Here is a 57671-nt window from a genome sequence, read left to right on the forward strand (position 1 = left end):
AACAGCAAGTAAAATTGGATAAGCCTTCTTATTCATTAACTATATTAAATTGTTATTCTAATTAATGCCAACGTTAAAGTGTTTATGAAGTTGTGGCAATTGAAAAACGTCAGTTTCAATCAACCACAAAAGCAAAATAGCTATTTAAAGACGAATGCTTGACTTCCAGCCACAATTTCATAAACACACTGTTGGCTGCAGGGCTTTTAGCGGCATACGTTTATTTTAATTTTTCAAACATCATCTTCACTTTTTGCTCTTTATCTAAAGGGATAATAGTAAAAACATAGCTGTCTGAATTTATATCAAGAAGTTCTATTGAAAAACCCTGAGGCTTTAGTTCTTGCTTATCAATTAAGTTTATTATTTCACCCGTGTCATGCGCTCGATAGAAGTCGTCCTCTGAAAGTGTAAAGTCATACCTTTTTGCAATTCTTATTTCGTTCAAATAAATACGAATTTCGCTTTCTGGTTCTTTCCAATCTACTTCGGCCATTTGTCCATTTTCAAGCAAGGTGTCTACCAAAACAAATTTCGGTGTTAGTAAAGCATCTTGCGGATATTTCAACCCGCGTTCGGATAAAATGAAATTTTTATTATCATCATAAAAAGCTTTTGGGTCTTGAAACGCTTGCTTAAGGTTAGCTTTCAAGTCACTCTTTAAAGTATCGGAAATTACAATATAGTCAACAATTTCTTCGTAAAATGCTAAGTCAGGATTAGACTTGCGACTTTGTTTCTCGCCAAAGATTTTTGATAAAAATCCCATAATTATGATAATGCCATTTAGTTAGGTGCTCGTGTCGCCTTGCAGCCAACTCCCAGATATACGGAACTGTTCCGGTTATTGGCATTCTATTTTACTTAGTTACTCCGTATATCCACCCAAAAACAACCGACAACCGGAATGCATTATTAATAATAAGTTCAGCTAAAGGATAGCCTTAGTTCTACGAACTAAAAATTTTTTGCAGACATATCTCGTATTTGCCTTATTCAATAGAAACAAGAAAGTTTCTTTAATAAAGCAAATCTATTTTCCCGTTCAGCTAATCTAAATTCAAATACTAATCCGCGAAATCCGAATAATCCGTGAAAATCTGCGATCCAGAATTACTCCGCCCCAATACCTAAATAAGTCCGCAGTTTTTCAGATTCAAACTTTTCGGCGGCGGCTGTTTCCGGATTAGCTAAAGACACCACAATACCAACGAAAAAAGCAGCGGACATAGATACCAAGGCCGGGTTTTTAAGCGGGAAAATAGCCTCAGGGTGGTGCAATATATCTACCCATACGGTGGGGCTAAGCACAATGAGCACCAGCGATAAAAAGGCACCCGTAGCAATGCTCCAAACAGCTCCTTGGGTGGTAAATTTCTTCCAGATGATCGACATGAGCAAAGCCGGGAAATTAGCGCTGGCCGCAATGGAAAAAGCTAAACCCACCATAAAGGCTACGTTTTGACCTTTAAATACCAAACCTAACACAATCGATAAAACACCTAAAGCAACCGTAGCCCGTTTGGCTACTTTCATTTCGCCTTTCTCGTTGGATACACCTTTTTGGAAAACGTGCACGTACAAATCGTGCGAAATACTGGAAGCGCCGGAAAGCGTTAAACCCGCCACTACCGCCAGAATAGTAGCAAAAGCCACTGCCGCAATAAAGCCCAGAAAAGCCGTGCCGCCGGCTTGTTCGGCCAGCAACAAAGCCGCCATATTACCCCCTTTATCAATACCTTCAATAACGGGTTTGCCTACTAAAACCATGGCCGAAAAACCAATAAAAAAAGTAAGAATATAAAAATAACCGATAAAACCGGTAGCCACAAAAACCGATTTACGCGCGGCTTTAGCATCCGGTACGGTGTAAAAACGCATGAGAATATGCGGCAATCCGGCTGTTCCCAGCATTAAAGCCAAACCCAGGGATAAGGCATCGAAAGGATTAGTAATAAAACCGCCGGGAGCCAGCATGGCCTCCCCGTATTTTTCGGCGACCGCTTGAAACAAATTAGCCGGACTAAAATTAAAAGTTGCCAGCGACAATAGTACCAGCACCGTTGCGCCACTCAAAAGTAAAACCGCTTTAATAATTTGGACCCAGGTAGTTGCCAGCATGCCTCCAAATAACACGTAAGCCGTCATCACGCAACCGACCACCACTACGGCCAACTCGTACTGCAACCCGAATAAAGTTTTGATTAGACCACCGGCGCCTACCATTTGCGCAATCAGGTAAAAAGCAATGGTTAGTAAAGAACCTACCGACGACACAATCCGGATGGGGCGCTGTTGCAGGCGGTAGGCTACCACATCGGCGAAGGTATACTTGCCTAAATTGCGGAGCGGTTCGGCAATTAAAAACATAATTAAAGGCCAGCCTACCAGAAAGCCAATCGAATAAATTAGACCGTCGTACCCTTTGGTGGCTACCATGCCGGCAATGCCCAGGAAAGAAGCCGCACTCATGTAATCGCCGGCCAGAGCCAAGCCGTTCTGGAACCCCGAAATATTACGGCCCGCCGCGTAAAACTCAGAACCGGTTTTGGTTTTCTTGGCCGCCCAGTAAGTAATGTATAGGGTAATTGCCACAAACAAAAAGAACATAACAATAGAAACGGGATTGGCCGTGCCTAAAGTAGAGGCAGCCGGCAGTGCAGAAACCTGCAGCAAAAGAGAAGAAGTAAGCATAAGGGAATTTAGTTGGCGTTCATTTTATTTTTAATTTCCTGTACTTCGGTGTCGTAGGTATTATTGGCCCAATACACGTAAATACCCGTTAACAACCAGGCCGATACGATTATACCAAAGCCAATGGGCAAAGCCCAGGGTAAATAACTGCCTATTTTTACCGCCAGTAATTCTTTATCGAAAGCAACCACTAATAAAAAGCCAATGTAAATGACCAGAATACTAATAGTAAGCAGTAAAGAAACCGACCAGCGTTTGCTCACCAATCGTTTAAATTCCGGACTTTCAATAACGGCGCGCGCTGTTTTGTGAGGTGGATGCATATGTAAGGAGAGTTTAAAAAGTAAATATTGCTGTTAGTTCCCGAGTTATTTTAACTAGTTCAGTAATTCATGGGCATTAAGCTTAATTTCTTGCTCCAAAAGTTACCGAAACGTATCTGGCGTTGTATCCATTACTCCAATAGAATTTTGCATATAATCAAAAGTTTGGTTCCGGCTAAAGCATGTAGCAACCAGAGCTTACAATGGCGATAAGCATCTTTCACAAATGACTTTCTTTTAGGATCGTTTCTGTAAAAAAACAGATTAAAGCTACTAATTTCGTCTTTGCCCATTACGCTGGCTAAATATGATAAAATCCCCGCAGAAAATCACGGTATAAGCTTACCTTTTCTCCGAGCTTTTTGCCGCTTGACTTGCCTTCGCTAAAAAGTAAAATTGAGATTTAAGAATTAGAAAGGTGTTACAAATGATAAAATGAATTTGGAACAGTCCGGATGCGTTTACGATTGCATCCAGACTATTCCAAAACGAAATAGTAGGCTAGAAAATATTTGAGTAAGTTTACCGAATGGGTGGGTATTTGCGAATGAATTTACGAAGATAAATAATTAAAATAGGCAGGATAAGAAGCAAGGGCCAAAGGTGCAATAAACCAATGAACAAGGCTATCATAATATCCCAACCACCTTGCAAGGCATTGCGCACCCGAACGGCAAAACTGGTATCGGGTAAAGAAGTAGTTGCCAGTTTTTGGTAGAAAGTCAAGTTAATGGTATTATAACTGGTTTGCCGGTTCAGGTAGGTAAGACGAGCTTCGGTACTTTCAATTTCTTCCTGGAGTTGCCGTAATTGTTCTTCTACGGTAATAATATCTTTTACCGTTTTGGCTTGTTTTAGCAAATCCAAATACCGCGCTTCAACCGCTTTTTTGGTTTTCAATCGGGCGGCAATATCAATGTATTCGGTAGTTACATCTTCGGCGGTAATATTCTTGGAATCGAGGTAAATACTTTGCCCGGAAATGCTGTTCAGCAAAGACTCAAATTTTTCCGGCAATACTTTTATTACCAAGCTGTTTTCTAAAGTACCGTCGGTCCGGGATTCATTAGCCGATAGCAGTTGGGCATCGTGTTGGGTTATTTGTTGGTTAATAGCCAGAGTACTTTTCTTAAAATCTGCCACCTGAAAGCGCAAATTGGCCGTTCGGATTATTTTTTGATCTACTGCGGATCTTTTAGATGAGGAGATAGCCTGTTCTTCGGCTTTAAATGGTCTGGAGGAGACTTCTTGATTTTCTATCATAGCCTCTGTTGCTACTACAGCATCTGTTTTAGCTTCAGAGTCACTTACTGGTGGCTCTCTAAGTTCTGAAGTGGATACTTTTTTTTCGTTCCTATGGCAGCTCAAATGCAGAATAATTAAAGAAAAAATTAAAATACGGCGGAAGCATAAGCGCATTTTCATGGTTAAATAGTGTTTAGTTGGTGATAGATAAATTTCACGGCTCTTCCTTCAATAATTATTTCCCTTCATCTGAAAGAAGCAGCCTTTGGATTTAAGTAATACTTTCCGGTTAAAGAATTTCTCCGGGCCAACCATAAGTAGAAGAAAGTGTAGTTTAGGCTTGTTCTTACATTAAAGATGCAGCATTAAGGCTTTCTGCATAAGCAGTAATTAAATTTTATATTAGATAAAAATTAGGAAGAATTTTTTAACCGATTCTACTACCACTAAGTGGCAAATCCAGTAGCTAAGTAAAATGACACCAGTTTGGCTAGAGAGGGCCTTTAAGGATTCGGTGCCGAGGAACGAGGCATTTCGACGCAGGAGAAAAGAAGACTTACCAGCCCGAACTAGCCAAACGAGGCCCGCCGGCCACGAGGCAAACTTGAAATTAGAAGTTGCATCAGCGCCAATGTCTGGAGACTTGAAAAGGCGCCAAAGCCAAACTGCAGTAATTGAAATTTTAAGAATTCGAATAAAACAAGCATAAAAAAGGCGGAACCTTGCTGATTCCGCCTTTACATGAATAATTAAATTAAAAAAATTAATTATCGTTCCGCCATAGCTACCCCATTCTTGTATTCAGTAGTTCTGATAATCTTACCGCTTTCGTCAAATTGCTTCCAGGTGCCTATTTGCTTATTGTACCGGTAAGTACCCGTAATTTCCAGGTTGCCCGACTCAAAATATTGCTTATAAGGCCCGTTCTTTAAGCCGCTTTTGTATTCGGTTTCGGCTTGTACTTTACCGCTGGCAAAATACGCCGTTACTTTGCCCAGAATTTTACCGTTTTCGTAAGTAGCTTTTTCTTTTACCTGGCCATTTTCGTGGTAAGAGATTCGTTCGCCGGTTAATCTGCCTTCCTGGTAGGTTTCTTTCCGCTTAAGTTGTTTACCGTCGTAGTACACTTTCCAGTCGCCGGTTTTTACGTTGTTTTTGTACAATTGCTCTTCCTGCACATTCCCCGATTCATAGTAACTCGTAATTTTCCGGTCTTGTTCCTCATTGGCGTACCGAATTTCTTGCTTCTGCTTACCGCTGGGATAAAAATACTGCGCCGTGCCCGTCATCTTCCCGTTATCAAAAGTTACCTGGCTCATTTTCTGACCGTTTTCGTAATAAGTCCGGGCAGGACCATCGGCTTGGCTGGTGGTATTTTTAAATTTGGTGAGTACCCGTTCGGTGTTTATTTTCCCATCCGGAGTGACTACTTTGGGTTTAACCAGGGTGCTGGTTTTATAGGTTGTTTCCGATTTTAATTTCCCGGAACGGTAATATGACCGGACAATGCCGCTGCGCTTACCGTTTTCGTTATTTGCTTCCAATTCTAACTGACCATTATCGTAGTAGGTTTTGTAAGACCCATCGAGAACACCGTTTTTATAAGTTGCTTCGGTGTGTACTTTGCCGTTGGGGTGATAAGTTATGGCTGGCCCGCTTTGCTCACTCTTTACGTAGGTAATAACCGATTGTAAACCCCCTGCCGGGTAATATTCCTTTACTTCTCCTTCCGGAAAGCCGTTTACAAAAGTGGCTTCGGTTTTAGGATTACCATTTTCGTAAAAAGATTTAATGGGGCCGGTTTGTTTATCGTCGGTATAACCGGCTTGCTGCAAGGGCTTGCCATTCGGGTAAAAAGACTCGAATAAACCTTGCCGTAGGCCATTTTGGTAGGCTACTCTTACCCGTTTCGCGCCGTCTTCGTAAAATTCCTGGTAAATGCTGTCTTGTTTGCCGTTCGTAAAATGGGTAATGGCTTCGAGTCTGCCACTCCGGTAAAATCGTTTGTACGTACCTTCCGGCACGGTATCGGGGGGAACGATGTAATAAATTTGCTTAACCGCCGTCCGCTGCAAGTCGTGGTAACTCACCATTTTTTTCCGGGTATTCTGGGCCGAAGTTGTAAAGCCAATTAGATTCAATAAGAAGAAAGTTAGAATAAATCGCCAGGAATAAATCATGAAGAAAGCCTAAAATAGAATAAAATAGCCTTATCGAGTAACGTAAGGCTGTTGCTAAATAATATACTTCTCCGCCCGAAAGGGCACCTCCCCTAAGAACAGGGAAGGAGAGGCCGTTAAAGCTGCGTAATTAATTTTATAACATCTTTTTCTCGTTATTAATTTATTTTTGGATGATTTTGTCAGAAAGAATTTCCAGTGATTATTTTAAAAAGGGGTTTCTTTCAAAAATAAAGTAAACAGACTAGAGTGACTATAAGTAAAAGTAGGGATATTAAATGCGATAAACAGCCTTTCTTCCGCTGTTCTTAGGTAGGGCCGTTAAGTTCAATTAAAAATTAAGATGGCGCGAGGCCCTCGCCTCGTGGCTACCATTTGGTAGGCCTCTGGCCAGGCGAACCGAATAACCAGTTTTAGCGCATTGGTTTACTTATTTTCACCGGCCAAAGGCCGGACGATAATTCTCACGAGCGTAGACGCTCGCGATATATTTAGAACTTAACGGCCCTACCTGTTCTTAGGGCTACGAATAGAAAACTTAAGCGGGATAATTTTTTCTGTCTGCTGCCAGTTTGTAACTGGCGGAACGGAAATTCACCTTGCCTGCTCACCCTCTCTCAGGGTGGATTAGAGCGTTTTAACTGTCCCGCCAGTTGCAAACTGGCAACTATCAGTAGTTCCAAGTTAAAAACTCGAAACAGGGAAGATCTTTAAGCTTTTTTGTTTTTGGTTCCTAATTCTAGCTTCTTAGGAGAAGTGCCCTTTCGAGCGGAGGGGTTACATTTTTTCGAGGACAATGGCGGATGCTCCACCACCCCCGTTACAAATACCCGTTACCCCAATTTTCCCGTTTTTCTTATCGAGTACGTTTAGTAAAGTAGTTACAATGCGGGCTCCGGAGGCGCCCAGCGGATGGCCTAAGCTAACGGCTCCCCCGAAAATGTTTACATTACTGTTTTTTAAATTTAATTTCTGGTTATTGGCAATAGACACTACGGCAAAGGCTTCGTTAATTTCGTAAAAATCCACTTCTTCGGGCGTAATGCCCGCAACTTTTAACGCTTTCGGAATGGCTAGGGCGGGCGACGTAGTAAACCATTTTGGCTCTTGTTCGGCATCGGCGAAACCTAATATTCTAGCGATAGGTTTAACCCCCAGTTCTTCGGCTTTTTCTTTGCTCATCAGCACCACCGCGGCCGCGCCATCGTTTAAAGTAGAGGCATTAGCCGCGGTAATGGTTCCTTCTTTATCAAAAACCGGTTTTAGGCTGGTAATTTTATCGAAGTTCACTTTGGTGTATTCCTCGTCTGTGTTTACGATAATCGGATCTTTGCCGCGCTGCGGTATTTCCACGGGTATAATTTCATCTTTTAACTGACCCGCTTCCGCCGCCGCCGCTGAACGGCGGTACGATTCAATGGCAAATTCGTCTTGCATCTGGCGGGTAATTCCCATTTCGCGGGCGGTGTGTTCGGCGGCGTTGCCCATGTGAAAATCGTTGTATACATCCCACAATCCATCTTTTAACAAACCATCCGTCATTTGGCCGTGGCCTAATTTCGTACCAAAGCGTACTTTATCCAGGTAATAGGGCACGTTGCTCATGCTTTCCATGCCGCCGGCTACAATCACGTCTTTGTGCCCCAGCATAATAGCCTGTGCGGCAAACATGATGGCCTTAGAACCGGAAGCACATACTTTGTTAACGGTAGTACATTCTACTTCGTAACCCAAACCAGCGTAAAGAGCTGCCTGGCGGGCCGGAGCCTGACCTAAGTTAGCCGACAGCACATTCCCCATAATTACTTCCTGCACTTCTTTATTAACTACACCAGCTTTCTCCAGGGCACCTTTTATGGCAGCAGCACCTAGTTGGGTAGCGGTTAAGGCCGCTAAACTTCCTCCAAAAGAGCCAATAGGAGTCCGGACGGCAGAGATAATATATACTTCTTTTACCTGCATAATTGTAAGCACACTATTTTTTATAAGAAATCAGACACAAGTATCAAGATATTAGCCAAAGTAAATTTTATTTTAAATCATTATTTAGTTAGGAGCTGATTTTAGAAATGGAAGTCCTATTACTTAGGTTAGGTTAATTTTGGCTCACTACTTAGTTAAATTGAAACAAGAAAGAGCACCTTAAGTTTAAAGGATCCTGCGGGTCGGTATTAATCTTTTAACTTTTACCAATCAGGTTTACCCGAATTACTTTTCCGGGTATTCTTCCGCGGTATTTGCTGTAAATATTGTACCTCGGCTTCGCGCATGGCGTTCAGCAGCATTTTCGCTTTTTCTGGTGTCAGGTTCGCTTCCTTTAATCGTTCGTACGTGGTTTGGCTGTTCTGATCGCCTTCGTTGCTTGCTTCGCGGCTCCCTTTTCCAGAGATGCCTGCCTTATCCGAGGCAGAGCCAGCTTCGTTGTTTAAGCCCCGGGTGGTACCGGGTAGCAGGCCGCTTTTTTCTTCCCGCTGCTTGTTAGAGGAGGCATTGGGTACAGGAGCGTTGGATTCTGTTTCTTCGCTTCCCGGAATGTTGTCGTCGGTATTGGATGACGGCGGATTCTGAGCATCCTTAGTAGTCGGATCTGGCATTTCCTGCTGCGTAGAGCCTGCGTTATCCTCTTTTTTACCCGATTGAGTAGTTTCTTTTTTTTGCTCGGCTCTATCGCGTTTGGCTTGATCTGGCTGCGGCGGTGGTAGCTGGGCGTCATTTTCTTCGGGGTTCGCCGCTAAATATTTTTTTAACCATTCGTAATTAAAGCGAGCCTCTTCGTTTAAAGGGTTTAAGATTAATGCTTGCTTAAAATAATTTAACGCCTTAGTCTTGTCTTTTGAAACGATTATGACGCCTAACTGTAAATTTACCAAAGAGGCTATCCGGGTGGGCGTTTTAGTTAATAAAGGTTGATAGTATTTTACCGCCTGGCCCATTTTCTTTTGCTGATAATAAGCGTGCGCCAAGTTCAGCCGTACAGCCCGGTCGCGCACTTGGAGCGAATCGCTTAAGTATTTATAAAAGTAAATGGCCGTAGAAAAATCCTGACGGGAATACGCTTCCTGAGCTTCGGTTACATACGCATTAATGCGCGATATTTTTATCAGCTTTTGGCTGAAAAAAGCCATTAATACAGCTAAAAGAGCCATTAAAATTTTCATAGCCGGATAACGTTAAAGATAATTAATATATCGAGCATAATAAAGATAAAGGCTATAAACAGCGGGTAATAATATTTATTTGCTTTAACGTCTACGGTGCGGGTTTCTTGCCTTTCGCCTTCAATCGCGTTGATGGCGCTAATTAGTCGGGGAATTTCGGAAGAACGGGCGCCAATTTCAAAATACTGGCCGTTGGTATTACCGGCTATTTCCGCGAGTCGTTCGGCGTTTAACTTACTCATTACCCGTTTTCCTTTATGGTCGGTAACAAATCCTTTAGCTAAAGGAATAAGAGCGCCATTTTCAGAACCAATACCTAAGCTAATTACCCGAATATTCTCGCGGTTCAATTCCCGGTAAATGGGGCTGAGAGTAGGACTAAAATCTTCCCCATCGCTGATTAGTAAAATTATTTCGGCTCGTTTTTCTGGGATATGAGGTTGGTTATTGGCTTTAAATTTAGTTAAAGCAAGTTGCAAAGCCGGTTCATAATTAGCGCCAGCGCGGGGCAGCAAGTTGGTATGCAAAGATTCCGCAAATAATAATAGGGCACTTTGGTCGTAGGTTAAGGGGCACTGCACGTATGCTTCCGACGAAAAAACAATCAGCCCAATGCGGTCGGAGTTAAATTTTTGAATTAGCTGGCGGAGTTCGTATTTAACTTTTTCTAAGCGGGAGGGAGGCACGTCCCGGGCGTTCATCGAAGCCGATACATCCACCAAAATAAAAATATCTTTTCCAATGGTTTTAATTTGTTTTTTCATCGCGCCGAACGAAGGCCCCAGAATGGCAATAATAATCAAAAGAAAGTAGAAGGTCCGGAAACCAAACTTTATCCAAACTACATCTGGTTTTTGTTTGAAATGCCGGGCCAAGCGGTGAATTCTAAAAATATACCCCAAATACAAAATCAGGAACAAAATGCCCGTTAAAATTTCGATGGAGGTAAAGGACTGATCCCAATTCATATTTTCATTCGGGTAGGAGGTGCGGCCAAATAGCTATTTAACTCCTCCAAAATAAATTTACGTTATACAAAATGGCTTACGTTATATAGGTTGGCAACTAAATATAAAATCTTTCATTATATCTATCATTTACCTGACTGATAAAAGTTTAATACTGGTAAACGGCGCATTTTTGTTGTTCGATAAAGTAAATACTTGCTTTATTCTGATTATAACGAGGTTCTTGATTGTGTATTATTTTCCTGCAACTTCTAAGATTTCTTTATTTTTAAAAAGGTAAAGCTACAAAATCTTGAGAGTAATAAACGCAGGAGGCCGTATTAGGACTTTGGTAACGACCGGGAAAAGGTATAAATACATAGTGCAGTTTTACTCGCAATCCCCTATTTTGTAAAATTCCTGTAATCAATCCAGGGAAAATAAAACTTATATTCTAAACATCTATTTAGGTGGTATAATCGACAATTTTACCGCTACTAAAATGTAAGTCGGTAATTGGGAAATAGCAAAAGGGAAATTATTGCTTTGATAGAAAGAAGATTAAAAATAAAATGTAATTATTTTTTAGTTGAGGGCGGGGGAGTTTTGTAATTGTCAGAATAATTCTGGTATATTTGCAATCTCTTTAAACGAAAGAGCCGGAGTGATGGGTGAGTGGCTGAAACCAGCAGTTTGCTAAACTGCCGTACCTCTAAAGGGTACCGGGGGTTCGAATCCCCCTTACTCCGCAAATTTTTTTTGAGATAAAGTTTTTAATTCAAAAAAATAACTTAAGTTTGCACCGCGTTTCTGGAAAACCACTTTAATTAAGTACTTTTCGGATAAACGGTAAACAGTTCGGGGTGTAGCGTAGCCCGGTATCGCGCCACATTTGGGATGTGGAGGTCGTAGGTTCGAATCCTGCCACCCCGACGTAAAAGCCACTAATCTAAAGTTAGTGGCTTTTTTATTTTAAGCCCCCTCTGCTCCAAAAGGCGTCTATCTACCGGAAAGCTATCCCGCTTATATTAATTTCAGCTTTTTATTTTATGTGTTGAATTTTACTAGACGAAAAGTAATTTTCCCGCTTAATTTCTTAAATTTCTCTTACTAAAAAAGTGTTTGTTAAGGGTATCTTTTTACCTATTCTACCTTCTTATTTTTTCTCCATGAACCGATTGATGCAAATAAAATTAAATTTTTCTATGCGCTGGATGATAGTGCTTGCCTGGCTAATAAGTCAGCAGGTTAGTAATTTGGCGTTAGCAGGTCCGGCGCCATCGACTAATCCCTTACAAGTTTCTTTTAACCAACCAATTAACTTTAAAGTTGTTACGGCTGCCCACATAAAAGAAGCAACCGACCAGGCCATTGTGAACACGAAAACGGCTTTAGAAGCAATTTACGCGATTAAAAAAGGGAAACACACTTTCCAAAATACGCTATTGGCTTACGATAACTTATCGGACCAGTTAGGTTCGGTGGCCATGGGCATTAATATACTCGCCAATGCCAGTTCCGATTCAGCGGTCCGCAACCAAGCCTTAAGAAGTTTAGAAGTCTTGGACAAATATGATAACCAACTGAGCCTCGACGAAAAGCTGTACTTGGCGGTCAAAGATTTTTCTACATCCAAAAAAGGCAAAAAGTTACAAGGTGCTCACCGGCTTTACCTGAAAGATTTAATAGAAAATTACGAGCGGGATGGCTTTGCGCTTACTCCGGAAAAACGTCAGGAACTGCAGAAAATTAACGATAAAATATCGGAGCTTAGCTTAACTTTTAGTAAAAATATTGCCGCCTACCAGGATTACTTATGGCTCCCGGAAGCTGAATTAAAAGGTTTGCCGGAAGATTTCGTGAAAAGTTTGAAAAAAGAAAAAGACTTGTACCGGATTGGCCTGGATGGACCTTCTTACACAACTTTCATGAAATACGCTATTTCGGAACCAGTGCGTAAGCAATTGTATATGAAATACAACAACCGCGCCGCCGATAAAAATGTAGCGGTGCTGCAACAATTATTAGTGGAACGCCAGAAAAAAGCCCATTTGTTAGGTTTCCCGACTTATGCGGCCTACCAAACTGCCAGCCGCATGGCCAAAAATCCGGCGGCCGTTTGGGAGTTGGAAACCAATCTCGCCGGAAAAGTAAAGCAAAAAACGCAGAGCGACCTGAACGAACTACTGGCAGTTAAACAAGCTTACCTGAAAGAATCGGCTCCGGCTACGGTCAACATTTGGGATGCCTCTTTTTACAGCAACCAGCTCATGGTGCAAAAATACCAGCTTGACCAGGAAAAATTAAAAGAATACTTTTCGCTGGATAATGTATTGAGTGGCTTGTTTCAAACAACGGAGCATTTATTCGGGGTGAAATACGAAGAAGTAAAAGATGCCTCGGTGTGGCACCCCGATGTGCGTTTGTTTGAAGTAAAACAGGATGGGGCTACCATCGGCCGTTTTTACCTCGATTTATTTCCGCGGGATAATAAATATACGCACGCAGCCTGTTTCCCCATCCGGAAAGGAAAAAAATACGCGGCTGGTTACCGGTTGCCCACGGCTGCTTTAATCTGTAACTTTAATGCTCCCACCGCCGACAAACCGGCTTTGCTCACGCACCGGCAAGTAGAAACATTCTTTCATGAGTTCGGCCATGTGCTGCACAATATGCTCACCACCGCCGAGCTGGCCGGGCAATCCGGTACTTCCGTAAAACGGGATTTTGTGGAAGCTCCTTCGCAGATATTCGAAAATTGGGTATGGGACTACAATGCCTTAAAATTATTTGCTAAACATTATAAAACCGGTAAAGTATTGCCCCCGGCTTTGCACCAAAAAATGGTAGATTCCCGCAACGTTGGCTCCGGCCTGGCGGCTTCGGCTCAAATTTTTTACGGCACCTTAGATATGACCTTGCACGATAAATTTAACCCGGAAGGTACCCAATCCACGACCGATGCACTCAAAGAAGTACAGAATAAAACTATGCCTTACCCCTACCTGGAAGGTACCCACATGCAAGCCGCCTTTGGTCACTTAACTGGCTACGGGGCGGGCTATTACGGGTATATGTGGAGCAAAGTATTTGCGGAAGATATGTTCTCGGTGTTTGCCAAAAACGGGGTGATGGACCAGAAAACGGGTTTACGGTACCGGAATATTATTTTAGCCAATGGTTCGAGCCGCGACGAATACGAACTGGTAAAAGAGTTTCTGGGCCGGGAACCGAACCAGGAAGCATTTCTGAAATCGTTGGGCTTGTAGCCAGTTTTCTAAACTTACCGGTTTATAGCTGCTAGAAAATAAAGAGGGCTGGCTCCAAAGACAAGCCTTAATAAATGCCAGTCAAAATTTGCGGTGTTCTTTATATTTTCTTTTCTTTGCACTTTCAAAAAGCGGCGGTGTTTTACTGCTTCTTTTTAATGTTGGTCTCGTAGCTCAGCTGGATAGAGCAACTGCCTTCTAAGCAGTAGGTCTTTGGTTCGAATCCAAACGGGATCACTTGAAGATGAGTCACTTATAAGATAAAACTTGTAAGTGGCTTTTTTATTTACACACTCATTACTTCAAATTGATTGTTTCCTGCTTTTTGTTTCTTATTTAATCGTTATGACAAGAAGCCGGTTTTCTTCATGTAGTTAACGTAAGTTTATTTAAATTATACCATTAGCTTTAGATCCAAAATAGAATTCTAAGGCATTTTTCTGGCTACAAAGAGATAATGATGTTTCCAGTTTCCTCTTATTTAGGGAAAGGAAACAGGAACACTGTTGTTATCCCTGGCCAACATAGGCATTTACATGGTCATATGCTTCCTGGTAGGTAGGGCATTCGCCTTTGTTTACCGAACCAGGTTGGTTATTGGGTATAAAAACGTGCCAATGCCAGTTTCCATAATTGTGGGTAATGGTGGCGATGAGCTCGTCTGTTTTATGCAAGTGTCCGGCATCATCATAAACATTACCGCGAAATTCTATTCTATCACTTAAAAAGGAAGGGGGCTCCGGGTAGTTATGGATAAAAGCTTTCATGTTAGCGCCTCAAGGTTGGATTCGACCAACAAAATACATCTTTATCTTATAAAGTAAAAAATTAATTAACTATTACTCCACAACGCATTTTTATACTCCTTTCGACCACCTGCTACTAGACTAAATAACGGTGAGATAAAGTGGAAGATATTATAACAACTAGGATAGAAAAAATCTATCTAAGAAAAATAGTTTAATTTGTAGTTTATAAGAAAGTTTCGGCATGTATTTTTAACTTTTAGTATATTAGAATACTAAACAAATAATAATTTAAAAATTACTGTAACCGACAATAGGAAAGAAATACCCCGTAGTTGGAAAACATCCAAAAACTAAAATAGCAAAAACCCGCTTACGGTTGCGGGTTTTTATTAGCATTAGGAGCATTTAAAGAAAACTTTATTACTTTGTTTATTCATCGCTATTGGTGACTAAAGGATTAATAAAATCATCTTCTGGATTTTGCACGACTGTTGGCGTGGCTAGTTGGTTTCGTAATTCCGTTAGTTCAATCTGCTCCTCATCGGTTAAATTACGCTGCGTGGAAAGTTCTACTACGCGCTGGGAGGCGGCTACTTTATCTGCTTCATTCATGATTTCTTTATTTTATATTATTAAAACTAGGCTAACAAAAAAGGCGGCTCAATGTTTAAGGGCTAAAGAGTACAATAATACAAAAGCCATCCCGAAGAATGGCCATATAACCTTACATATTAAAGCTAGGTAGGTGTTAATTGCTAATTATACAAAAGAATAGATTTTGCATTGGTCCTGATCTTTTTGAAACCGGATTATATTTTTGTGTTCTAGGTTTTGAATAACTGCAATCATTTCACTTTCAGTAAGATTTATTATTTGTTCAAACATTATTAGATATTCTTGAGGTATAAAATTAGGATTATAAATAACTGCTGGAGCTTTACCACTTTCACTTAAACAAACACTGAATTCATAGGCTAATTTCATGATTCGATTATTCTTTTCTGTTCAATGGAGATTTTTTATTCAACGGAATGAGTTTATTTACCCTTAGTAAATCCAGCTAATCGGTATATTGTTACCGGGTAAAAAGAAAAAATTACTGAATGTATAAACAATTGGTTAGGTAATTTTCCTAACTATCTATAATGCTCTTTGCCGGATATGGGGTGAACAGGTTGATTTGCAAGGAGATTTTAAAATTTTATCCCGCACGAAAGCATTGCCTAGTAATTTTAAATTCGATGAAAAATAAAAAAGTGACTAGAACCGGAATTTTAATTTTTCTGTGGCTCTTCTGGATAACTGTTTCTTCCGGGTGCAGTGTGGCGGAACCAGGTCCGAAGTCTAAAGAGTTTGCCAAAGGAGCCGATATTGGTTGGTTACAACAGATGGAAGCAACCGGCTACAAGTTCTACGATGATAAAGGCCAAGAACAGGATTGTTTCCAAATATTAAAGGACCATGGTATTAATACCATTCGCCTGCGGACTTGGGTGAACCCCTCCAATGACCCGGTAAGCGGCCATAACGGCAAAGACGAAACGGTGGCAATGGCCGTTCGCGCCCAAAAGTCGGGCATGCGCGTCATGATTAATTTTCACTATAGCGACACCTGGGCCGATCCCGGAAAACAAAAAAAGCCCGCCGCTTGGGAAGGACATGCTTTTCCGCAACTACTAAAAGATGTTTACGACTATACCTATGAGGTAATGAGCGCTCTGAAAAAAGCCGGCGTAACCCCGGAGTGGGTACAGGTAGGAAACGAAACGCCGGGCGGCATGATCTATCCGGAAGGAAGCGTGGCTAACTGGCCGCAATTGGCCCAACTCATTAATAAAGGGTATGATGCCATCAAAGCAGTTAATCCAAGCGCTAAAGTTATTCTTCATCTGGATCAGGGCAATAACAATCAACGGTTCCGGACTTGGTTCGATAATGCCACCGCCAACGGCGCCAAATACGATGTGATAGGCCTATCCTATTATCCTTACTGGTTACCCGGAAACCCGGATTTTAAGCTTTCCATTGATGACTTAGGCAAGAATATGAATGATATGATTAACCGCTACGGCAAAGAAGTAATGGTAGTAGAGGTAGGCGGCGAAGATACCAAACCGCAAAATACGTACGACATGCTGGTGGCCGTTCAGCAAAAAGTAAAAGCGGTTACCAGAGGCAAAGGGTTAGGAGTAATCTACTGGGAACCCCAAGGGGCCAGGAGCTGGAGCAAGTATCCGCTAAGTGCCTGGGGAGATGATGGTAAGCCCACCAAAGCCATGGATGCCTTTCTGGTTAAGTAGTTCAAAGATTAGTAATGACAAGATAAAATATTTCACTTTCAACTCTCGTAAACTGAAATCTGGTGGCTTGCCAGACGAAATTAAAAGATTAGAAGAAGTCGTTAGCTCCGGCAGCAACGGGCTTCAATTTATCAATCATTGAGAGTTTATAGATTAGCCCGTTTTCTTTTTAATCTATGGTAACCTATAGAGTGGTGAGCGGAATTTTATCTTGGAGTGTTTGCCTGATTAGCACAAGAAATTACAACTCAGGAAACTTTTATGGTTAATTTTTTACAAAAACCTGCTGGAAAATTTTGGTCGTTCAACCAGTTATCTTAATTTTTTGCGGTTTAACAAAATAATATATGTCTGAAAATACAAAGCTTTTGCGGGTGCTGGTGGTGGGTTGCGGAAATATGGGAACTTCTCATGCCTTCGCCTATCACACGGTGGATGGATTTCAAATTTGTGGTATTGTTTCTACCGGGAAAAGTAAAGAAGTTTTAAATCAGAAAATAGGCGGCAGCTACCCCTTATTCTCCGATCTGGATGAAGCGCTCAAGCAGACTCAGCCCGATGCCGTTTGCATTTCTACCTATCCGGATACGCACGAAAGCTTTGCGTTGAAAGCGCTGGCAAAAGGCTGCCACGTGTTTCTGGAAAAGCCCATTGCGGATTCGGTGGAAGGAGCGGAACGAGTAGCTGCCGCGGCTCAAAAAGCAAATAAGAAATTAGTAGTCGGTTATATTTTGCGCCACCATCCCTCCTGGATTGAGTTTGTCCGGTTAACCCGCGAATTGGGAAAACCTTTGGTAATGCGGATGAATTTAAATCAGCAAAGCCACGGCGCGGCCTGGGCCGTTCACCGGAATTTAATGAAAAGTTTAAGCCCGATTGTGGATTGCGGCGTGCATTATATTGATGTCATGTGCCAGATGACGCGTTCCCGGCCCATACAGGTGAGCGCTATTGGCGCCCGATTAACCGAAGATATTCCGGTTGGTAATTACAATTATGGGCAATTACAAATTCGTTTCGAAGATGGATCAGTCGGTTGGTACGAAGCCGGTTGGGGACCGATGATTAGTGAAACGGCTTTTTTTGTAAAGGACGTAATCGGCCCGAAAGGTGCCGTATCTATTGTGGCTAAAGACGCGGGTGGAACCGGGAAATCGGATTCAGTGGAAGCCCACACCAAAACCGAATGGCTTCGGTATCACCGGGCAGATTTAAACGAAAAAGAAGAACTAAAGCTGGAAGATGCCTGGATTAGCATGGAAGATGAACCTGACCACCAGGAATTGTGTAACCGCGAGCAACTGTATTTTCTGCAAGCCATCCGGGAAGATATCGATTTAACCGACCATGTAGCCGATGCGGTGAACAGTTTACGGATTGCCTTTGCCTGCGATGAATCCGTCCGGACGGGCCAGGTAATAGCGTTAAGGTAAAAAAATAGTGTTTTGAAATATAAGCCTGAGCCATTCACTAGTACTACTTCTGGTTTGGACTAACTTAAATTTTCCGATAAAAGAGTAGAGCGATAGTGAAGGGAAATAGCTCTTCTGCCGGAAATATTTTTAATAAAGTTCCGTTTTCCGTTTTATTTCTTAAATTAAGGCATTAAAATCCAATACCTTACTTTGTTGGTAAGGATTGGAGACAGACCTTTTTTATTTAGTTTTTAAATTTATATGAAACGTCGCTCCGCAATAAAAAATTTAAGTTTGGCGGTGGCCGGAATGGTGAGTTTACCGGCCTGGGTTTCGGCCTGGACCCCCGAATCCATTGGCCAGGTAAACAGTTTACCCATCCCGGATGAAAATTTGTTAGCTGAAATTACCGAAACTATTATTCCGGAAACCCAAACGCCAGGAGCCAAGTCACTGAAAGTTCACCAGTTTGTTCTGCGCATGATTCAGGATTGTTTCGGGGAAGAGGCCCAAACTCTTTTGGAACAAGGTCTCCTTAAAACGGATCAGCTAGCCAATATTGCCTATAATAAACCTTTTGTTTCCTGCGATACGGCGCAACGGATGGAGTTACTTACCCATCTTCAGACTTCAGATGACCCGGCAGGTAAGCAATTTGTGGATATGGTTAAGAACTTGACCATGCGCGGTTACCTGAATTCGGAATACGTGCTGGTTAATATTAACCACTACAACATTGCGCCGGGCTTTTACCACGGCTGTGTTCCAATTTAAACTTAGCGCTTACCCGGCTTATATTTTTCAAAATTTTATATTTATCTCTGAATTTTCTTTACTTCATGGCATTCTTTAACATAGATTCCATTAAAGACCGCACTTTCGACGCGATTGTAGTGGGTTCCGGCATTAGCGGCGGTTGGTCGGCGAAAGAATTAACCGGTCGTGGTTTACGTACTTTAGTTTTGGAGCGTGGTCGGGATGTACAACACATCAAAGATTATCCTACTACTTTTAAAAACCCGTGGGAGTTTCCGCACTTAGGCCAAATTCCGAAAGAACTGCGCGATGCCAACCCTATTGCCAGCCGGTGTTACGCCTTTAACGAAGATGCCGCTCATTTTTTTATTAAAGACAACGAACATCCCTACGTGCAGGAAAAGCCTTTCGATTGGATTCGGGGTTACCAGGTGGGTGGTAAATCTTTAATGTGGGCCCGGGGTACCCAGCGCTGGTCGCAGTACGATTTTGATGGTCCGGCCCGGGATGGTTTTGCCGTGGAATGGCCGATTAACTATGCCGATATTGCCCCCTGGTACAGCTACGTCGAAAAATTTGCCGGTATTTCCGGGAATAAAGATGGATTGCCGCAATTGCCGGACGGCGAGTTTTTGCCGCCGCATGAGCAATCGTGCGTGGAAAAGCATTTTACCCAGCAAATGGCGAAGCATTATAATAATACCCGACCTGTAATTATTGGTCGTTGTGCTCACCTTACCCAACCTCAGCCTATTCATACGCAGCAAGGAAGGGGACAGTGCCAGAACCGGACTTTGTGCCAGCGGGGTTGTCCGTACGGGGGTTATTTTAGCAGTAATTCTTCTACGCTGCCCTGGGCCCAGAAAACCGGTAAAATGACGCTTCGGCCTGATTCGGTGGTGCATTCCATTATATTCGACGAGAAGAAAAACAAAGCTACGGGTGTACGGGTGATAGATGCCCATACGAAAGAAATGACGGAATACTACGCCAAAATTATTTTTGTGAATGCCTCCACTTTAAACACCAACTTAATTTTGCTTAATTCCACATCCAACCGCTTCCCGAATGGTTTGGGTAACGATAATGGTTTGTTGGGTAAATACATTGCTTTTCATAATTTCCGGACCACTATTTCAGCGGAGTACGAAGGCTTTTTAGATACTATTACCGAAGGTAACCGGCCCAATAGCAGTTACATTCCCCGTTTCCGGAACGTGTTTAAGCAAGAAACGGATTTTTTACGGGGCTATGCGGCGGGTTTTGGCTCCAGCCGGATGCTGGACACCGATCGATCCGGATTTGGAGAATCTTTAAAAGCGAATTTAACGCAAAAGAAATACGGTAACTGGCACGTAAGCTCCCACATGATGGGCGAAACCATACCGAAAGAAACGAATTACGTAACCTTGGATTCGGATTTAAAAGATGCCTGGGGTATTCCGCAGCTTAAAGTTTCGGTGGCATACGACGATAACGACGAAAAAATGATTGCGGACTTCCATCAGCAAATGACGGAAATGCTGACCGTAGCTGGATTCACCAACATTAAAACCAACGATCGTCCCGATAAAGCCCCCGGCTTGGATATTCACGAAATGGGCGGCGTACGCATGGGCAAAGACCCGAAAACTTCGTTGTTAAATAAGTGGAACCAGTTGCATGCCTGCCAGAACGTGTTTGTTACCGATGGCGCCTGCATGACTTCCAATTCTACCCAAAATCCTTCGCTTACTTTTATGGCTATCACGGCTAGAGCTGCTAATCATGCAGTGGATAAATTAAAGAAAAAGAATTTGTAGAGATTAGAAGAATTTAAGTCTTAATTAAAAAAGCCAATCGTACGATTGGCTTTTTTAATTAAGAAAGACCTACGTTGTTAAATAAATTTTCCATTTATTAAAATTTTATTTAATGCTTTAAAAAATAACGAAATGTATGAATGCCTTTACGAGTGTTTTCTTTCAATTAAGGAACTACTTATAATTTTAACGTCAATAGGTTCTTTTTTCGCCATAATTATACCTTTAATTAATTCATTAAAAAGCTACATTGACGCTCGTCAAGATAAAAAATTTGAATATTATCATAAATTGATAGATGAATTTATTGGTGGAGACTAAAATAATACTACTCCAATGTTGGATAGGCAATTAGCAATTGTTTACGAATTAAGATTTTATTCAAAATATTATCCTATTACTCAGAGAATACTAATAGATGCTAAAAATTCTTGGGCTAATAATTTAAGATTAGTTGAAGAAATAAATTTTACTCTAAAATATATTAACTCTAATTGGGTTGATAGATTAATTTCAAAAAAATATTAAAAATGACTTAAGGTTAAAGTAAGTTATTTCCTTGCTCCATTCATTAAAAATTTATTTAACATTTACACCTATTTGAATTTATAAACCTTATGAATTTAAGTGCCCGAAAATTTAATTTAGCCATATTCTTACTTGTTATCTGCTCCGAAATAAGTCTAGCCCAACAGTCCAATCTAAAGCCTCTAATCATTACCATTGACACTAAAAAGCAAGCACAAACCATCGATAATTTTGGGGCGGCGGGTTGCTGGTACGCGGAAGGGATCGGAAAATTTTGGCCGACGCAGAAAAAAGAACGGATAGCCGAATTGCTTTTCAGCCAGGAGCGGGATGAAAAAGGAAATCCGAAGGGTATTGGCTTGTCGGCTTGGCGGTTTAATATTGGGGGCGGTACTACCGAACAAGGAGATAATAGCGGCATTAAAGAGGTAAACCGGCGGGTCGAAAGTTTCCTGAATTCGGATGGCACCTATGATTGGAGCAAGCAAGCCGGCTATACCTGGTTCTTGAAAAAAGCAAAAAACTACGGAGTTGAAAAATTAATTGCTTTCTCCAACACCCCTCCGGTTCAAATGACGAAAAACAATCTGGGTTATAAAACCGAGAAAGATTACCGTTCCAACTTAAAGCCCGATCAATACGAGGCGTATACTAATTTTCTGACGGAAGTTCTCCAGCACTACGAAAAAGAAGGACTGCGCTTTAATTACATCAGTCCGGTAAACGAGCCGCAGTGGGACTGGACCGGCAAATTCGGCGAAGCCAAGCAGGAGGGAAGCCCCTGGCGAAACGACGAAATTGCGCAAGTGGTTAAGAGTCTGGATAATGCTTTGGAGAAGAAAAAACTAACCAGCCAAATTATTTTACCCGAAGCGGCTAAACTTACTTTTCTGTACCGCGATACTACCCATTCTTCGCGCCAGGTGCAGCAGTTTTTCGGGAAGAATAGTTCTTTAAATCTTAGTACCTTGAAACACCTACCCAAATTAGTAGTAGGCCATAGTTATTTTACCGATGAAGGCGACAGTGCCACGGTAGCAATTCGGGCGCAGTTGGCAGATACAGTAAGTAAGTACGGGGTACAATTCTGGCAATCGGAATACTCGATGCTAGCCGATGGTTTCCGGGAAGGAATGAAAGGCCGTCGGAGTGGGATGGATTGCGGCCTGTTTCTGGCTAAAATTATTCACCAGGATGTAACGGTGGCTAACGCGGCGGCTTGGCAATTCTGGAACGCTTTTGAACCGGGCAAACCCGATTTCGATACGCGCTATTACCTGATTGCCTTGCAGCCCAATGCCAACTATACGGACGGAGAATTTTATGCGACTAAAAATTTGTGGGCTTTGGGGCATTATAGTTTATTTATCCGGCCGGGGATGCACCGCTTAGTTATTACGCGCAACGATAATTTATCGCCGGTAGCCGCCGCTCAAAAAGTTATGGTTTCCTCTTTCGCGGATGCTACTGGTAAGCTGGTAGTGGTGGCCATTAACTACGAAATGGAGGCACGTAATCTGCAGTTAAATGTAAAAAATTATTCTTCAGGTGCTGTTTATAAACGCTACGTTACTACCGCCGCTGCCGCAGATAATTTAAAACCTTATCCTGCCGGCAAAATAAGTCAAGCTATTACTTTACCACCTCGCTCCATTACTACCTTGGTTATCCAGAAATAAGTAATCAGATTAATTTAAAAAATGAAATAGGTAGCTTTAACATTCTGAGTATTAATAAAGAAAGTTAATGCAATATGCTTAAGCAGTATGGTTTAAATATTCTGAATATCGCCTAACTCTTCGTCCACTTTCTTGGCCGCGCGCATTAAGCTGCTGGCAAAAATAAATTCGTTTAGTTCTTTAATATTGGTATTCATGATATCGTCTTTGGTGCCTTCCCAAACTTTATTGCCTTTATACATGTACATGATATGATCTCCAATTTCCATTACCGAGTTCATGTCGTGGGTTACTACTACGGTGGTAATGTCAAATTCTTTGGTTATTTCGTAAATCAGTTCGTCGATTTTAATCGAGGTCAAGGGGTCTAAACCGGAGTTAGGTTCGTCGCAGAAAAGATATTTGGCGTTAGGGGCAATAGCCCGCGCAATGCCCACGCGTTTTTTCATCCCCCCGCTAATTTCGGAGGGCATTTTTTTACCCGCATTTTCCAGACCTACCCGTTTTAAACAAAAATTCACCCGATCGCGCCGTTCTTCTTTGGTCATGGAGCTTTGCATCCGCAGCGGAAATTCTACGTTTTCTTCTACCGTCATAGAGTCAAATAATGCTCCTCCCTGGAATAGCATACCAATTTTACGTCTTATTTCCTGCCGCAGATCCAATTTATTATTGGTAAATACTTTGCCATCGTACGTTATACTGCCAATATCCGGTTTTATTAAGCCCACAATGCATTGCAACAACACACTTTTACCGGTACCACTCGCGCCCAGTAATAAATTAGTTTTACCTGCCTCAAAAACGCCGGTAATGCCATTTAATACTTTCGTACCATTAAAGGATTTATGAATATTATGTACTTCGATCATGTTTTTAGTCCATAGTCCACTGATTCTATTATTGAATGAGTGAATGAGTGAATGTGTGTATGAGTAGTTGTGTAATTCATGATTGCAAGCGTACTACGCTGCGTAATTACGTAAAACGTAGTAGTACCTTTTCAACTTTTTTATATTTAACCTTCAAACTTTTCAACCTTTCAACTTTCTAACTAATAACTTGCAACTTACAGCAACAGTTTAGCCAGCACAAAATCGGCGATTAATACCGCAATAATGCTTTTAGTTACCGCCTTGGTACTGGAGGCGCCTACTTCTAAGGCTCCCCCTTTGGTATAGTAACCTTCATAAGAAGAAATAGAAGCAATCAGAAAGGCAAATACTACCGATTTTATTAATGAAAATACAATGTTATACGGCACAAACGCATCCCGAATCCCTTCAATGTACTCGGTGGCCGTTAAAGCGCCCGTGGCCGTACCAGCAATGTAACCTCCCCCAATGGATAACGTCATGGCGACAATAACGAGCAAGGGAAACATGATAAGCGAAGCAATAATTTTAGGTAAAACCAGATACGAAGCCGCATTTATACCCATTACTTCTAACGCATCCACCTGGTCCGTAATTTTCATGGTGCCCAAACCCCCCGCTATATTAGAGCCTACTTTTCCGGCTAACACAATAGAGGTAATGGTGGGGGCTAATTCCAGAATGGTCATTTCCCGCACCATAAACCCAATGGTGGAGCGCGGAATGAGGGCATTGGTTAGGTTGTAAGCTACCTGCACGCAGGTTACGGCGCCAATAAAAGTTGAAACAATGGCGACAATAACAATAGAGTTAATGCCGATTAATATGGCCTCGTCGATTGTACGGTTAAATAAAATCCGGAATGCTTCGCCCCGGGAAAAAAGACTGCCTATAAAAAGTAAAAAATTACCAAAGGTTCTCATAGTGAGGTTTTAAGTGTATGCAGTTAGTTAAAACTGCCAAAGCGATTTACAATTGACTATATTACGTGGAAATTTATAAAACTATCGTACACCTATGCAAAAATATATATTGGTTACTGGCGGCACCAAAGGTATTGGCCGGGCAATTATTGAGCGATTTGCTGCCGAAGGCTTTCATATTATTACTTGTTCGCGCAAGGAAACTGAATTAAAAAAATTAAAATTAGACCTGCAGCAAAAATATACCTTCAGTAAGGTGTTTTACCGGGCTGCCGATCTCAGCGATTCATTGGCGCTACAAAACTTTCTGGACTACGTGCATTCTCTTAAAGTGAAAATAGATGTACTGGTAAATAATACCGGGGTATTTTTGCCGGGCAAAATTCACGAAGAGCCCGATACCGTTCTGCGCCACATGATAGAAACTAACCTTTTCAGCGCCTATTTTGTTACAAAATCGCTGGTAGGTGAAATGATTAAACGGCGCAGTGGGCATATTTTTAATATGTGCTCCACGGCCAGTATTACGCCTTATACTAACGGAGGTTCTTATTGCATTTCTAAATTTGCCTTATACGGCATGACCAAAGTATTGCGAGAAGAACTAAAAGAACATAATGTAAAAGTAACGGCCGTTTTGCCCGGGGCTACTTTAACCGCTAGCTGGGAAGGGGTAGATCTGCCACCCTCCCGGTTTATCCGCCCCAGTGATGTTGCTAACGCTGTTTTTGCTGCGTATCAGTTATCGGATTCGGCGGTAGTAGAAGAGCTGCTAATCCGGCCGCAATTAGGCGACATAGAGTCATAATTGTTTTAAATTTAATATTTAAGTATGAAAACTCAATTTATTGATACTTACTTCGATGTGTGGTTTAAATGAAAATTTTAAAATGAATTTTTATTGATCAAATAGTACTCTGTGCTTCGCCAAATTTGGAGAAAGAGCTACCTACTTTTTATATTTACTTCCTTAACAATATGAATTCTAAAATCTATTTTGTTGGGTCATTAGGATAGCTTGGTTATTTTACCTTCAAAGCAAAGTGTAAAAGCATACTAGTAATTAAGGTTACTTATATGATTTTTGCTTATTAATCGTTCCTGTATAAGTATTTAAAACAGGAGAAATTAATTTAAAACCTACTTAAAGTATTCTGAATTATAAATTTGAGCGGGCTTTTAAAGCAACCGTAGATGAGAAATTAAGTAATAACTAAATCAAGTTTTTAGAATGATGAAAATTTGGGTGTATGTCGGTTGAAGTAAAGAATTTGACTAAGTTGTTTGGCGCTCAGCGAGCTGTAGATAATATTTCATTTACAGTTAGTCCGGGTCAGGTGTTGGGATTTTTAGGCCCCAACGGAGCGGGTAAATCCACTACCATGAAAATTGCGACTGGTTATTTACCGCCCAGTTCGGGTACCATTACCATTAATGGTTTCGATGTGCAAGAAGCGCCTTTGGAAGTGCGCCGGCATGTGGGCTATTTACCGGAACATAATCCGCTTTACCTGGATATGTACGTGTCGGAATACCTGGTTTTTATTGGGCAACTCTATGGGTTAAAACGGGGGGAATTAAATAACCGGGTGCAACAAATGATTGCTTTGTGTGGGCTTACTGTTGAGCGCCACAAGAAAATTGGTTCGCTATCCAAAGGATACCGGCAAAGGGTAGGGTTAGCTCAAGCGCTCCTGCACGATCCTCAAGTTTTAATTTTAGATGAACCTACTACTGGTCTGGACCCCAATCAAATAACCGAGATAAGAGCCTTGATTAAAAAAGTGGGCCAGGAAAAAACGGTCTTGTTTTCGACCCACATTATGCAGGAAGTTTCAGCCATTTGCGACCGGGTCGTTATCATAAATAAAGGTAAAGTAGTGGCCGATAGTGCAGTCTCCCGCTTGAATAATCTGAATCAAGAAGAGATAATAACGATAGCCGAATTTGAGAGTCCCATTGAAGTTAGTTTTTTACAACAGATACCAGGCATCCAGGAAGTAGAGCAAATGGTTAACTTTACTTACCGCTTAAAATCCCCTAAAAAAGCGGATGTCCGTTCGGCTGTTTTTGCCTTAGCCGCCGAGCACAAATGGAGCTTAATCGGTCTTCGCCAGGAAGAACAATCGCTCGAAAAGATATTTCAATCGTTAACTAAATAAATTAGATGATGAAAATTAGAATTTATGAATTAAAAATTAGAAAATAAGCATTTGTGGGTAAAAGTGTAGACTAATAATTTCTAATTCATAATTAAAAAAGCCATGTTCGCCGTTCTGCGTAAAGAAATAAATTCCTTTTTAAATTCTATGATTGCCTACATGGTCATTGGGGTTTTCCTGCTGGCAACAGGCCTTTTTATGTGGGTATTTCCGGATAGCAGCGTGCTGGATTACGGCTATGCTGATATGTCCACTCTCTTTAATATTGCTCCTTGGATGTTTCTGTTTTTAATTCCGGCCATAACCATGCGTACTTTCGCCGAAGAAAAGAAATCGGGTACCATCGAATTGCTGCTTACGAAACCTATCACCGACCTGGATATAATTTTAGGCAAATTTCTGGCTTGCCTTGGTTTGGCAGTTTTAGCTTTGTTGCCCACTTTAATTTATTATTATTCGGTGCATACGTTAGGCAATCCGGCCGGTAACATTGATTCGGCAGCGGTGGCGGGTTCGTACTTGGGAATGATTTTTTTAGCGGGCATTTTTACCGCTATCGGCGTTTTTGCTTCGGCCTTAACCGAAAATCAAATCGTAGCTTTTATTGTGGCTGTTTTTTTCTGTTTTTTGGTTTACGCGGGGTTTGACTCCTTGGCGGCCATTGATATGTGGGGCACTACTTCTTACCTTATTAGTCAGTTAGGGATATCTTTTCACTACAATGCCTTGAGCAAAGGTTTAATTGACTCCCGTGATGTGCTTTATTTTGTGAGCGTTGCCGCCTTGTTTCTACTGGCTACAAAATTAATTATGGAGAGCCGAAAATGGTAACGGAACAAAATAACTCTGCTACCAAAACTCGGAAAAGCCGGGATATTACCCAATATCTGGTATTAACCGGATTGATTATTCTTCTAAATTTTTTATCGGGATTTTATTTTTATCGCTATGATTTAACCGAAGATAAACGCTATACCATGGCGCCGGCTACCCGCCGATTATTGCAGAATTTGCCCCAACCGGTACACGTAGATGTCTACTTAGCGGGGGAATTTCCAACGGGTTTTAAACGCTTGCAAGCGGCCGTTCGTGAAACTTTAGAAGAATTACGGATTTATTCCTCTAATTTTTCTTACTCCTTCATTGACCCAAGTGCGGGTACCGACTTAAAAAAACGAAATCAGCTGTATACCAACCTGGCTTTAAAGGGTATTCAACCAACTAATTTGTTTGCCATGGAAGGGGACAAGAAAGTAGAAAAGCTGGTTTTTCCGGGAGCCATTGTAACGGCGGCCGGAAAAGAGGAACCCGTTATGCTGCTGAAAGGCAATCAGGCGGCTTCGCCGGATGAGCGGTTAAATCAATCCATTGAAGGGTTAGAATTTGAACTAGCTTCGGCTATTCGGAAACTAGCCAGTACTAACCGGAAACGCATTGGTCTGGTAGATGGCCATGGCGAACTTAACAACCTGGAAGCTGCTGATTTTATCACTTCGCTGCAAAAATATTACGATGTTTACCGGGTAGATTTAAATAAAGTACCCAGTCTGCAATCGTTAAGCGCTCTAATAGTAGCCCGCCCGGTACGACCTTTCAGGGAAGTAGAAAAGTATAAATTAGACCAATTTATCATGCAGGGCGGTAAAGCACTCTTTTTTCTAGATGCTATTAACGTTGCATTGGATAGTATCCGGCCGCAAGGCTATTTTGCTTTGCCTTACAACCTGAACCTCGATGATTTATTGTTTAAGTACGGGGTGCGGGTAAATGCCAATTTAGTGCAGGATATAAATTCAGGGCAAATTCCGGTAGTAACCGGGCGATACGGGAACCAACCCCAAACCCAATTAATGAACTGGCGCTACTTTCCGCTAATTAATACTTTTAGTCAGCATCCACTTACCCGAAATTTGGATGCCGTTTATGGAAAATTCTTGAGTACGATGGATAGTGTACGGGTAAAAAGTATCCGGAAAACGCCCTTACTATTTACCTCGCGTTACACTAAAATTTTAGCCCCGCCAATAACTGTTAGTTTAAACGAAGCGCGGGTTAACATAAAACCATCTTTGTATAACAAGGGACCGCAAGCAGTCGGGTATTTACTCGAAGGTAATTTTCCCTCTTTATTCACTAATCGGCCTTTGCCAGCTGGTTTGCCGGCCAATACTTCACCCGGGGTTACTACCGGTAAACCCACTACAATAATTGTTTTTTCTGATGGTGATTTAATCCGGAACGAAGTGAACCCGAAAAACAACCAACCCTACGAATTGGGTTACGATCGGTTTATGCGTACCCGCTTTGCCAATAAGGATTTGGTGATGAACGCAGTAGAATACCTGCTTGATGAATCCGGATTAATTAATGTTCGTTCTAAACAAATTACTTTGCGGCCGCTCGACCGAATTCGGATAAAAGAAGAACGTCAGCGCTGGCAAATTCTTAATTTAGTAGGGCCATTAATTTTACTGGTGTTTTTTGGCATTGGTAAATATTACCGCCGTCAGCGCAAGTACGCCCGCCTGTGATTAAGCTTTCCTTCCTTCCGGCTAATGAAGCAGTTTAAAGCCAAGTAAATAGTAAAAATACTAGCCGCCGGAAAGCTTCTTCGGGAAGAAACTAAGGTTTGCAGAAGAAGGAAAACGCTACAAAAGATTTCCACAATCCTGCTTTTGCGGTAGGAAAAACTCTAATTATTTCTAACTTTGTTTCACCACTTCAGCCAAAAAGTAATGAAATTTATTGTATCGTCTTCCGCTTTATTAAAACAGCTACAGAGCATAAACGGGGTAGTAGCCAATAACCCGGTAGTCCCAATTTTAGAAAATTTTCTCTTTGAGATTCAGGATGGTACGTTAACAATTACCGCTTCTGATTTAGAAACTTCCATGATTACGGAGTTACACGTAGAAGCTAAAGAAAATGGCCGGATTGCTGCTCCTGCCCGAATATTGCTCGAAACCCTTAAAAATTTACCCGATCAACCCGTTACTTTCACCCTCGACGAAGAAACGTACACCATTGAATTAAGCTCGGCCAACGGACGATACAAGCTTTCCGGCGAAAACGCTACTGATTTTCCGAAAGTGCCGGCCGTAAAAAGCCAAAGTTCCATCGAGGTGCCTTCTAATGTATTAGCCCGCGCCATCAATAAAACTATTTTTGCGGTAAGCACCGACGAACTTCGCCCGGCTATGACGGGTATCTTTGTGCAGCTTACCGATAGCAATATAACTTTTGTGGCTACCGATGGACACCGTTTACTGCGCTACCGCCGGAACGATGTTGCTCCCGGCGATTCGGCTTCTATTATTATTCCCCGGAAGGCTTTTACTTTGCTTAAATCTACTTTACCCGCCGAACCTACTTCGGTGCGGGTAGAATTTAATAGTTCCAATGCCTCCTTTAGTTTCGACAATATACGGTTGGTTTGTCGCTTAATTGATGAACGTTATCCGGATTACGAAAACGTAATTCCGATGAAAAACCCGAATAAGCTGAATATTGACCGGTATGATTTATTAAGTTCGGTTAAACGAATTTCCATTTACTCGAATAAAACCACGCACCAGGTACGTTTAAAATTAGCGGGCAGTGAACTGCAGATTTCCGCCGAAGACTTAGATTTCTCCAACGAAGCCAACGAGCGTTTGGCTTGCCAATACGAAGGGGAAGACATGGAAATTGGCTTTAATGCTAAGTTCTTGCTGGAGATGCTCAACAATATTGATTCCGACGAAGTAAACTTAGAACTTTCTACTCCCAACCGGGCCGGTTTGCTCATGCCAACCAATAACGACGATAACGAAAATATATTAATGTTGGTAATGCCGGTAATGTTAAATAACTACGTTTAATTAGTTTTTAGTTTTAGGTTGAAGTAGTACGGAAAGATTAAGTACCGACAATAGCAATTAAAATTTTTAATAAAATAGGAAGGGAAGTTAATCACTTCCCTTTTTTGTTATTTATGATTTAAGCAAATGTAAGCTGTTAAATAACGGGAATATTTTTCGGGAACAATTTACAAAAACCGGTTGAAGCCTTACCTTTGCCCGGAAAATTCTATTAAAAGACCAATACTTACTTCTAAGATATTTTAATTACCACCAGATCCATGAAAAAATCAGAAATATATTTTAGTATTGCCCTGGATGATCAACACGTTCCGGAAGCTATTTCGTGGCGGGCAACGGATGCCGGAGATACTATTCATTTTGCCAAAGCTATCAATATTGCTCTCTGGGATCGCAACGAAGCCGGTACCATGAAAATTGACCTTTGGACGAAAGATATGCCCGTAGAGGAGATGAAATATTTTTACATAGATACGATTGGCGCTATGGCCGAAAGTTTACAACGCGCTACCAACGATAACGCCATGGCACAAAAAATGAAAAATTTGTGCGAAGAACTAATGAAGCACGTGGACGACGAGCAAAAAAATCAACCAAATGCTTAAGCTAAAAATAAAAGCCCCGCTTTTCAGTGGGGCTTTTATTTTTAGTTAAAGTAGTGTTTTTCTATTCTAACAACGAACAACTAGTAACCAATGACTACTTATTTAATTTTACCGATTAATTGCTGGTCTTAAAACCGGGTCCGATGCTGTGGTGTTGGTAGAATTATTCCCAATTGATTTGCTTAAAGGATTACTTGTCTTTTTCGATTTAGACAAACCCAGGCTTTTCGCAAAATCTTTATCGTATTTATAAAATTCTGACCGGTTACCGTAATATTGACCGTATTGGTCTAAACTCAAGAAGTTTTCTAATTCTTTGTCGCGTTCCCGACAAACTCCCTGGCAGTTCTTTTCTGCTAAGCTGGGATTGTTCGCGTATTTTTGTTCAATCTCCACCATCTTACTCACTTTTTCCTGGTTTATTTCCCGTAACCGCTTCGCCTGGAAGTTATTCAGACGCAATTCCCGGATCATTTGGTCCGAAAGCCGGTCGGCCCGTTCTTTAATTGTTTCTGTTTTATCTTGCCTTTGCGCTTGAACTCCAAAAACGGAAGCCCAAAGTAGAAAGGTCATCATCCAAAATTTTTTCATAGCTACAATAGTTAAACTTAAAAATTTTCGGGTTAGAAACAAGAACACTCAATTGCTTTGAGTAGTGTCCTTCTGTTATTACTAAACGAAAATTAAGCCGGGATGTTGATAAACAAAGTAATAAGTTTTAGGGCTGAAGCAAAACGAAATGAAGCCGGTATCAACTAGGCAGCAGGTGTTTTAAAAAAGAGAAAAAGAAAAAAGCAGCTTCATTAGAAAGAAAAGCTGCTTCTAAACTATAAAATCTGGTTTTTGCCTTTTTAAAATTTGTTCTTCCACATCATGGACTCCACGGGTAAATCGGTGCGGGTAGTATACTTGGCGTTGGATTTTTTATTGTAAAAATTTTCAATATCGCCTTTAACTTCGAAGTAAATTAATTGCCCGATTGGCATGCCGGCGTAAATCCGTACGGGTTGGGTAACTGAAATTTCCAGGGTCCAGGTATTACAGAAACCTACGTCGCCTTTACCGGCGGTAGCGTGTATATCTATACCTAACCGGCCCACACTTGATTTTCCCTCCAAGAAAGGTACGTGCGCGTGCGATTCGGTATATTCTTGAGTAACTCCTAGATAAAGTGTATGAGGTTGCAAAACATAACCCGTTTCCGGAATATCAAAATGAATGATTTCATTGTGTTTCCGGGCATCAATAATATCATCTTTATAGGTAGCTAGGTGCTTGCCTAAATGAACATCGTAGGAATTGGTGCCGAGGCAATTACGATCGTAAGGTTGAATGAGAATATTCCCTTTAGCCATTTCGGCTAGTATTTCTTTATCGGTTAATATCATGGTGGTGCTTGCAAATCAAGCTTAAAAATAATAAATATTTACCGAATGGTAGTTAGATAATAATCTAGCTGACTTTTGCTTTGTCACGCTTAACCATGCAATGGCATAGCTACTGCCTAAATTTTTTAACTTTTATTGCGCATTAGGGCTTTTTCTATCTTGCGGATTTCGTTTATCTGGTCTAAATTATGAGAAAGGTAACTGATAGCAATGCGCCAAATGATTTAATATCAACTCCAAAATACGCAAGGCTGATTCTGTTTCTTAATCTGCACATTTCCTCCCAGGGAGTGTCTGGATAGCTGGTTATTACTTCTTCTGCCAAATTTTTAATCGTTTGGCCTATTGCTTCAAATTTTTTAATTACGGCATCCAGAGTTCTGTAATTTCCTTGGAAAGAATTAGCCTCATGTTCTGCTAAGTATTCCTGCAAGCGGAGCATAGAAGTTTGAAGGTCTACCAGATATAAAATGTAATTTTTATGTTTAGTCCATGTACTTTACCAGGCTGCTCAACGCTGGATTAGTAACTAAGTCAATCTTTATGTGAAAAACATTTTTCTAGATATTTTTCTCAGGCGAAAAATCCTCGTGCGGGAATGGTAGAATAACCGACCGGAATATGTATGTCACTTTCTTCTGTTTGCTTGTTCTCGGCAAATAAGCCAAAATAGCCAACTTCCTTTCCTTAAAATTTATCCTTTAGATAAGGTTTGATTTCTTTCGGTTTTGTTTCTCAATCTTTTGCAGTCAAACTAGCATGCCTATAAAACTTTTATTTCATTTAACATGATGCCTAGCCGAACAGGTCTGGGCGCTTTTTTAATGCACCCTAGGTGTTGTTACCCCTCGTTTTTCTTTTTCAACGTTTCTATCTGCTGTTCTGTCAACCCCGTAGTTTCAGCAATTACCTCAAACGGAATCCCTTTTTTCAGCATGTTTTGGGCAACTTTCTCTATTCCTTTCTCTATTCCTTTTTCTATTCCCTCTAATAGTCCTTCTTCCCTTGCCGTATCCAGTGAGTTTTTCATGTCCCGGTAATATTTCAAACTATCTTCATAAGAACGAACCTGTTCCGGCGTGAACCGGGCTATTTCTGCTGTTTCAAAGAGCTTCTCAAAAATACGTTCCCGTAACTTATCGGGTACTTTGTTTAAACGGTTGAGGTTACGGATCACATACAACCACTTGTCGAATCGGGTGTCCAGTTCCTCAACGGTCTTGTTGAATTTAGGCATTTCAAGGTAAATAAAAGTAAGCTTATCGTAAAATACTTCTTTGGTTTCCGTATCGGTTAACTTGATGTCGTACCGGAATTTAGCCGGATCATTTTCATCTTCGTCAAAAACGAAGTCCAGCAAGGCTATGGTATAAACCGCTTTTAATTCATAGTTCCAGTCGGCCCGTTTAGCTTGTTCTCTTATTGGGAAAGTAGAATAATAAACGGTTCGGTCTTTAAAGAAGTTTTGTTTGGTTTTTTGTAGTTCCACAATAAACTTCTCGCCTCTTTCATTCTCACAATAAAGGTCGAAAATAGCTTTTCTATCTAATTCGCTGCTTCCTAAATGTTCGCTTTTCAGGTACGTTAAATTTTTTATTTCTCCTTGTTCTTCTTTTAAGAGCACGTTTAAGAAGTCAAGAAGCAGGTCTTTGTTCGGTTCTTCCCCGAACAGTTTCTTAAAACCGTAATCGGTAAATGGATTTATATATCTTTCTGTAAATTCAGTCATTAAGGACAACTTTTATCCAAAGATACAGGTTTTCTGGCAGACTGTTTCTGGTTCTCAAATGTGGATTAACGGCCTGGTATAAAAGGCGAACGAGGCATGGTCAAAGTATGGCTTTTATGCCTGGTTAGCTTTTGTGATTCTTACCACTCCATTACTAGAAGATAGTAAATTGGTACGTACAGTACTGATGCTGCTAAAAAATTAAGAATTGCCCTACCCACAGTTATGTTCTGAACTACCGTTAAGTTTTTTACCAAACGTACAAGCGTCCAAATAGCCAAGATTCCAATTGCAATCTTCAACACAGGCATTATTACAATGAGAGCTATCATGTTTTCTTGAATGATACTACTTTCGAAAAAGTGGGCAATTGTCAAATATAAGACTATCAGAGCAACAGTATACAAATGAGGCAAGTATGCAAGACTAAAAGCTTTCAAGATATTTTTATAGGAACCTTCTGTATTAAAGAATTTGCCTGTGAGCTTAACAAAATAGCACATGATAAAATTAGACACACAACCATACAGAAAACCAATAACTATAAGCGATATGATAAGTGGCGGCAAGTCAATTTTTAAGGCAAGAAAATAGTCTTGCTTTAAGGTAAAGTAGGCGAATACACCTTGCAAGGTGAAGAACCATATTGTCTTTCCCCAACGGACATTTTCTTGAAGTGCTTCTTCAATACTTATATTTGAATTATCTACAATTTGACTCATTAAATTATTAGATATCAACGTTAACTTCTAGATAAATGGAATAACTGCTAAGCTAATTGGTGAATTACCTGGAGAGCAGCTAAATTAGCCGCAATGTATTGATCGGCCAGTTTATCCGTTAAGGCGATGGATACAAACAAAGATTCGAATTGGGAAGGTGCCAGGTAAATGCCTTGACGCAGCATACTGTTAAAATATTGCCCAAACAAAGCCAAGTCGGATTGTTTCGCCGATTCAAAATCGGTAACCGGGTCGGGCGTAAAGAAAATGCTGAACATGGAACCTACCCGGTTGATGGTATAAGCTAAATTTAGTTTCGCCAGATTAGCCTGCATGCCTTCTACCAGTTTGCTCGTCAGGTTCTCCAAATAAGCGTAAACTTCGGGATGTTCGTTTAAATACGTGAGCATGGCAAAACCAGCCGCCATGGCAATTGGATTACCCGAAAGAGTTCCCGCCTGGTACACCGGCCCGGCCGGAGCTACGCAGTCCATAATTTCTTTTTTTCCACCGTATGCCCCAACGGGCATGCCGCCGCCAATTATCTTCCCTAAAGTAGTCATATCCGGCAGTACGTTGTACAACTCCTGGGCGCCCCCTTTGGCTAACCGGAACCCGGTCATTACTTCGTCAAAAATTAAAACTATATTTTGCTGGGTACATAGGTCGCGCAAACCTTGTAGAAAACCTTTAACCGGCGGTACCAGGCCCATATTGCCGACCACCGGTTCCAGAATAATAGCAGCAATCTGACCGGCATTGGCTTCAACAGCAACTTTTACGGCTGCCAGGTTATTAAATGGTACAGTTATCGTATCCTGCGCCACGCCTTTGGTAACGCCCGGGCTATCCGGCACACCCAAGGTAATTGCGCCGCTGCCCGCCGAAATCAAAAAAGAATCGCCGTGGCCGTGGTAGCAACCTTCAAACTTGATAATTTTATCTTTGCCGGTAAACCCGCGAGCTACCCGGATTGCCGACATAGTTGCTTCGGTACCAGAATTTACCATGCGCACTTTCTCTAACGAAGGTACCATTTGAACAATCAATTCCGCCATCTCTACTTCGCGGCGGGTAGGAGCACCAAACGAAAAAGATTTACCTAAAGCATCTTGTACGGCTTTCTCTACCGTTTCACAGGCATGGCCCAGAATCATCGGACCCCAGGAATTAATAAAATCCAGGTATTGGTTGCCATCTTCATCAAAAAGATAAGGGCCTTTGGCGGAGGCCATAAATAGGGGGTTGCCTCCCACGGCTTTGAAAGCCCGCACCGGCGAATTAACCCCACCCGGAATTACTTGCTGAGCCCGCTGAAATAAATTTGAACTTTTCTGAATCATGAGAAATGCTTTTGCACTATTTTTCTATTTATCGGAAAATGGGATTAACCACGTTTAGCTGCAGGTTCTCCATTTTTAATAAGGGCACGTATTGGTTGTCCTGAGCCCCTGCGTATCCTATCCCCTGAAATACAACGCCCGAAACAGGTCCTTCGTTCTGCAAACCACTGTTAAATTGACGGCCATACTTCTGTAGTATTTGTCCAAAATAATACAGCATTTCGAAGCCGGAGTAAGCATAAATGGAAGGCGGCACGTTAAACCGCGCCGCGTACTTACGCCGGAATTGCTGCGGCCCGGGAAGAGTATTATCAATAAATTTAGGATAGATAAAATAAATATTACGATTATCGAATTGATTTAAGGATATCTGATTCACGTTTAACCAGGAAGGATAGGTAATAACAGGAATGGTAGCATCCGTGAGGGCTAATTGGCTTAGAGTGGATATGGCTACCGAAGGCGTATTCGATAACAGCAGCAAATGTCCGATTGTGGTTAAATCAATAGCAGATAGCAGGGTAGCCGCCGAGGTAATTTTAGGATTAAATCTCTTATACAGTGTAATTTTTCCGCCCAACCGCTCAAACTCGCGTTTATAGGCATTGGCAAAAGATGTATCTTCTTTAGTTGTTTCGGCCAGAATAATGGTGTTTTTAACCGGAAAATTCTGGTAAGCAAAAGCGGCACTTTGCCTGGCCCGAGTAGTAACCGAAGATTCAAATAAATACAAGTTAGGACTGGTTTTAACCAAACTTAAATCTTCGGAAAGAGGGTTAATGCTATTAAGATTATGCTGCCGGGTAAACTGAGAGATAATTTTGTTAGCTGATTTATAAACCGGACCCACAATTAAATCCATGCTGGCCAACTCGGGCATTTGCAGAGTAGCTTTTATTTTGTTGGTATCGGCGGGAGCGTCGTAGGTAAATAAATTAAGCTGAATTTGCTGTATGGCTAAAGAATCTTGAGCCAAGAGCATGCCGGCGTAAAAATCAGTAACAAATTGGTTCCGACGCGCTTTTGCTTCCGCTTCAGTTTGCGGAAAGGGTAGAAGCACAGCTACATTAAAATTATTTTTTTTAGCGCCAACCAGACTATTTGGGTCGAATTTACTTTTATCCAGCTTAAACTTTTTTACCAGATTTTCCAGAGTTTCTTTATCTGCAGCGGTATACCAACCGGCTATTAGCTTGTTCGCATACACCTGGGCGAGTACTTTATCGTCGTTGTACTTATTCAATAAATTTTGAAGCATAGTTTTATCTGAAATTTGATTCAGATAATTGTATTCCATGGCAGTAGCATCCGTCGTTAAACTTTTTTCTTTAATGCTTTCCAGAATAGAAAGGGCCCGTTCGTAATCTTTCTGTTCAAAAGCAATGTTGGCCTCTAGAAATATTGCTTCGGCTAAGTTAGGCCAGGAGGAATAAGCATTTTTGAGCAAATTTAATTTTTGACTAGCTTCCGGGTATTGTTTTGCTTTAACCGCTGCTACAGCATATAAGTACATCGCCCCGGGCGAGTAAGCCGGCTGATTCGCGGTAATCAGCGGCTGCAACTCTTTCATGGCCAATTGGTATTTATTAGCCGTTAGTAGTTGTTTCGCGTTTTCGTATTTAGTACCCAAATCGGCAGCCGTTTGGGCTTGTACGGGGAGCAAACTGGTAAATAGCAGCAGCCAAAAAGCCTGAAAGGTATATCGGCAGAGTTTATTCATGTAGAATCTTTAAAATGAAGCGTTAGGTATAATTAGGTACGTAACAGAAGTTCAACTACTGGTTCAAAATAGTTAGCCCAAAAAAGCGTACGACTCCCGTTAGGTACAAACTGGCGAATATAAATGACGCTAGTTACGCTTCGCTAAACTGCGCCAGGGATAAGATGATTTCAATCAGCCTGTTTCTTTTGGCCTTTCATCAGACAAGTTGTAGGTTACAACTTGTCTGATGAAAGGCCAATTTTCAACCCTGCAACTCTTATTCCCATTCAATAGTGGCCGGCGGTTTAGAGCTAATATCGTACACCACACGATTCACGCCTTTTACTTTGTTAATAATTTCGTTTGATACGTTAGCTAAAAATTCATACGGTAAGTGAGCCCAATCGGCCGTCATGCCATCTACGCTGGTAACGGCCCGTAAAGCTACCACGTTTTCGTAAGTACGTTCGTCGCCCATTACGCCCACGCTTTGCACCGGTAAAAGCATCGCCCCAGCTTGCCATACTTCGTTATACAAACCGCTTGTACGCAAGCTTTGAATAAAAATATGATCTACTTGTTGTAAAATATGTACTTTCTGGGGGGTGATGTCGCCAATTATCCGGATAGCCAAACCTGGGCCGGGGAACGGGTGGCGGCTCAGAATTAAGTCGTCGATGTTTAAAGTTTTTCCTACCAGCCGAACTTCATCTTTAAACAAAGCTTTCAGCGGTTCCACAACTTTCAATTTCATGTAGTCGGGCAATCCACCAACATTATGATGCGATTTAATCGTAACTGACGGGCCTTTCACCGACACAGATTCAATTACATCGGGATAAATTGTACCCTGCGCCAACCATTTTACGTCTTCAATCTGATGCGCTTCTTCGTCGAAAACCTCGATAAATACCCGGCCAATGGCTTTACGTTTTAGTTCGGGATCGGTCAGTCCGGTCAGAGCGGAATAAAAGTTAGCTTTGGCATCTACCCCTTTTACGTTTAAACCCATGTGCTGGTACGAGTCGAGCACACTTTGAAATTCGTTTTGCCTGAGTAAACCATTATCCACAAAAATACAGTACAAGTTCTTACCAATGGCCTGGTGAATCAGCATGGCCGCCACCGATGAATCTACCCCGCCCGATAATCCTAAGACTACTTTATCGTTCCCAATTAAATCGCGCAATTCCTGTACGGTAGTTTCAATAAACTGGTCCGGGGTCCAGTCTTGCTGACAACCGCAGATGTGCACCACAAAATTACGCAGCACGGTTTTGCCTTCGGTAGTATGCGTTACCTCCGGGTGGAACTGAATTCCATAGGTTTCCTGGTTAGCAATTTTATAAGCGGCAACCGCTACGGTATCGGTGGAAGCTAAAATTTCAAAATTTTCCGGAATATGCTTGATCGTATCGCCGTGCGACATCCAAACCTGAGTGCCGATGGTAATTTCTTTTAATAAACGGTTCGTGGCGTGTACTTCGCTGAGGCGGGCCCGGCCATATTCGCGAATAGTAGAAGCTATAACCTCCCCGCCATTTTCGTAGGCCATTAATTGAGCGCCGTAACATACCCCCAGAACCGGAACAGAACCTAAATACAGATCTAAATTAGGATTAGGATGATCCTCGTCGCGTACCGAACAAGGACTTCCGGACAAGATTACGCCTTTGATATCTGGCGTTAAGGCGGGCACTTTATTAAAGGGGTGAATTTCGCAGTAAACGTTGAGTTCGCGTACCCGGCGGGCAATTAACTGGGTATATTGCGAACCAAAATCGAGAATGAGAATTTTTTCTGGCATGCGCAAAAGTAAGGAAAAATGTTTTAATCTAAATCCTGGATTTTGCACGGTTGAGAATCAGCCTGCATTTTATTTAGTCGGGAAACATAGCAAAAAAGGCCCCGATTCTTTTAATGGAACCGAGACCTTTTTAGCTATTCTAATCGGGGTGCTTATAAACGGGCCATCCAGTTTTTTACATCTTGGGCCGCTTTACCAATTTTATCGCCGATTTTACCGAACCATTCCTCCTGGGTGCCTTCGGCGTATTCTAAATCATCATCGGTTAAGTGTCCGTACTCCTGGCGGATTTTTCCTTTTGTTTCCGTCCAGTTACTGCGGGCTCTCAGCTCAGCAGCATCGTTATCAAAATCATTATAGGCCATAGTTTTTTAGTTTAGGTTAAAAATAGAGCTATGTTATTGTTAACGTTACGCAGCCTATTTAGTTTATTTAAAATAAAATGCTTTAATTGTCAGAACTGTAAATGGCTTCCATTTAATTACTTTGTTCATTCTGGATTAATTAGAAAGTAAAATGATAGAAAGCTGAAAATGTTATTAGTAAACTTATCTTATTTTAAAGTAAGCTCTGTAGATTTTAAGAGAGAGATTCCTTTAATCTAGCTGTTATGAAAATTCTTGGTATTTCGGGTAGTCTTAAAACCACTTCTAAAAATTCTGTATTGGTACGGGCAATTCAAACCTTTATACCAACTAATTGGCATTATACTATTTACAACGGACTTGATGATTTGCCCCATTTTAGCCCAGAACGGGATATTGATCCGGCTCCAGAAGCGGTACAAAAATTACGTTCCTTGCTACAGACAGCCGATGCAGTTTTGATTTGTACGCCGGAATATGCCCATGGTATGCCGGGCTCCTTAAAAAATGCTTTGGACTGGACAGTTTCATCCGGCGAATTTGTTAATAAACCGGTAGCGGCGCTTAGTGCTTCGCCTTCGATGATGGGAGGGGATAAAGCGCACGCCGGTTTGGTACAAACCCTTACGGTATTATCCGCCATTATCCCCGAAGAAGCTAAAATTATTATTCCTGGTATTCCCCAAAAGCTGGATAGCAATGGCGAGTTAATGGATGGAACTACTATTCAGCGGGTTAAACAAATGCTGGAAGTTTTAGCCGAAACAGTGGTAAAGGGCAATTAAAAAAGAAAATAACTTTTTAAGGAAGTATTTAAAATAAGTTTTATCGGACCTACAACTAAATAGATTTTATGCGGAAACAATTACTAAGCTTGGTTTTTTTTCTTTGGGTATTGGGTACGTACGCGCAAACGGCCAGCACCATCCAGAAAGCGGGTACGAACTTAAAAGTAACTACTCCCGAGAGCGTAGGCATGAGTAGTGCGCGCCTGCAGCGCATGGATAAAATGATTCAGGAGTATACCAGTAAGAACTATTTGCCCGGGGTAATTGCTTTTATTTCACGTGACGGTAAAACGGTATACCAAAAAGCATTTGGCGTTAACGATACCGAAACAAAAGCCGCTTTAGAGCTTAATGCCATTATGCGTATTGCTTCCCAAACCAAAGCGCTTACCAGTTTAGGCGTTATGCTCTTGTTCGAAGAAGGTAAGTTTTTGTTAGATGACCCCGTTTCTAAATATTTGCCCGCCTTTAAAAACCAGCAAGTACTCGATAAATTTAGCGAAAAAGATTCTACCTACACCACCGTACCGACCAAACGCGAAGTAACCATCCGGCACTTACTCACGCACACTTCGGGTATCGGGTATGCCGGTATTGGCAGTAAAGAAGCCACCGCTATTTATGCCAAAGCAAAAGTAACCAGTGGTATTGGTACTCCAGAAGGTAAAATTGGCGATGCTATGAACCGTTTAGGCGCCTTACCCCTGATGCACCAGCCCGGGGAGAAATTTACCTATAGCTTAAGCACCGATGTATTAGGTTATTTTATTGAAGTAATGTCGGGGCAACCATTAGATAAATTTATGCGTTCCCGGATTTTCGAGCCGCTCGATATGCAGGATACTTACTTTTATTTGCCGGCCAGCAAGCACAACCGCCTGGCTACTTTGTATACCGAAGATGCTCAAAAGAATACCATAAAAGCGCAGGCCCGTAATGGCCAATCGCCCGATTATCCGAAAGTTACCAATGGTACTTATTTTTCGGGTGGGGCAGGTTTGTCTTCTACCATTACCGATTATGCCAAATTCCTGCACATGATGTTAAACAATGGTTCCTATAATGGGAAACAAATTATAAGTCCAGCCACCGTGCACTTAATGACTACTAACCAGATTGGGGAAGTTAATCAAGGCGATAATAAGTTTGGTTTAGGATTTGGAATTATTACTTCAAAAGGAGCTACTAAATTGGGCGTAAGCGAAGGATCGTACGAGTGGGGCGGTTATTATGGTACCAGCTATTGGGTAGACCCTAAAGAAGGTATAATTGGGCTGCTCTATACGCAAAAAGCGCCTAATACTACCGGTGGTTCTATTGCTGATAAGTATAAAGCTATGGTTTACCAAGCCATTACCACTTCGCATAATCAAAAAGCGGAGTAATTTAGAATCGCGGATTTTCGCGAATTAAACAGATGGCGCGGATTATATTTTGAAATGAAAGGTGGAATAGCAGAGGATTTGTCTATCAAAAAAGAAAGGCTAACCTAATACATTTCGCCTTTCTTTTTTAATTCTTTATTGTTTACAACATTCTTTCTGATTGACTATCAGTATTGTGTAATAAAAATTCGCGCCATCTGTTTAATCCGAGAAAATCCGCGATTCAGTATTGTGCGTTAAAAAATCATTAGCTATCTTTGCAACGGCAAATCGGCACGACCAGCTCCTGCTGAACTCCCCCAGGTTCGGAAGGAAGCAAGGGTAGGTGGTTGAGCGGTGCGATGTTCGGTTTGCCACTTTTTTCCTTCCTCTTTCCAGCATCTTCGCTAAATTCTTTCTTTTTCGCAGCTAGTTTCTTTTAAATTCCCGTAGCTTTGCTTTGGAAAAAACTGTTTACTATGAAATTTTTTATTGATACTGCGAATCTAAACGAAATCCGGGAAGCTTACGATTTAGGCGTACTCGATGGGGTAACTACCAATCCGTCTTTAATGGCGAAAGAAGGCATTAAAGGTCACGACAAGGTAATGGCCCATTATAAAGCAATCTGCGAAATAGTAGATGGCGATATTAGCGCCGAAGTAATTGCCGTGGATTACGAAGGCATTATCCGGGAAGGTGAACTCCTGGCTGAACTGCACCCCAATATTGTCGTAAAAGTACCCATGATCCGGGAAGGCGTGAAGGCCATTAAATATTTTTCAGATAAAGGAATCAAAACCAATTGCACTTTAATTTTTAACGCGGGTCAGGCCTTGTTAGCCGCAAAAGCCGGGGCTACTTACGTGTCGCCCTTTATTGGCCGTTTGGATGATATCGGGCAAGATGGTATGCAGTTAATTGAGCAGATTGTACAGATATTTAGTAATTACGGTTACCCAACCGAAGTTTTAGCCGCTTCCGTACGCCACACCATGCATTTGCTGCAATGCGCCGAGATTGGTGCCGACGTGGTAACCTGCCCTTTAAATGTAATTACTTCTTTACTCAATCATCCGCTCACCGAAAGCGGTCTAGCCAAATTCCTCGCCGATCACAAGAAAGTAAATGCTTAAATTTTAGTTGTTGGTTGCTAGTTGTTCGTTGTTCGGAAAATATTTATTTTACTAACTCAACCCTAGTAACGAACAACTAGCAACCAATAACTAAACGTGTACATCATTAAAGTAAAAGGGAAAGCTAAAATTCCGGATTATATTCAGTTGCGCGACGAAAATTTTGTGCTGATTGCCTACTTCCGCGCCGATCGCCCATTGAAGAATATGGACCGGTACGGACTGGCCAACAAAGAGGAACAGCTAGCGGCTGTTATACAAGAACTGGAATTCGGGAAGCTCCAGAAACTGGAAATTTAATTATGCGTAATTTTTCTTCTTCGGCGCCCGTGGTGTCGTTAAAAGATGTTTCTATCCACCAGGATGTACAAACGGTATTACAAGGGGTAACCTTTGATATTGAAAAAGGAGAGTTTGTGTATTTGGTGGGTCGCACGGGCAGCGGCAAATCTTCTTTATTAAAAACGTTGTACGCCGATTTACCACTCCGCACGGGTATGGCCAGCGTGGCAGGATTTCCTATTTTTAAATTACCCCGTACCCAGGTTCCTTTTTTGCGCCGTAAAATCGGGATAGTGTTTCAGGATTTTCAGTTACTCTTCGATCGTACCGTAGCTGATAATTTACGGTTTGTCCTAAGAGCTACGGGCTGGTCCGATTCTTCTAAGGTAAAACAGCGGATTTCGGAGGTACTTATGCGGGTGGGCTTAGATGCCGCTTCTAGTAAAATGCCGCACCAGCTTTCGGGCGGTGAACAACAGCGCATTGTAATTGCCCGGGCCTTGCTCAACGAACCCGTTATTTTATTTGCCGATGAACCTACCGGTAATTTAGACCCGGAAGTAGCAGACGGGATTATGCAACTATTTAACCAAATAAATAACCACGGCACGGCCGTTTTAATGGCCACGCACAATCACCATATCCTAAATACGTATCCGCACCGGATCTTAAAATGCGAAAATGGAAAGGTGCTGGATTCGGCGAAGCAAAGCTTTTCCTTAACGGATGGTATCTGAGTTATCCATTTTAATTCCGGTTTATAATTTTGCAGTTGATAAGTTGGTTAATGTATTGTGGGTGCAATGCAAGGAAGCAAATATTATTTTCGAAATAATATGTTTGGACGATGCCTCAGATTCCTATTTTCAGGATAACAACAGATTTTTACAAAAACTGGAGAATGTTATTTACGAAGAATTACCGGTAAATATTAGCCGGGCTGCTATGCGAAATGCATTAGCTCAACGTGCCCGCTATTCGTACCTGCTTTTCCTGGATAATGATTCAGAAATAATTGAGCAGGATTTTATCAAAAAGTATTTACAGAAAGCCCACCCAAATCAAATATTAATAGGCGGCACCCTTTACCCAGATAATCTGCCTCTTCAACCATACCGTTTACACTGGAAGTTTGGCCGTAACCGCGAACAAAAAACTGCCGCTTTGCGAAATCGCCACCCGTATCAAAGCTTACAGGTAAACAATGCGCTCGTACCCCGATCTATATTTCAAAAATTTCCCTTCGACGAAAAGATCGTGCAATACGGGCACGAGGATTCGCAGTGGGGAAAACGCTTGGAAAGCGCTAGTATACCGGTCGTTCACATTCAAAACCCCGTAGGCCATTTAGGGCTTGAGCCTTGCGAAATTTTTTTAATAAAAACGCAGCAAGCTATTTATAACCTGCACCGGCTTTACTATACCGAAGGAATTGGAAGCAAGACTTCTCTGATTAAAGCTTATATACGGCTATCCCGATATCGTTTTAAGCAACTTTATTTTAGTTTTTTTAAATTAATACAGCCTTTGCTGCTGCTTAATTTACGCAGTTCTTGGCCAAGTTTGTTCTGTTTCGATTTGTATAAATTAGGATTATTCATTCAGGCAGATTGTACTCGCGAGCAGTAACAACCCAATTAGGTATCAAGAAGATGAAGGAGTTTATAACAGAAGAAGCCCGGGTGTTCGCCGGGCTTCTTCTGTTTTCATAGTTTTATTAGCTTGAATCAGGTCGGAATTATTCGTTTTCTTTTTTACCGTCAAAGGCATCTTTTACTTTTTCGCCGGCTTTATCCGCGGTTTTTCCAACTGCTTTAGCACCTTTTACCACTCCTTCTTTCACGTCTTTACCGGTTTCTTTGGCCGCATGGCCTACTTTACTGCCTACCTTAGCCCCCGTTTCGGTTACATCTTGGGCAGTGTTTTTGGCGGCGGTGCCTACTTTATCGGCTACTCTACTACCAGTTTCTTTCGCATCTTTACCAGTTTCTCTGGCTTTCTGACCTACTTGCTGGGCACCTTTCTGCGCCTTGTCTTCCACTTTTTCGCCGGTTTGTTTCACATCGGCGGCCACTTGGCTAACAACCGGATCTAACTTTTCGCCGGTTTTAACCGTTTCGTATTTTGCTTTGGCCTTGGCAATTTCAATTTTATCATTGTTGGATATTTGGTCCTTAACGGCATCTTTACGATCATCTAAGGCCCGGTAATAAGCTTCCACTTTTTGCCATTCATCTTTCGTAAAACTATTCTTATTTGCCCGTACTTTTTCTACAAAGCTATCGTAAGCTTCCCGGATAGCAGATGCGGATAGAGCAGAAATAGTGGCGGTATTAAACGATGTCATGATAGTATTTGCTCCGGTACTGGCTACTTTGTCCGGTGCCATACCCCCACTCAGGTTCGTGCCCCGGGAATTCCAATAAGAGCTGTACCGGGTCTTTAAGCGGTCAATTTCCTGGCGGCGATTTTCGTCGTAATTAGTACTGTATTGGTCTAAACGGGCTACTTTTTCATCGTACATGCTCCGTTGGTCTTTCCAACTCGTACTTGCGGTATCCAAGGAGGCAATGGTGCTGGAATCAAGGGTGCTCACGTAGTTTTTGTAATCAGTATAGGCTGATTCGCCATCATTAGCTGCCGTAGCAGCAGTATCGGTAGATTCAGAAGTGGTATTTTTATTATCCGATGAACAGCTTACCTGCAGGGCAGCTAAACTTAAAGCTAGTGCGTAGCTCAGTATCGGGGTTTTAATTAAATTTTTCATAGTTTTGTTCACGTTGTCAATAGGGCTAAACTAATTATTTTACAGTCTAACTTCTTTCTAAAACGAAAGGAACATAAGATTGTTTCAATTTTACGTTTGCTGGTGAACGTTCTGCGCCTATTTTGGCTCGGAAATGTTATTATTTTACGGATTATAACTTCCTTATATTTAATCTGAATTTAAATTTCTTGCTTGTTTTCTGCTTATGAATCCTATCCGCTTATCCGACGTTTCGGATAGTTGTGCTTTATTAAAACCAGCTTTAGAAAATGCTTTTGCCCAGGTGTTAGCCGAAGGTAATTTTATTAAAGGAGCTCCGGTAGCAGAATTTGTCCATTACCTGAGTGAATACTTACAAGGGCCGCAAGTTATACCTTGTGGGAATGGCACCGATGCCCTGCAAATTGCTTTAATGGCTTTGGATTTGCCACCCGGTAGCGAAGTTATTGTACCCGTTTTTAATTACGTTTCGGCGGTAGAAGCAATCGCTTTATTGGGTTTGGTGCCGGTATTTGCCGATGTGCTGCCGGGTACTTTTACTATTGATCCTGATTCTGCCGCGGCAAAAATTTCTTATAAAACCCGGGCCATCATCGCAGTGCATTTGTTTGGCCAATGCGCCGATTTAAAAGCGCTTACCGAATTGGCGCGAAAACACGACTTATTTTTAATGGAAGATAATGCTCAAAGTCTGGGTGCTCAGTTTGTAGCCGCCAATGGTTTCCGTTATTTTGCGGGTACCGTAGGGCATATCGGTACTACTTCTTTTTTCCCGACTAAAATGTTGGGAGCTTTAGGCGATGGGGGAGCTCTATTTACCAAAGATGAAGATTTAGCAACAATCCTGCGGCAAATTGCCAGTCACGGGCAGAGCCGCAAATACACCTACGAACGAATTGGAGTAAACTCCCGGTTGGATACTTTACAAGCTGCCTTTCTTTCTATAAAATTGAAATACTTAAACGCTAATATTGGGCAGCGGCAATTACTCGCCCAAAAATACGATCAGAATTTACAGGAAAGCCATTTTATACAAGTTCCGAAACGTGCCGATTACAGTACCCATGTTTTCAACCAATATGTAGTGCAGGTACCCGCCGGGCATCGGAATAATCTTCGCGCTTTTTTACTCCAGAAGCAAATACCTACTGCTGTTTATTACGCTACCCCTTTGCACCTGCAACCCGCTTACCAATATTTAGGTAATTTCGCCGGCGACTTTCCGGTAGCCGAAAATATTTGTCAGAAAGTAATTGCCTTGCCTTTACATCCGTCCCTTACCTTAGAACAAGCAGATTATATAAGTAGCAGTATTCAAGAATACGTCCAAAAAGTTAGTTGAATCGCCGATTTTCGCCGATTTAGCCGATTATTTTATCGAGAGCGGGATAGTAAGATTTCTGGATTATTAATTTGTCCGGAAAAACCAAATCAATGGCAATCATTAAAAATCTTTGGTCACTATAAAGGCTATTCAAAATCTATAGCATCCGGTAACCAACGGTTAAAGGAAAAAATCTTGCCTTATTTAAAGTTTTGCCGAAAGCGCGAAAGTATTTTATCCGTCATTTCCGGGGCCAAATTTAGGTTTAAGACTCCGATGGCATAGATTAAGGTTATTAAACCGGAACGAATTATAATATCGATAAAAGTTGAGTACAGAAACGGCAATTGCCAGCCAACAACGTAGGCCAATAATGCCAGCATTATAATCTGCAACGAAGTTTTGTCAAAAGGCTGCATTTTATAAAAGTAATACACGCAGGCCAAGCGCGTAGTATTAATTACCCCGTACACAATTAAGAAAACAAAGCCGGCGCCGTTAATGCCATAATTTTGAATAAAATAAGGATTGGCCATAATGGTTAATAAGGCCAATAAAATATTAAAGATTAAATCGTAGCGGTAGCGGGGGGAGGTTAACAATATATGGCCGTTAATGCCGGATGCCAAATCAAAAAGCCGAGCGGCACACACAAATAAAATAACGTATTTCCCGGCACTGTAAGCTTTCGGTAATAAAGCCAATAAATTATCGATATTGGCCCAAATACCGATAAACAACAAACAGCCAATAACCAAATTGATGCGGGTAACCTGTTTATATAGCGTCTGCATGGCCGTTAAATTATAGTTTTTCCAGAAATCGGCGATTTGAGGCAGCGCAATTTTGTAAATAGAACTGCCGGCAATTAAAATAACACTCGCCACATTGGTGGCGGTGGTATAAATTCCTGCATCGCCCAAACCATTATAATGGGTGATCATAATGGAGTCGATAACCGTAATAATGGTACTGGAAATATTTCCTAAAAAGGCGTACAAACCGTATTGCAGCATGGGCCGAATAGGTCGATTGTGCCAAGCCGTTAGGTTGGGCGAAAGATGAAATTGTTTCAGCCAAACAACGTAAATAAACAACACAACCGCTATGCCCGCATTTACGACGATAAATAAAAGTAAAAACGTTTGGAAATTTATAAGATGAGTGGCGTACAGCAAAACACAGGCACTAATACCTACCCGCAGTAAAAAGTCTTTGGTGAAAGAAGGAATTACCGTTTTATAAAGCGAGGTTAAGTAACTGTTAAATAAAGTGAAAAGAAGCGTAAAAAAACTAAGTGGACCAATGTAAAAAGAGTATTGCCGCAAAAGAGGAGCTTCTTTGGCGTAATAAGCCAGAATTTGCGGTTGAAACAAGTAGTATAGACTAATGATAACCCCAAAACCGAGCAAAGGAATTCCTAGAAGTAGAGTCAGAAAATTATGGTGCTGCTTGGCCTTATCTCTAAAAAATGGAAAAAATTTAATGCCCGCGCTGCCAAAACCAAGCGCCGAAAGCTGGGCTAATACTAAGGCAATATTGGGCAATACCCGGGTTAAACCCACCTGCTCTACGTTTAAGATCCGCGGAAACAACACCATTACGTTAATGTAACCAATCAGCACGCCGGTGTACGAAATAATGCTATTCTGAATACCCTGCCGCTTGATAATTCCCATGCCTTGTTTTACTAAAATTAAGTTGGATTAAGTATTTATGTTCTTCCGCAAGCTTCTCCCATAAAAATGCTTTAAGAAACAACTTGAATCTGATGGAGTAATTTTTATTTAGCCGGATGCAGGTTTTAGCAATTGAACAACTTGACTTAAGGTTTTAAAGCTAGCCTCTTCTTTTTGTAAATACTGCATTATCTGATGGAAAGCAACCGGACCATTGTTTAGGTTATGAGGTGAGAAATTTTCGTTGTGCCAGAGCCAGGTAAAGCAGCCGCCAAATCTCTTTATTTCTTGTAGCATCGGCATTATGGCCGGTAGAATTTCTGCGGCGGATAATTGTAAATATTGAGGATGATGTAAGGTAGCATCCATTAACTGTAAAGGAACTTCCCAAAAACCAAAAGCTCGCCTGGTTTTATAATTAAATAACTGAAACGGAAAACAGGTGCCGTGCCGAAATCCAAAGTACTCCGGAAAGCCCAGAGTAGTATCGTAAGTGACATTTGCTTCTTCTAGTAATTGGGGCGTTGTTTTGGGTTCAAATCGTAAATAATGAAACCGGTTCCCGCGTACAGGTATGGCTACTTTCTGGATTTCCGCTTGGAGTTTACCTTGGGTAAAAGAGGTAATATGACTGCCGTGAATGCCAATTTCAAACTTATTCTGCTGCAATAAAGGTAACCAAGCCTGATAGCGAGGCTGCGTAATATCGTAATCGGCGTTAGCTACCCCGTTATATTTTGATGATTGGCCAAAAAGAAAAAGGTGGATTGTACCCCGTAGTTCTGCACCTGCTGCATTACTTCCGGCACGTTAAACCAATTATCCTGATTGGTTATTTTCTGTTTTAATAGTTTACTTAAAACGGACCAATTACCTTGTTTTAGAGCTGATACTCCTTCTACGCGCCAAGCCGTTTGGCAATTATCAATATCGTGCGTCAGGCAAGTAGTAAAGGGGGCCTTACGAGCTAAAACCGATTTTAATTCTAAACCATACACCCTTTCAATTGCGGTCTTCAAAATATCAAAATAATAATTAACTACGGGTACGGTAATAAAGCCATACTTTTTTTGTAAGCTTTCCGCGTAAGGAAAGCGGCCGTACGTATCTCGTTGCGAAGAATAATACTCCTGCCAGCCACTCAAATAATAAAAAACATTGGCAATAATATCTACCTGAATAATTGCTTTATCATCCACGTAGGTTACGAATTCTTTTAATTCCGAGGAAGTAAACCAAAACGCAATTTTCTGATTTTGCCAGGTGTAATATACCGGCGCTTTTTCGGGGAAAGGAGCTGTGTTTTCGAAAAAAGTTGATTCTGAACGATGAATCTGAATGCGACTTTGCTTATCTAACCCGTACTGAATATCAAAAACCTGACCAGGTGAATAAATCGCGTAAAACTGAGCCAGTACGTATTGAAAGATTGCTTCCATCCCCCAATTTAGCTCGTTTTAACTAGAAATTCTTTAATGTACCGTAAAGCTAATTCGTGGCTGCGGCCTTCGTATTCGGTACCTAGCACCGCGTTATAATAACGTGCCCGCCCGGAAACTTGCGGTCGATTATGTTCATGGGTACGAATAATTGCAAGTACTTTGTCTACATTTTCAGCTTTTTCTACCAAATGGTGGCGCACATAGCCGTAATAATCCTGCACAAAATTACTTTTTTCCAGACGGTAATAAATACTTAGAATGTTTAGCATTACTGCTTCCAGGTGAATGGAAGAATCAGCCGCAATAATAACATCTTGCTTTAGCAAAAAATCAAAAGCCGGTTCTACTTTCGCATTCGAGAACTGAATCCGCGAACTAATCTGATGAATAAAAAGGAAATTTCGCCGGTCGCTGGGATGCGGACGAAAGCTTATGTTTTTATCCGGGAATTCTCTGGTCAGTTGGGTGAGTAGTTGTTTAATAAGGTCGGTTTCATCCATAATATTCGCGCATACCGCAAGGGAAGTAATGGAAGTGCGGAGATTTTTGTTTTGGAGGTATTTATCTGCCTTGGGCATACCAATCAACTCTACTTTCCCTAAAACCGGGCCGCACACCCGGTATTTATTTAAGCTATCCTGACCTTCTAATAAACTTAAGTCGAAAGACAGAGGTGGAAAGTTGGTACTTACGCTGGCGTGTTGCAAATAAATGGTTGGAATACCTACTTCTTTAGCCGCCAATAACAAAGCCCGGGGATCGGTATTATGATCGTTCGCGAAGATGATGGCTCTTGGCCGGTATTTTTTTAAATAATTTACCGACAACTCATAATAGCCAATTGCAGAATAAATTAAATCAAAAAAGCGGAGCGCCCGTTTTCCTTTCAACTGATATAAACCCCACAGCAAGGGCAAGAATTTATAGTAATAAAAAATCTTAAAACGGGTAGGTAAGCGGTTTACCTGTTTATTGTAAATACCAATTTGTTTGTTTTGGCCGGATACGAAAATTGCTTCCGGAACGGCTTCTTGGATAAATTGCAAGGATTCGTAATTATTTTTACTAACCACATACAGCCAAATTTTGCCCGAAATGATTTCTTTATTCCGGAAAGGTAAGAATAAATTTAAAAATAACCGGCCGCCGGTATACAGTATTACCCTGCCCAAGCGGGCAAACCCATTTACCGGGCTAATAGCATTAATAGCGTGGGCGGGGATGGCCGCAAATGTGTCCGTAAAGCGTAGTTGTAAGATGTCGGCGTAAATTTGAACCAGCTTTTTATACGGCATTAGAGCAATTCCCAGGTTAAAGGAGTTCCGGCTTTAATATTAGTTTTGGCAGTCTTACTTAATACCTGATCTAAATACTTCGGCTCCAAACCTACATTAGGGCGGATAATGCGAATATTTTCTTTCGTGAATGGTTCTCCCGCCTGTATATCTTTCGCCACGTAAATGGACCGCTTGTACAAGCGGCTGTTTTTTTCGGCTTGCTGCACCCCGTATTGAATGGTTCCCAATGCTAAAAAGGCCCGTTCCGATTCTACTACTAATGCTTGTAGCTCCTGCGGTTCTAAAGAAAAAGCGGAATCTACGCCACCATCCGCCCGGCGCAAGGTAAAATGCTTTTCGATAACGCAAGCCCCTAAAGCTACCGCGGCCACTGAAGCGCCTACGCCCATAGTATGATCACTTAACCCTACGGGCAAGTCAAATAATTGGGCTAAGTGCGGAATAGTAAGAAGGTTAGTGTTTTCCGGGGAAGAAGGATAGGTGCTCGTGCATTTCAGTAATACAATCTCATGACAACCATGCGTTTTTAAAGTGCGAACGGCTTCATCTATTTCGGCAACCGTGGCTACCCCTGTGGAAATTATAACCGGTTTGCCCGTAGAAGCTACTTTTTTGAGTAAAGGCAAATCCGTGTTTTCGAAAGAAGCAATCTTATAGGCCGGTACCAGCAAGGATTCTAAAAAATCTACCGCTGTTTCGTCGAATGGAGAGCTAAATGCCAGTATGCCCCGCTCCTGAGCCCGCTGAAATAGTGCTTGGTGCCATTCCCAGGGAGTATAAGCCTCACGGTATAAATCGTATAATTCCCGGTTTTTCCAAAGCGAGTTGGGATCTTCAATGGTATGTACTCCTTCTATCGTCATGGTGTCGGGAGTATAGGTTTGTAACTTTATGGCGTGGGCTCCCGCATCGGCGGCCGCATCTACAATGGCTAAGGCTCGGTCGAGCGATTGGTTGTGATTACCCGACATTTCGGCAATGATAAACGGCCGGTGCGCCGGACCAACTTTACGGTTGCCAATGGTTACTTCTAACATTTTATAAATTCTTTAAAAAATCTTCGGTTAATTCGTCCAGGGTATAGATGTTCCGGTCGGCTTCGTAAGCTCCGCCCGGCTGTAAATGCGAGTAATTACCCCGCATAATCCGGATAGTCTTAAACCCATGCGGTTTTAAACCCACAAAATCCTTGCTGGGATTATCCCCAACGTAAACAATATGGGCGGGTTCTGTTTTCTCTAACTTACTAATTAGTTCAAAACAGTACACCGAGGGTTTTGCATTTTTTATCCCGTAACGATGCGTAATAAAAACCTTTTTAACTTTATCGGGAACGTGTAAAGCCGTTACTTTATTCTGTTGCACTAATTTATTGCCATCCGTAACAAGGTAAAGGGGGTAATGACGGAACCGTTCCAAACACCGAATAGCATCGGGGTACAAAGAAATCTCTGGCGGGTGCAAGCGGTAAATAGCAAGACATTTCGTCACCAGTTGTTTAGAGTTTTTGCCGTGCATTTGTAAAACATCATTAAAAATAGAACCCCGGCCGCCTGCTTCCAGCCGATTAACTAATTGAATAAATAATTCTTCTGCGGGGCAGTTAAGCAAAGGAGCTAAGTAGTTAGCAACGGCTTTAAATCCACTTTTCACAAAAGTTATTTCTTCGTAGAGTGTGTCGTCGAGGTCAAATACAAGAACCATAGGGAGTAGTTACTCGTTATTAGTTGTTGGTTGGTAGGGTATAAAATACTGAAAATGAATGTGCTGTGATGAATTATGATTGGCAGATCTTTATAAGTCGAACAACGCACAACTAGTAACCAACAACTATTATACAATCAAATCCTGGGCAAACCGAATTTGCTTTTTATCCGGCGTACGCGCAAACGGATAAGTTTCCAGGGCTTCGCCTTGAGCTTCCAATAAAGCCCAATAAAAGGAATCCAACCCGCATTGTGTACTTAAAGTAGAAGCTCCACCAAACCGGCTGTTACACTCAATGATATGAAACTGCCCATCCGGCGTAAGTAATACTTGTAACACCACGTGACCCTGTAATGGTAAAACACGGACTAATTCTTCTCCTAATTTTTCCAGAGCGGGAAACGAAACCGTTTGGGTAACTTGGGATTCGCCATTGATAACTAAATCCCGGGTACGGGCAACTATACCTTTTACTTGGCCTGTTTGGGTTACGTACATATCCAAACTGTATTCCTGGCCTTCGATAAAAGGTTGAAATATGGGTTGCTTTAATTTTTTGGCGTGAGCAAGGGCGTCCTGTTGGTTTAAGTTTAATCCCATGCCCAAAGCACCCGCCCCATAACGTTCCTTAACCACGTATTTTTCGGTATTGGGTAAATCTTCGATAGTTTCGGCAGTTGGAATAACCGGTAAATTCTGAGCGCTTAAGGTTTGATAGAACTGTAACTTATCCAGACAAACCTGCACTGCGGATAAAGAACTCAGCATTACCGAAATACCCTTAGCCATCAGTAAATCTTTATGACTTGCCCAAAATTCCAGTTCGCCATCGCGAGAAGGAATAATTAAAAAAATATTTTCTTGCTGGCAGTAGCGCAATACCTCTTCTATGGAAAGATCAGCCATGCGCGGCATTTGCCAGAAACGATCCACAAAGTGTTTTCCAATTACCTCGGCACTAACATCTGCCCCGTGCAATACAAGGTTTGGATGTAACTTTTTCGTAGCCAGTTTTATCGCTTGTAACATGGGTACTTTGCGGGATATACTGGTTACTAAAACATTGCTGCTAGGGGAAAATACGTCTTTTTTCTCTCGGGCTTGTTTCTCGTAAGCAACAATCTCCGGAATGGCATTTTCTAATTGATACGCCGGTAACCAACCCGTAATTTTTTGAAACAACGTCATATCTGCTTGCGACGCTTCGTACAAGATATCGGAACTTGCTTCCTGGAAAGTTAATGCCGGGAAATGCTGTTTCAGAATCCTGATCATTTCTTCTACTTTTCGGGACTTTCCGCTGCCCAAATTGACAATGCCTTTAAAAGTAGTCGCGCCTACTCGCATTAATCCTTCGGCCACATCGCCGGCGTAGATGTAATCGAAAATCCCTTCTTTTTTAAAAACCGTTAAAGATTCCTGGTTTAGTAAGGCCCGTACCCAACGCGAAATTATATCGCGCGAATTTTTCCCATAGCTCCGGTAAATTCGCACGCAAATGGTCTGAAATTGTTCTCCCCGGAAATCCTCTAAAAAACGCAGCTCAATCTCGTGGTTTAATTTAGCGGAACCCGTTAAATTGCGGGGTAGGATAGGATCGGTTTCTTTTAAAGAATAAGGAGCAGAAGCGGGCTCCTGAAAATTATATAAAACTGGATCGTAAATCAGGTAACTAGACGCAAATATTACTTTTTTGATGGACGGAAGATCTTTTATTTCCGTCATTAAATAGTGGCTCAGATTGACGTTGTGCTGGTAGTTTTCTTCCCAAAAGCCATACGTTTCTTTCGAACGCTCGAAGGTAGCCGCTAAATGAAAGAAATACTCCGGGGCAAAATCCTGCAACTCCCGAGCAGTAATATAATTTAGGTCACCTTTGCGGTATTGGATGTCAGATGGCAAGTGTTTCGGACGGTCTTTTAAATCGCCAACGAGTAAAACTGCACCCGCTTTGTGCAGCTTTTTAACTAATTCGTTGCCTATAACGCCATTACCACCGCTGATAAATACCTTTCTTCCTTTATACATGATATTCTTTTAAAAAACCGTGCAACAGGGAATCCACCAATTGCTGGTCAATAACTACGTGTTGCCGCATCCTACCCTCGAACCGGAATCCATTCTGTTCTAAGATGGCAATATGATAAGGGCGGATGTCGTATGTTTCGGTAAATATCCGGTTAAATTTTAAGTCCTCAAATGTAACTTGTTTGATTAGCGTGATAAAAGCCGAAAAACTTAAATGGTAGCGTTTCTGATCTTGGTAAATAGCCGGGTCAACCAAAAAGGAAAGCTCTATCCGCCGCGATTCCCAATCAATGTTGGTCAGGCCACCATAGCCGATGCAGGTTTCATTTTGTAAGAAACTAAATAAAATAATTTTGGGCTGTTCTTGAGTAAAAGTAGGCAGAACCGCTCGGCGATAATAATTTTCCTGATCTGTATTCGTTAAAGGAGTTTTTTGACGTAAAACGGTAAGTTGACTGTTGCGCCAATCTTTTATCAGGTAAATATCCCGTTCCCGCAAAGCAACAATACTATACCCCTCAAAATGGTAGGATTCTTTGGCAAGTGCCTGGTATCTAGTTACCTGCATGATGATGAGGTTTAAAGAAAGAAATAATTTGACGTCCCATACCTAAATCGGCTAAGGCTCGGTAATATTCTACGGTTTTTTCCACCGAAACCGCGTGCATCAGGTTATCAATTTTAATCCGGGTCTGGTTGCATTCTTTGCCTTTGCTCCTTTCTTTTACGTAGTTGGTATCCGGGTTTACTAAAGCAAAATCAATCGGAAAATCGGCCATGGTAAAAACTTCGTCCCAATTGGATGCTGTTGCCAGGTTTAGTAAACCTGTTTTATTAAAATAAGATAGGTGATCCGGTAAAGCCACCCAAAAATCAGAATCTATCGCACCCGTTTCTTTTAAGTATTGCTGCAACACCGAAAAATCATTGGGAACTTCCACTACTAAAGCACCATCCTCGGCCACCAATTCGCGACAACTTTGTAAAAGTTGCCGCGGGTTTACCACATGCTCCAACACATTGTCGAGCCAGATTACCGTAAACTTTACTTTTTGGGAAATTAATTTTTGAATGTTTTCGTAAATATTGCCCGTTAACAGGTTCTCTAAACAATTAGGATTAAACGTTTCGCAACCGTAACGACTGAAATCTAATCCGGTAACCTGCCAATCGCGCTGTTTGTAAAAGTTTAAAACCCAACCTTCCCCGGAACCTACATCTAATAAGGAATGAGGAGTAGTGGATACCTGAAAGTTTTTTTCCAGCACCAGCTGTTTTTGGGCAATCTTGTTGTAAATGTATTGCAGCTCATGATCGGCGTACGTTTTTT

At 41.6% G+C, this 57671-nt stretch carries 52 protein-coding genes, 3 tRNA genes and 1 other RNA gene (2 of these 56 cut by a window edge); 23 read left to right on the forward strand and 33 right to left on the reverse strand.

Going from position 1 to position 57671, the window contains the following annotated elements; all coding sequences use genetic code 11:
• The 9 genes from AHMF7605_RS02120 to AHMF7605_RS02165 all read right to left on the reverse strand — a co-directional run.
• Positions 1-36, reverse strand: the 5' end (the start) of a protein-coding gene (locus tag AHMF7605_RS02120) for a DUF3592 domain-containing protein (RefSeq protein ID WP_106925993.1). It extends 471 nt beyond the left edge of the window; only the first 36 of its 507 coding nucleotides appear in the window; it begins with the start codon at positions 34-36; its stop codon lies beyond the left edge, outside the window.
• Positions 37-220: 184 nt separating this feature from the next.
• Positions 221-769: a DUF6630 family protein gene (locus AHMF7605_RS02125; protein ID WP_106925995.1), complete on the reverse strand. Its 549-nt coding sequence runs from the start codon at positions 767-769 to the stop codon at positions 221-223.
• 344 nt (positions 770-1113) lie between these two features.
• Positions 1114-2694, reverse strand: a complete 1581-nt coding sequence (locus AHMF7605_RS02130) for a sodium:solute symporter family transporter (RefSeq protein ID WP_106925997.1) — start codon at positions 2692-2694, stop codon at positions 1114-1116.
• A gap of 8 nt (positions 2695-2702) precedes the next feature.
• Positions 2703-3017: a DUF485 domain-containing protein gene (locus tag AHMF7605_RS02135; protein WP_106925999.1), complete on the reverse strand. Its 315-nt coding sequence runs from the start codon at positions 3015-3017 to the stop codon at positions 2703-2705.
• Between the two features lie 522 nt (positions 3018-3539).
• Entirely contained in the window at positions 3540-4280 is a 741-nt protein-coding gene (locus tag AHMF7605_RS02140) for a DUF4349 domain-containing protein (RefSeq protein ID WP_158267433.1), read from the reverse strand.
• A gap of 749 nt (positions 4281-5029) precedes the next feature.
• Positions 5030-6403, reverse strand: coding sequence for a toxin-antitoxin system YwqK family antitoxin (locus AHMF7605_RS02150; protein ID WP_158267434.1), 1374 nt, complete (start codon positions 6401-6403; stop codon positions 5030-5032).
• Between the two features lie 816 nt (positions 6404-7219).
• Entirely contained in the window at positions 7220-8404 is a 1185-nt protein-coding gene (locus tag AHMF7605_RS02155; protein WP_106926007.1) for an acetyl-CoA C-acyltransferase, read from the reverse strand.
• Positions 8405-8628: 224 nt separating this feature from the next.
• On the reverse strand, positions 8629-9600 hold the full coding sequence (locus AHMF7605_RS02160; protein ID WP_106926009.1) for a tetratricopeptide repeat protein: 972 nt from the start codon (positions 9598-9600) through the stop codon (positions 8629-8631).
• Positions 9597-10568, reverse strand: coding sequence for a vWA domain-containing protein (locus tag AHMF7605_RS02165; protein ID WP_106926011.1), 972 nt, complete (start codon positions 10566-10568; stop codon positions 9597-9599). Before AHMF7605_RS02165 ends, AHMF7605_RS02160 begins: the two co-directional genes overlap by 4 nt.
• A 640-nt stretch (positions 10569-11208) precedes the next feature.
• On the opposite strand from AHMF7605_RS02165, the gene AHMF7605_RS02170 reads away from it, so the two are divergent.
• The 4 genes from AHMF7605_RS02170 to AHMF7605_RS02185 all read left to right on the forward strand — a co-directional run bounded on the left by AHMF7605_RS02170 (position 11209) and on the right by AHMF7605_RS02185 (position 14053).
• A tRNA-Ser gene (locus AHMF7605_RS02170) sits at positions 11209-11296 on the forward strand.
• A 110-nt stretch (positions 11297-11406) separates the two neighbouring features.
• Positions 11407-11480 (forward strand) — tRNA-Pro (locus AHMF7605_RS02175).
• A gap of 236 nt (positions 11481-11716) precedes the next feature.
• Entirely contained in the window at positions 11717-13816 is a 2100-nt protein-coding gene (locus tag AHMF7605_RS02180; protein ID WP_146153494.1) for a M3 family metallopeptidase, read from the forward strand.
• 163 nt (positions 13817-13979) lie between these two features.
• A tRNA-Arg gene (locus tag AHMF7605_RS02185) sits at positions 13980-14053 on the forward strand.
• A 272-nt stretch (positions 14054-14325) separates the two neighbouring features.
• On the opposite strand, the gene AHMF7605_RS02190 is transcribed toward AHMF7605_RS02185, so the two are convergent.
• The 3 genes from AHMF7605_RS02190 to AHMF7605_RS02200 form a co-directional block, all read right to left on the reverse strand.
• Positions 14326-14583, reverse strand: a complete 258-nt coding sequence (locus AHMF7605_RS02190; protein ID WP_106926015.1) for a hypothetical protein — start codon at positions 14581-14583, stop codon at positions 14326-14328.
• A 411-nt stretch (positions 14584-14994) separates the two neighbouring features.
• The gene (locus AHMF7605_RS02195) at positions 14995-15177 is read right to left on the reverse strand and encodes a hypothetical protein (RefSeq protein ID WP_106926016.1); all 183 of its coding nucleotides are present in this window, start codon (positions 15175-15177) and stop codon (positions 14995-14997) included.
• Between the two features lie 147 nt (positions 15178-15324).
• A complete protein-coding gene (locus AHMF7605_RS02200) occupies positions 15325-15549 on the reverse strand; it encodes a hypothetical protein (protein WP_106926018.1) in 225 nt (74 codons plus the stop codon).
• 257 nt (positions 15550-15806) lie between these two features.
• Here AHMF7605_RS02200 and AHMF7605_RS02205 point away from each other — a divergent pair, with 257 nt between their 5' ends.
• The 5 genes from AHMF7605_RS02205 to AHMF7605_RS02230 all read left to right on the forward strand — a co-directional run bounded on the left by AHMF7605_RS02205 (position 15807) and on the right by AHMF7605_RS02230 (position 23045).
• Complete coding sequence (locus AHMF7605_RS02205) at positions 15807-16865, forward strand: glycoside hydrolase family 53 protein (RefSeq protein ID WP_106926020.1); 1059 nt, start codon at positions 15807-15809, stop codon at positions 16863-16865.
• A gap of 347 nt (positions 16866-17212) precedes the next feature.
• On the forward strand, positions 17213-18298 hold the full coding sequence (locus AHMF7605_RS02210) for a Gfo/Idh/MocA family protein (RefSeq protein ID WP_106926022.1): 1086 nt from the start codon (positions 17213-17215) through the stop codon (positions 18296-18298).
• Positions 18299-18541: 243 nt separating this feature from the next.
• Positions 18542-19054, forward strand: coding sequence for a gluconate 2-dehydrogenase subunit 3 family protein (locus AHMF7605_RS02215; RefSeq protein WP_106926024.1), 513 nt, complete (start codon positions 18542-18544; stop codon positions 19052-19054).
• Positions 19055-19119: 65 nt separating this feature from the next.
• Entirely contained in the window at positions 19120-20838 is a 1719-nt protein-coding gene (locus AHMF7605_RS02220; RefSeq protein WP_106926026.1) for a GMC oxidoreductase, read from the forward strand.
• A gap of 617 nt (positions 20839-21455) precedes the next feature.
• On the forward strand, positions 21456-23045 hold the full coding sequence (locus AHMF7605_RS02230; RefSeq protein ID WP_106926030.1) for a glycoside hydrolase: 1590 nt from the start codon (positions 21456-21458) through the stop codon (positions 23043-23045).
• Positions 23046-23137: 92 nt separating this feature from the next.
• Here the strand turns inward: AHMF7605_RS02230 and AHMF7605_RS02235 are convergent, their stop codons facing one another.
• Together AHMF7605_RS02235 and AHMF7605_RS02240 are read right to left on the reverse strand one after the other, a co-directional pair.
• Entirely contained in the window at positions 23138-23917 is a 780-nt protein-coding gene (locus AHMF7605_RS02235; RefSeq protein WP_106926032.1) for an ABC transporter ATP-binding protein, read from the reverse strand.
• A 197-nt stretch (positions 23918-24114) separates the two neighbouring features.
• Entirely contained in the window at positions 24115-24843 is a 729-nt protein-coding gene (locus AHMF7605_RS02240) for an MlaE family ABC transporter permease (protein ID WP_106926034.1), read from the reverse strand.
• Between the two features lie 94 nt (positions 24844-24937).
• On the opposite strand from AHMF7605_RS02240, the gene AHMF7605_RS02245 reads away from it, so the two are divergent.
• The 6 genes from AHMF7605_RS02245 to gldC all read left to right on the forward strand — a co-directional run bounded on the left by AHMF7605_RS02245 (position 24938) and on the right by gldC (position 31470).
• Positions 24938-25651: an SDR family oxidoreductase gene (locus tag AHMF7605_RS02245; protein ID WP_106926036.1), complete on the forward strand. Its 714-nt coding sequence runs from the start codon at positions 24938-24940 to the stop codon at positions 25649-25651.
• A 442-nt stretch (positions 25652-26093) separates the two neighbouring features.
• A complete protein-coding gene (gene gldA, locus AHMF7605_RS02250) occupies positions 26094-27005 on the forward strand; it encodes a gliding motility-associated ABC transporter ATP-binding subunit GldA (protein ID WP_106926038.1) in 912 nt (303 codons plus the stop codon).
• A gap of 102 nt (positions 27006-27107) precedes the next feature.
• Complete coding sequence (gene gldF / locus AHMF7605_RS02255) at positions 27108-27836, forward strand: gliding motility-associated ABC transporter permease subunit GldF (protein WP_106926040.1); 729 nt, start codon at positions 27108-27110, stop codon at positions 27834-27836.
• A complete protein-coding gene (gldG, locus tag AHMF7605_RS02260; RefSeq protein ID WP_106926042.1) occupies positions 27830-29536 on the forward strand; it encodes a gliding motility-associated ABC transporter substrate-binding protein GldG in 1707 nt (568 codons plus the stop codon). The genes gldF and gldG overlap by 7 nt, the downstream gene beginning before the upstream one ends.
• Before the next feature lie 204 nt (positions 29537-29740).
• Positions 29741-30865 carry a DNA polymerase III subunit beta gene (gene dnaN, locus AHMF7605_RS02265; protein WP_106926044.1) on the forward strand — a complete coding sequence of 375 codons (1125 nt, stop codon included), beginning with the start codon at positions 29741-29743 and terminating at the stop codon, positions 30863-30865.
• Positions 30866-31125: 260 nt separating this feature from the next.
• Complete coding sequence (gene gldC, locus AHMF7605_RS02270; protein ID WP_106926046.1) at positions 31126-31470, forward strand: gliding motility protein GldC; 345 nt, start codon at positions 31126-31128, stop codon at positions 31468-31470.
• Between the two features lie 108 nt (positions 31471-31578).
• Here gldC and AHMF7605_RS02275 read toward each other — a convergent pair whose 3' ends face one another.
• The 9 genes from AHMF7605_RS02275 to AHMF7605_RS02315 form a co-directional block, all read right to left on the reverse strand.
• Positions 31579-32061, reverse strand: coding sequence for a DUF4890 domain-containing protein (locus tag AHMF7605_RS02275; protein WP_106926048.1), 483 nt, complete (start codon positions 32059-32061; stop codon positions 31579-31581).
• A 260-nt stretch (positions 32062-32321) separates the two neighbouring features.
• The gene (gene dcd, locus AHMF7605_RS02280; RefSeq protein ID WP_106926050.1) at positions 32322-32858 is read right to left on the reverse strand and encodes a dCTP deaminase; all 537 of its coding nucleotides are present in this window, start codon (positions 32856-32858) and stop codon (positions 32322-32324) included.
• 181 nt (positions 32859-33039) lie between these two features.
• Positions 33040-33300, reverse strand: coding sequence for a HepT-like ribonuclease domain-containing protein (locus AHMF7605_RS02285; protein ID WP_106926052.1), 261 nt, complete (start codon positions 33298-33300; stop codon positions 33040-33042).
• 399 nt (positions 33301-33699) lie between these two features.
• Positions 33700-34587 carry an Rpn family recombination-promoting nuclease/putative transposase gene (locus tag AHMF7605_RS02290; RefSeq protein WP_106926054.1) on the reverse strand — a complete coding sequence of 296 codons (888 nt, stop codon included), beginning with the start codon at positions 34585-34587 and terminating at the stop codon, positions 33700-33702.
• A 140-nt stretch (positions 34588-34727) separates the two neighbouring features.
• On the reverse strand, positions 34728-35309 hold the full coding sequence (locus AHMF7605_RS02295; protein ID WP_106926056.1) for a YIP1 family protein: 582 nt from the start codon (positions 35307-35309) through the stop codon (positions 34728-34730).
• Between the two features lie 47 nt (positions 35310-35356).
• Positions 35357-36652: a glutamate-1-semialdehyde 2,1-aminomutase gene (hemL, locus tag AHMF7605_RS02300; protein ID WP_106926058.1), complete on the reverse strand. Its 1296-nt coding sequence runs from the start codon at positions 36650-36652 to the stop codon at positions 35357-35359.
• 28 nt (positions 36653-36680) lie between these two features.
• Positions 36681-38372 carry an ABC transporter substrate-binding protein gene (locus AHMF7605_RS02305; protein WP_106926060.1) on the reverse strand — a complete coding sequence of 564 codons (1692 nt, stop codon included), beginning with the start codon at positions 38370-38372 and terminating at the stop codon, positions 36681-36683.
• Between the two features lie 259 nt (positions 38373-38631).
• Positions 38632-40161 carry a glutamine-hydrolyzing GMP synthase gene (gene guaA / locus AHMF7605_RS02310; protein ID WP_106926061.1) on the reverse strand — a complete coding sequence of 510 codons (1530 nt, stop codon included), beginning with the start codon at positions 40159-40161 and terminating at the stop codon, positions 38632-38634.
• Between the two features lie 152 nt (positions 40162-40313).
• Positions 40314-40526, reverse strand: a complete 213-nt coding sequence (locus AHMF7605_RS02315; protein ID WP_106926063.1) for a CsbD family protein — start codon at positions 40524-40526, stop codon at positions 40314-40316.
• A 245-nt stretch (positions 40527-40771) separates the two neighbouring features.
• Between AHMF7605_RS02315 and AHMF7605_RS02320 the strand changes: the two genes are divergently transcribed.
• The 7 genes from AHMF7605_RS02320 to AHMF7605_RS02350 all read left to right on the forward strand — a co-directional run bounded on the left by AHMF7605_RS02320 (position 40772) and on the right by AHMF7605_RS02350 (position 45725).
• Positions 40772-41311, forward strand: a complete 540-nt coding sequence (locus tag AHMF7605_RS02320; protein WP_106926065.1) for an NADPH-dependent FMN reductase — start codon at positions 40772-40774, stop codon at positions 41309-41311.
• Between the two features lie 68 nt (positions 41312-41379).
• A complete protein-coding gene (locus AHMF7605_RS02325; protein ID WP_106926067.1) occupies positions 41380-42699 on the forward strand; it encodes a serine hydrolase domain-containing protein in 1320 nt (439 codons plus the stop codon).
• Positions 42700-42960: 261 nt separating this feature from the next.
• Positions 42961-43060, forward strand: an RNA gene (ffs, locus tag AHMF7605_RS02330) — signal recognition particle sRNA small type.
• Between the two features lie 97 nt (positions 43061-43157).
• Positions 43158-43814, forward strand: coding sequence for a fructose-6-phosphate aldolase (gene fsa / locus AHMF7605_RS02335; protein WP_106933315.1), 657 nt, complete (start codon positions 43158-43160; stop codon positions 43812-43814).
• A 96-nt stretch (positions 43815-43910) separates the two neighbouring features.
• Entirely contained in the window at positions 43911-44114 is a 204-nt protein-coding gene (locus AHMF7605_RS02340) for a fructose-6-phosphate aldolase (protein WP_106926069.1), read from the forward strand.
• 2 nt (positions 44115-44116) lie between these two features.
• Entirely contained in the window at positions 44117-44833 is a 717-nt protein-coding gene (locus AHMF7605_RS02345; RefSeq protein WP_106926071.1) for a cell division ATP-binding protein FtsE, read from the forward strand.
• On the forward strand, positions 44823-45725 hold the full coding sequence (locus tag AHMF7605_RS02350; protein ID WP_106926073.1) for a glycosyltransferase family 2 protein: 903 nt from the start codon (positions 44823-44825) through the stop codon (positions 45723-45725). The genes AHMF7605_RS02345 and AHMF7605_RS02350 overlap by 11 nt, the downstream gene beginning before the upstream one ends.
• 109 nt (positions 45726-45834) lie before the next feature.
• Here the strand turns inward: AHMF7605_RS02350 and AHMF7605_RS02355 are convergent, their stop codons facing one another.
• Positions 45835-46863: a DUF6565 domain-containing protein gene (locus AHMF7605_RS02355; RefSeq protein ID WP_106926075.1), complete on the reverse strand. Its 1029-nt coding sequence runs from the start codon at positions 46861-46863 to the stop codon at positions 45835-45837.
• Between the two features lie 205 nt (positions 46864-47068).
• Between AHMF7605_RS02355 and AHMF7605_RS02360 the strand changes: the two genes are divergently transcribed.
• A complete protein-coding gene (locus AHMF7605_RS02360; protein ID WP_106926077.1) occupies positions 47069-48205 on the forward strand; it encodes a DegT/DnrJ/EryC1/StrS family aminotransferase in 1137 nt (378 codons plus the stop codon).
• Positions 48206-48387: 182 nt separating this feature from the next.
• Here the strand turns inward: AHMF7605_RS02360 and AHMF7605_RS02365 are convergent, their stop codons facing one another.
• From AHMF7605_RS02365 to AHMF7605_RS02405, 9 genes are all read right to left on the reverse strand, one after another.
• Positions 48388-49866, reverse strand: coding sequence for a lipopolysaccharide biosynthesis protein (locus AHMF7605_RS02365; protein WP_106926079.1), 1479 nt, complete (start codon positions 49864-49866; stop codon positions 48388-48390).
• A gap of 108 nt (positions 49867-49974) precedes the next feature.
• Positions 49975-50535 (reverse strand): polysaccharide deacetylase family protein, encoded by a 561-nt coding sequence (locus tag AHMF7605_RS02370; protein WP_106926081.1) that lies wholly within the window; start codon positions 50533-50535, stop codon positions 49975-49977.
• Between the two features lie 53 nt (positions 50536-50588).
• Entirely contained in the window at positions 50589-51305 is a 717-nt protein-coding gene (locus AHMF7605_RS02375) for a DUF7033 domain-containing protein (protein WP_106926083.1), read from the reverse strand.
• Between the two features lie 8 nt (positions 51306-51313).
• Positions 51314-52603 carry a glycosyltransferase family protein gene (locus AHMF7605_RS02380; protein WP_106926085.1) on the reverse strand — a complete coding sequence of 430 codons (1290 nt, stop codon included), beginning with the start codon at positions 52601-52603 and terminating at the stop codon, positions 51314-51316.
• Positions 52603-53643, reverse strand: a complete 1041-nt coding sequence (gene pseI, locus AHMF7605_RS02385) for a pseudaminic acid synthase (RefSeq protein ID WP_106926087.1) — start codon at positions 53641-53643, stop codon at positions 52603-52605. The genes AHMF7605_RS02380 and pseI overlap by 1 nt, the downstream gene beginning before the upstream one ends.
• A gap of 1 nt (position 53644) precedes the next feature.
• Positions 53645-54310, reverse strand: a complete 666-nt coding sequence (locus AHMF7605_RS02390) for an HAD family hydrolase (protein ID WP_106926089.1) — start codon at positions 54308-54310, stop codon at positions 53645-53647.
• Positions 54311-54439: 129 nt separating this feature from the next.
• Positions 54440-56341 (reverse strand): NAD-dependent epimerase/dehydratase family protein, encoded by a 1902-nt coding sequence (locus tag AHMF7605_RS02395; RefSeq protein ID WP_106926091.1) that lies wholly within the window; start codon positions 56339-56341, stop codon positions 54440-54442.
• Positions 56334-56909: a GNAT family N-acetyltransferase gene (locus AHMF7605_RS02400; protein ID WP_106926093.1), complete on the reverse strand. Its 576-nt coding sequence runs from the start codon at positions 56907-56909 to the stop codon at positions 56334-56336. The genes AHMF7605_RS02395 and AHMF7605_RS02400 overlap by 8 nt, the downstream gene beginning before the upstream one ends.
• Positions 56896-57671: the 3' portion of a class I SAM-dependent methyltransferase gene (locus AHMF7605_RS02405; RefSeq protein WP_158267435.1), read on the reverse strand. It continues 118 nt past the right edge of the window; 776 of the gene's 894 nt are visible here — the last part of the coding sequence; its start codon lies beyond the right edge, outside the window; the stop codon is at positions 56896-56898. The genes AHMF7605_RS02400 and AHMF7605_RS02405 overlap by 14 nt, the downstream gene beginning before the upstream one ends.

The sequence above is a fragment of the Adhaeribacter arboris genome (assembly GCF_003023845.1).
Classification (GTDB): Bacteria; Bacteroidota; Bacteroidia; order Cytophagales; family Hymenobacteraceae; genus Adhaeribacter; species Adhaeribacter arboris.

Bases quoted from the DNA above. Each gene is read 5' to 3' on its own strand.
- gldG (WP_106926042.1), top strand. From the start codon at position 27,830: ATGGTAACGGAACAAAATAACTCTGCTACCAAAACTCGGAAAAGCCGG.
- AHMF7605_RS02230 (WP_106926030.1), top strand. From the start codon at position 21,456: ATGAATTTAAGTGCCCGAAAATTTAATTTAGCCATATTCTTACTTGTT.
- AHMF7605_RS02220 (WP_106926026.1), top strand. From the start codon at position 19,120: ATGGCATTCTTTAACATAGATTCCATTAAAGACCGCACTTTCGACGCG.
- AHMF7605_RS02325 (WP_106926067.1), top strand. From the start codon at position 41,380: ATGCGGAAACAATTACTAAGCTTGGTTTTTTTTCTTTGGGTATTGGGT.
- pseI (WP_106926087.1), bottom strand. From the start codon at position 53,643: ATGTTAGAAGTAACCATTGGCAACCGTAAAGTTGGTCCGGCGCACCGG.
- AHMF7605_RS02125 (WP_106925995.1), bottom strand. From the start codon at position 769: ATGGGATTTTTATCAAAAATCTTTGGCGAGAAACAAAGTCGCAAGTCT.
- AHMF7605_RS02345 (WP_106926071.1), top strand. From the start codon at position 44,117: ATGCGTAATTTTTCTTCTTCGGCGCCCGTGGTGTCGTTAAAAGATGTT.
- hemL (WP_106926058.1), bottom strand. From the start codon at position 36,652: ATGATTCAGAAAAGTTCAAATTTATTTCAGCGGGCTCAGCAAGTAATT.
- AHMF7605_RS02365 (WP_106926079.1), bottom strand. From the start codon at position 49,866: ATGGGAATTATCAAGCGGCAGGGTATTCAGAATAGCATTATTTCGTAC.
- AHMF7605_RS02160 (WP_106926009.1), bottom strand. From the start codon at position 9,600: ATGAAAATTTTAATGGCTCTTTTAGCTGTATTAATGGCTTTTTTCAGC.
- AHMF7605_RS02190 (WP_106926015.1), bottom strand. From the start codon at position 14,583: ATGAAAGCTTTTATCCATAACTACCCGGAGCCCCCTTCCTTTTTAAGT.
- AHMF7605_RS02195 (WP_106926016.1), bottom strand. From the start codon at position 15,177: ATGAATGAAGCAGATAAAGTAGCCGCCTCCCAGCGCGTAGTAGAACTT.
- AHMF7605_RS02400 (WP_106926093.1), bottom strand. From the start codon at position 56,909: ATGCAGGTAACTAGATACCAGGCACTTGCCAAAGAATCCTACCATTTT.
- fsa (WP_106933315.1), top strand. From the start codon at position 43,158: ATGAAATTTTTTATTGATACTGCGAATCTAAACGAAATCCGGGAAGCT.
- AHMF7605_RS02205 (WP_106926020.1), top strand. From the start codon at position 15,807: ATGAAAAATAAAAAAGTGACTAGAACCGGAATTTTAATTTTTCTGTGG.
- AHMF7605_RS02245 (WP_106926036.1), top strand. From the start codon at position 24,938: ATGCAAAAATATATATTGGTTACTGGCGGCACCAAAGGTATTGGCCGG.
- dnaN (WP_106926044.1), top strand. From the start codon at position 29,741: ATGAAATTTATTGTATCGTCTTCCGCTTTATTAAAACAGCTACAGAGC.
- guaA (WP_106926061.1), bottom strand. From the start codon at position 40,161: ATGCCAGAAAAAATTCTCATTCTCGATTTTGGTTCGCAATATACCCAG.
- gldC (WP_106926046.1), top strand. From the start codon at position 31,126: ATGAAAAAATCAGAAATATATTTTAGTATTGCCCTGGATGATCAACAC.
- AHMF7605_RS02395 (WP_106926091.1), bottom strand. From the start codon at position 56,341: ATGTATAAAGGAAGAAAGGTATTTATCAGCGGTGGTAATGGCGTTATA.
- AHMF7605_RS02235 (WP_106926032.1), bottom strand. From the start codon at position 23,917: ATGATCGAAGTACATAATATTCATAAATCCTTTAATGGTACGAAAGTA.
- AHMF7605_RS02135 (WP_106925999.1), bottom strand. From the start codon at position 3,017: ATGCATCCACCTCACAAAACAGCGCGCGCCGTTATTGAAAGTCCGGAA.
- AHMF7605_RS02155 (WP_106926007.1), bottom strand. From the start codon at position 8,404: ATGCAGGTAAAAGAAGTATATATTATCTCTGCCGTCCGGACTCCTATT.
- gldA (WP_106926038.1), top strand. From the start codon at position 26,094: ATGTCGGTTGAAGTAAAGAATTTGACTAAGTTGTTTGGCGCTCAGCGA.
- gldF (WP_106926040.1), top strand. From the start codon at position 27,108: ATGTTCGCCGTTCTGCGTAAAGAAATAAATTCCTTTTTAAATTCTATG.
- AHMF7605_RS02360 (WP_106926077.1), top strand. From the start codon at position 47,069: ATGAATCCTATCCGCTTATCCGACGTTTCGGATAGTTGTGCTTTATTA.
- AHMF7605_RS02320 (WP_106926065.1), top strand. From the start codon at position 40,772: ATGAAAATTCTTGGTATTTCGGGTAGTCTTAAAACCACTTCTAAAAAT.
- AHMF7605_RS02290 (WP_106926054.1), bottom strand. From the start codon at position 34,587: ATGACTGAATTTACAGAAAGATATATAAATCCATTTACCGATTACGGT.
- AHMF7605_RS02285 (WP_106926052.1), bottom strand. From the start codon at position 33,300: ATGCTCCGCTTGCAGGAATACTTAGCAGAACATGAGGCTAATTCTTTC.
- AHMF7605_RS02130 (WP_106925997.1), bottom strand. From the start codon at position 2,694: ATGCTTACTTCTTCTCTTTTGCTGCAGGTTTCTGCACTGCCGGCTGCC.
- AHMF7605_RS02295 (WP_106926056.1), bottom strand. From the start codon at position 35,309: ATGAGTCAAATTGTAGATAATTCAAATATAAGTATTGAAGAAGCACTT.
- AHMF7605_RS02210 (WP_106926022.1), top strand. From the start codon at position 17,213: ATGTCTGAAAATACAAAGCTTTTGCGGGTGCTGGTGGTGGGTTGCGGA.
- AHMF7605_RS02200 (WP_106926018.1), bottom strand. From the start codon at position 15,549: ATGAAATTAGCCTATGAATTCAGTGTTTGTTTAAGTGAAAGTGGTAAA.
- AHMF7605_RS02180 (WP_146153494.1), top strand. From the start codon at position 11,717: ATGAACCGATTGATGCAAATAAAATTAAATTTTTCTATGCGCTGGATG.
- AHMF7605_RS02305 (WP_106926060.1), bottom strand. From the start codon at position 38,372: ATGAATAAACTCTGCCGATATACCTTTCAGGCTTTTTGGCTGCTGCTA.
- AHMF7605_RS02350 (WP_106926073.1), top strand. From the start codon at position 44,823: ATGGTATCTGAGTTATCCATTTTAATTCCGGTTTATAATTTTGCAGTT.
- AHMF7605_RS02275 (WP_106926048.1), bottom strand. From the start codon at position 32,061: ATGAAAAAATTTTGGATGATGACCTTTCTACTTTGGGCTTCCGTTTTT.
- AHMF7605_RS02315 (WP_106926063.1), bottom strand. From the start codon at position 40,526: ATGGCCTATAATGATTTTGATAACGATGCTGCTGAGCTGAGAGCCCGC.
- AHMF7605_RS02390 (WP_106926089.1), bottom strand. From the start codon at position 54,310: ATGGTTCTTGTATTTGACCTCGACGACACACTCTACGAAGAAATAACT.
- AHMF7605_RS02215 (WP_106926024.1), top strand. From the start codon at position 18,542: ATGAAACGTCGCTCCGCAATAAAAAATTTAAGTTTGGCGGTGGCCGGA.
- AHMF7605_RS02140 (WP_158267433.1), bottom strand. From the start codon at position 4,280: ATGATAGAAAATCAAGAAGTCTCCTCCAGACCATTTAAAGCCGAAGAA.
- AHMF7605_RS02375 (WP_106926083.1), bottom strand. From the start codon at position 51,305: ATGGAAGCAATCTTTCAATACGTACTGGCTCAGTTTTACGCGATTTAT.
- AHMF7605_RS02380 (WP_106926085.1), bottom strand. From the start codon at position 52,603: ATGCCGTATAAAAAGCTGGTTCAAATTTACGCCGACATCTTACAACTA.
- AHMF7605_RS02240 (WP_106926034.1), bottom strand. From the start codon at position 24,843: ATGAGAACCTTTGGTAATTTTTTACTTTTTATAGGCAGTCTTTTTTCC.
- dcd (WP_106926050.1), bottom strand. From the start codon at position 32,858: ATGATATTAACCGATAAAGAAATACTAGCCGAAATGGCTAAAGGGAAT.
- AHMF7605_RS02165 (WP_106926011.1), bottom strand. From the start codon at position 10,568: ATGAATTGGGATCAGTCCTTTACCTCCATCGAAATTTTAACGGGCATT.
- AHMF7605_RS02355 (WP_106926075.1), bottom strand. From the start codon at position 46,863: ATGAAAAATTTAATTAAAACCCCGATACTGAGCTACGCACTAGCTTTA.